The following is a 56,578-nucleotide window of genomic DNA, read 5'->3' as shown; positions in this document are numbered from 1 at the left end:
CAGGCCTGGCAGCCGCGCGGCCAGGTCACGGCCCATCTCCTCAGGCTTGCGCCGCCCCCCGGAGCGCTGCGAGGCGGTGAAGGTGACCGTCACGAAGGCCCTCACCGTCGAGGACCCGGCAGGATAGCGGTCCACGACCTCCTCAAGCACGGCACGGGCGAACGCCGGGGCCTGGGGATCGGTGCTCATCGAGACCTCGCGGCGCAGCCGCGTCCCGGTGTCCGGCGCCGTCTCAACGGTCACCGACGCCGCCTCCACGCTGGGCTCGTCACTGAGGTTGGCCAGCCAGTGCCCCCAGTCCGCCACCCACACGTCAATCTGCTCCTGGTCCACAAGCGCCGCGCCGTCGGGCTCGGTGCCGATGACCACCGAGAAGGAACCGGTAGCCGGGGTGTACAGCAGGGCGAACCTGCGCCCGTAGGAGTCGGTGTGCTCACTCAGGCGCGTGGGGGCCGCGATCCCCGGCAGCTGGTAGGTGCCCCACAGCGCCCGGCCCAGCGGGCCGGAGCGGTAGATGCTCAGCCCCCGCGACCTGACCGACCACCAGCTGGTCCTCGCCCCCACCCGGCTCACCAGGTTGCGCCCGTGGGCGTCCCTGGTCAGCACTGCCAGCAGCGCGACACCAAGCAGGACAGCCACCACCGAGGCACGCAGGACGTCGGAGACCATGACCGTGATGACCACCAGGACCAGGCCCGCCAGCAGCAGGCCCGTGCCTACCGACCCCAGCCCCAGGATCCCCGGTGAGGAGGGACGCCGCCAGTTCCCGTAGGTCCGGGCTCCCCCGCTGGTCTCAACGGCTGCCACTGGGACCACCTTCCTCGCCCGTAGCCTGGCCCGTGGCCTGCTCACCCACGGCCCGCACGGCTCCCGCAGCCGCCTGCCCGGCTTTCTTACCCGCCTCTAGCGCAGCACCTGCGGCCACACCGACCGGACCACCGGCAGCACCGCCAGCCGCGGCAGCACCACCGCTACCAGCAGCAGCACCACTACCGGCAGCACCGCCAGCCGCGGCAGCACCACTACCGGCAGCCGCACCAGTACTACCGCCAACCGCAGCGCCACCAGTGCCACCTGTCCCGGCACCGCCGCCAGCCGAGGCCGCAGCAGACCCGGTACCCGGCGTCGTACCTGGCGCCGCGCCAGCAGCACCGCTGGTGCCACCCGTCCCGGCACCAGGGGCACCGGACCGGCCCGACTGGGACGCCTCGGAGGAGCGTGACTGGTCCTGGGCACCTGCCCCTGCTGCCTGCCCGCCACCGTGGCCACCACCAGACGGACCCGCAGCGTGAGCCCCCGACTCCCCGCTGGCACCCGACCTCCCGTCAGCACCCGAGGAAGCAGCACCCGAGGGAGCCGACAAGGAGTGGGAGGGCTGGGAGGACGAGCCGCTGCCGGAGGCCAGCCGCCCCACCGCCGCGGCACCCGTGGGCAGCGCCGCCAGGGCACCTACTGCCGCCCCACCAGCGGCTCCGCCCGCCACGGCACCCACCATCGGAGTGACAAACCGCATCAGCGCCGGCATCGCGAACAGGGCGATCACCATCAGCATCAGACCGGTCAGGACCGACAGGAAACCGCTCCCGTCATCGGAGAACACGTCGGTCCCGGCCAGCTGGAAGGCCGCCGCGTACACCACGGCCGCCGCCGGCTTGTACAGGATAAAAGCCACCAGCCACGCCACGCACTTCCTGAACCAGTTCCGCCCCATCTCAGTATTGGTAAACGACGCCGACAGCGGCAGAATACCCGTGAGAATAACCAGCATCCCGCCGCGCGCCACCATCAGCACCACCTGGAAGGCCGACGCCAGGACCGCCATGAGACCCAGAATAATAATAAGAAGAGGACCCAGGCCGCCGGCCGCTCCGCTGCCCAGGGCCAGCAGCGCCAGCATGTTGTCCCCGAAGCATGTCGACCCCTCCTCGGAAACCGTGCAGTTCACCGAGCTGTCGATGATCCACGTCGAGAACCTGTCGGCCGACCGGACCAGCACGCCGACCAGGGTGACCCCGGAACCGGCAACCACCACCAGGGTGAGCAGGCTCCTCAGCACCTCACGCCCAGGCTCGGCCCTCTGCTCCCACGCCATCCGCGCCCCACCCACGAGCACGGACAGGACCGCTGCCGCACCCGTGTACCACCACAGCGCCGACTGCAGGAACAGGGTGGCCCCTCCAGCCCCCCTGGGCACCGGTGGCATGGCGCCGCTGACCAGCGCGCTCGCGCTGGACATCAGCACGACAGCACTCAGCACCATGCCCACGCGCCCGACCGCCATGACCCCCTCGCCGGCCCGCATACGTGCCGCGATCACGGCTCCTAGCATCAGCAGCGACAGTACCGCGGCCGCGAGGCTGACCCACATGACGTGGTCCAGGACCCTCTCCAGCCAGGGACTGTAAGGAGGGATCTCGTCAGGAGAGATCGCAGGGGTCTGCGAGCCCGATCCTGTCAGGTTCGGGGTCCCGATATTCACCCAGATCGTTCCCACAGACGCCACCGCCCTGCCATAGGCCTCCACTACAGCAGTCGCCAGGTTCTCAATCGCGTCACCAACCGTGCTCTCGGCAAGATTCTTCGCCTTGCAGCTCCATTCTGTGAACCTGCAGTCTTCAGCCACCGGGCTGCTCCCCCCAGATCACGTACCCTGAGGTGTCGGGGATCTCTGCCAGGGTAAGCGGCTCAGCGACCTCGGAGCTCAGTTTCCAGTCCCCGCCTTGCCAAACCAGCTCGTACACGCCAGATACCGTCAAGGTCTGTCCCTCTACGGTAGCCCGGCCTGCGATATCAACCCGAGCTGTGCTGCCCTCATATTCAAGAAGCCTGAACCCCACGATCGATATACGAGTTTCGTCAGAATCCTCACCTGTGCCTGTATCGGAGACCAACTGGTCACGGTAGGGGCCCTCAGCCACTACATAGTTCAGCCACTCCCCGGTGGGGTCCGACCCCTGAGACACGGCGTTGGCGGCTGCGTAGAGAGCGCCCTCGGGTGAGTGCTGGAAGCAGTAACGGAAGCCGGCCGGGTCGGTGGCCCCGGGACCGAACTCTGCGGAGACAGGGTAGGCCGTGGTTCCCTGGTAGTCCCAGTAGTCGACGTCGGGAGCCTGGGACAGACGTGCCTGCTCGGTGACCTCCCCCTCAAGGCCGCACACGCTCGACCCGCCACCTGGGGACTGTGCCGACGCGGGCGCCGACAGCGCCGACGAGGGCGGGCTGGAGGAGGAGGCGGGCGTCGGCGGCTGGGAACGCGTCGTGCTGGTCAGCGCGACCACCACTCCCGCCACGGCGATCAGCGCGACCACCACAGCCGCGGCGATGAATCCCGGTCGTGTGAACGGGCTGCGCTCCTCGGCGCCGGTGGTGTCCGGGGTGCTCATGGTCCTGCTCCTAGGAGACGAGGAAGGCGACCAGGGACGCGCCGGCAGAGATGACGATGACCCCGCCCAGGGCCATGCCGATCCTGCCTACGTGCTCACCGCCCTCGCCGCGTCTGGACTGGATCGCCATGAGTGCGCCAGCGGCGAACAAGCCCAGGACGCACACGGCCAGGGCGACCCAGCGCGCCCAGCCCATGATCGTGGTGAATCCTGACGTCCCAGGAGGCTGGACCGGGTCGGGGTCGGGCACGGCCTGGGGCAGCACCTCCAGGGCGAGGCTGGTGGCCGCTGCTGCTGCGGAGCCGATGGACTCGATGATGTCGATGTCAAGGGGGCTCATGCCCGGTCCTCTCTGTTGGTGGTGTCGTCGCCGCTGAGGGCGGCGAGGTCCTTGACGAGCGCGCGCACGGCGCTCGGGGAGCCTGTGAGGTCAGGGGGCTCGCCCAGCCTCCAGGTCCTGATCCACGGGACCTGCCAGGTCCTGGGGACGCCTCCGCCCACGACGCGGGCCAGGTCCCGCACGGGCCTGGGAGCCCGTCCGGGCTCGTCGGCGACCAGGACGAGGCCCAGCAGCTCGACGTCGGGAACGAGGCCGCAGGCCCACTGGGTGGCTGCCGCCTGTGCCGCCTGGATGCCGCTCACGCTCAGCCTCGCCGTCAGGACCGCCCGCGCAGGGGCCCCAGTAGCGGGAGCGGGCCACCTGTGGCTTGTGGCGCGCCATGACGCAGACAGGGCGGCGATGGTCGACTCCGCCGACCCGCCGTGCGCGCCCACGACCCACAGGCTTGCCTCGTCCCCGACGGCGACGACAGGAAGCCGCTGGTCCTCGGCCGGGGCCGGGACCCCTGCCTGAGGGGCCGCGGGACCGGTCAGTGCCGGTGCCGCAGGCGGTGCCGGCTCAGGGTCGGCCTCCTGGGGCACGGTCTCCTCGGGCGCCAGCCACGGGTTGGCGGCAGTGGCCATGAGGACCTCTCTCCCTGATATTCTACGGTGGTCTTGCCCGGATCGTAATCATCATTGTTAAAGGATGTCAATTCAGGGGATCATGACTGACGGAGTCAACATCGTGCACCTGTGTGCGGACTCATGTAGTGTGGCCAACCATGTACCATCGCTTCGGTGCCACCTATGACCCGCGACGGCCTCGACGACCTCTTTGCCGACCTGCCGCCTGTGCTGTCCGTGCCCGAGGTGGCTACGGTCCTGGGCATGACCAAGGCCGGCGTCTACCGCTGGCTGGCCGACGGCACCATCCCCGGCTACAGGGTCGCCAAGTCCTGGTTCATCGTGCGCGACGAGCTCAAGCAGACCCTGCGCCAGGGCAGGAACACCCCCAATGAGGAGTGATGTGCGCCGCATAGTGGTTGCCGCGGCCGCAGCCGTTGTCCTGACTACCTCGGCCACGGCGTGCGGCAGCCAGCAGCAGCCGCCACCCTCAGCCTCGTCGCCGGGCTCGACGACCGAGGCGGCCAGCCCTCACAGCCTGTCCCCGGCTCCCGCCGACGCGGTACCCGATGACGGCGTCGACCCCGGCAGGCACGAGCCTGCCGCGTGGGACGACGCCTCGCGCACGGCTGTCGTTGACGCGGCAGGTGCCGCGATGCGGGCCTTCGCGCGCCCCGATCTCGACCAGGCGTCCTGGTGGGCAGCCATCGAGCCAATGCTGACCCCTGAGGCCCAGCAGGACTACGCCTACGTCCTTGCGTCCAATATCCCGGTTCGCCAGGTCGTGGGCTCCCCGACACTGGCCGACGACACCAGCGCCTACCTGGCGCTGGTCGAGGTGCCCACCGACGTCGGCACCTACACCCTCACCCTGACCAGGACAGACGCGGCCTCCCCCTGGCTCGTCAGCCGCCTCGACCCGCCTGAGGGGGCACACTGAGCATGCGCCGCACGTCAGGAGCCCTCATCGCTGCTGTCCTGGTCCCAGCGCTTCCTCTTGGTCTCCTCCTTGGCCTCCTGCTCCTGGGCGGATCCGGCGGGACCGAGGCACCGGAGTGCGGGGACGACGGGTCAGCAGCGTCAGGCATCAGCATCGACCCGGATACCGTCCCTGACACGACCATCGCCGACTACAGCCACGACCAGCTCGTCAACGCCGCCTACATCGTCAAGGCCGGCAAGGACCTCAGACTGACAGCCAGGGACCAGGCCATCGGCGTCATGACAGCCATGGGCGAGTCAGGCCTCACTGTCATCGACTACGGTGACGCCGCCGGACCCGACTCACGAGGCCTGTTCCAGCAACGGGACAATGGCGCCTGGGGAACGTACCGGGACCGCATGGACCCCTACACCTCCGCCACGAACTTCTTCAAGGCGATGACGGCCGTGGAAGGCCGTGACACCCTCGAACCCACTATCGTCGCCCACCGCACCCAGCGCAACGCCGACCCGTACCACTACACCAGGTACTGGAGCGCCGCGGTGGCTGTCGTCGAGGCCCTCTCCGGCACCGACACCGGGCTCAGCCCAGACGGTGGCACCAAAGCCTGCTCACCCCAGACAACGGCCCCAGGCCGAGTCAACGCCGACGGCTGGGCGCTTCCCAGCACCGGAGCGCTCACCAGCCCCTACGGGTGGCGCACCCACCCCGTCCGCGGGACCAGCGCCTTCCACTACGGCGTCGATCTCGCCGCAGGATGCGGAGCACCGATCTGGGCGGCAAACGACGGGGTAGTCACCGCCCGAGGCTTTGACTCAGGAGGCAACGGATACATCACCATCGACCACGGCGACGGGCTCCAGACCAGGTACCTGCACATGTACGACAGCGGCATGGTCGTCAGTGTCGGAGACACAGTCAGCGGCGGACAGCAGATCGCCGAAGAAGGCTCAAGCGGCCAGTCCACCGGATGCCACCTTCACCTGGAGGTCCTGGTCAACGGCGAGAACGTCGATCCCGCAGAGTTCATGGCAGGCGTCGGAGTCAACCTCGGACAGCACTGAGGACAGCATTGAAAGGAGGAGCAGTGCCTACCACCCCTACCGGACCCTGGCCCCGGGTCGAGGCGACCCTCAACCCCGACGGCACCTCCCAGGTCGTCATCGGTGGTACGTCCCACACGCTCTCGGCCCCAAGTATTGCCGACGCCCGTAACCAGGTGATCTCGCTGGTCGCCCACCACGCTGCCCAGCTCGGCCGCCCCCTGTACGCGCTCACCAGGGACCCCACCGGCACGTGGCCCATCATCATCAGCCCCAACGGCGACGTCGCGCCCGATCCCGAGAGGCGGCCGTCTGCCGAGACCTCGGCTGGTGACTCCTCCGCGCACGAGGCGGGCCGCTCCTCTCCGGAAGGGCCTGGGCCTGTCGGCGGCCTGTCTCCCGAGGCCCCTGCGCCTGCGGACCGCGACGCCAGGACTGCGCCCGACGAGACCGCCTGGACAGACCAGCCCGTCTCCCAGGACCCTGGCCCCGCCGACATGCCTGCCGAGGCCCGGGCCTGGCAGGCCGCCGACGAGGACACGCCTGCGCCCCTGCCCAACCACGGTGAGACCCGGGAGCGACGCAGCTTCCTCAAGGCTACCGAGATCGAGCAGCCTGCCACCCAGGGCTGGCGCGGCCGGGCCTCGCGCCTAGGCGTGCGCATGAGCCCCAGCCCGGCCGAGCGCTCCGAGCGCTCCGACGTCCACGCCGTCTCCCAGCACTGGCCCGGCCCCAGGACAATCGCCGTGGTCAACGGCAAGGGAGGCGCTGGAAAGACCCCTGCCACCGTGCTGCTCAGCGCCGTGTTCGCCCGTCACGGTGGTGCTGGCGTCATCGCCTGGGACGCCAACCAGACCCGGGGCACGCTGGGCTGGCGCACCGACCAGGGACCCCACGAGGCCACCGTGCTCGACCTGCTTCCCCAGGCTGAGCGCCTCCTCGGCACCGGGGCGCAGTCGGCCGACCTGGCCCACTACGTCCACCACCAGACCGGTGACCGCTACGACGTCCTGCGCTCCCAGCCTCTCCAGCTCGCGGCTGACCAGCGTGTCACGCCACGCGACGTCGACCTCATCTGGAGCGTGGTCGGCAAGTACTACCGGCTCGTGGTCATCGACACCGGCAACGACGAGTCCGACCCTGTGTGGCTGCAGGTCATGGAGCACGCCGACCAGATCGTCGTGCCCACCACCACCCGTGCCGACCACGCAGAGGCCGGGGCGCTGCTGCTCGACGCCCTGCGTGGTCGTGACGACCGCTCCCGTCGCCTCGCGGAGAACGCCGTTGCCGTGGTCACTCAGGCCGACCCCCGTGCCAGCAGGAGCGACATCAACGCAGTCATCAATGGATACAGCGACCTCGCCCGCGAGGTCGTCACCATCCCCCACGACCCCGCCATCGTGGACGGTGTTCTGCGGTGGGACAGCCTGCGCCCCACCACACAGCGCGCCTGGCTACACGCAGCCGCAGCCGTAGCAGGAGGGCTGTGAGCAGTCTCTGGCTGCTGTCAGGACGGAGGCGGCTAGTTGCAATACGGGGCAGAGTTACGTGTACAAGTTCTGCCTTGTAGCTGGTAGGCCTGCATAGGCCCGCAGTGTGGGCCGTAAGAACCTGTTAGAACCAGAGGCACTCTGCACGCGTGTCACGGAATACCGTTCCTCGGGGTGCTGTCGTGTGGTTGTGCTTCACCTGTGTAGACCGGGGTCGTGTCTGTGGGCGGTGGTCCTGTGCGGTGGTCTGTCCGTCCGGGGTGGCTCGCCTGTGGTGGGGCCTGCCTGGGGCTGGGGCTGTGCTGGTGGCGTGCGTACGGCGGCGGTGGGCGGGTGGGGGAAGGAGGCCTCGCGCAGGCTGACGGTGTGGGCGGGGTCGGTCCCGGTGGGTGCCTCGCGTGCGGTCCGGGGCTGGTTGCCCTGGCGGGCCGCTTGGACCACGTGGGACGTGATGTCGGCCAGGACCTCCTCGCGGGTGATGTTGTGGCCCGGCTGGCCCGGCCTGTCCGCCTGGGGCGGCCGGGGCGTGGTGGCGCTGGTGCGGGTGGGGCCTGGCCGGGGTGGCCCCGGCGACGGCTGGCTGGTGGTGGGCTGGCCCGGCTGGTGGGGCTGCCCGGCCCCGGGCCGGGTCGTGGCCGAGGGCGCGGGCTCCTGTGCCCGGGTGGGTGGGTGCCAGGGGGTGTGGCCGGTGGCGATGGTGGAGGCGAGGTGGGTGGGGGTCCACGGCGGCCCCCGGGGGCTGGTGGCGCTCACCTGGGCCTGGGTGCGCGGCTCCAGGTGGGTGCGCCCGTGTCGCAGGTCCTGGGCCAGGGTGGGGGAGTCTGTCAGCACCGCGCGCACCAGCAGGCGCACGTGCGGCCTCCGGTCGGCCGGGACGGCCAGGGCGGCCTGCTCCAGGACTGCCACCATGGGCTTGTTCTGGCCCCCGACGGAGGAGTTGACCGCTCCGTGGCCCAGGGAGGGCCAGCCCCCGGCGGCGGCGGGGTCGCCTGGCCCCGCCAGGAGCTGGTCGGGCTCGTGGAGCACCACCAGCGCCCGGTCGATCCTGGCTGTCTCCGCCAGTGCACGCTCCTCGGAGAACTGGTGCACACGAGTCAGGTCACGCACGACCTTCCTCATGAACTTCTTACGGGCAGGCTTGGTGCTGCTGGGGTTGGGTTGGCGTCCCTGTGCCCTGTAGGTGCGGATGCCCTCCAGCAGCCGCTCAGCGCTGAGCAGGGACAGGGCGCTGAGCTGTCGGTCCAGCTGGCGGGTGAACTCAGGTGCCAGGACCCGGGTGGAGTCGTGGTGGCCGGTGTGGAAGAACACCTCCACCGGCACCGCGGAGTGCCACGCCAGCGGGCTGGCAGGCGCCGCAGCAGCCCCCTCCCACACCAGCACGCCCTGCCCACCAGCCCGCCCTGGGGTGAACATGTCCCCAGCCACCAGGGCGGTGCCCCCGCCCCCGTGGCCGAGCCAGCGGGGCCGACCCCGCCGACGCCCGGCCATCAGGACCCCGTCCTCGGTCCGTGGGGACCACCGGCGCCCTCGTCGCTGTCGTCGCCGGGGCCACCAGCACCGCCTGGCCCGCCGTCCCGGCTGGGGTCAGCGCCTGCGGCGATGCTGGCGGCTGCCTGGGCGGCTGCGGCGGAGAAGTCCTCCCACAGGACGTGCTCCTGGGCCTGGGCCAGAAAAGTAAGGTGCGCGGTGGCGTCCTCAATGCCGACCTGGTCCAGGCTGACCCTCCCGGTGAGGCAGTAGGCCGGGGTCAGCCCGTAGACCTGGTCAGCAGACAGCACCCCCAGGTGCTCGATGGCCCAGTCGTCCACTGGGGTCCCGGTGTCGTCGTCCAGGTCCTCCGACGGCAGGGTCAGGGTGGTGGCGCCCATGCGCTCACGCATCACCGGGTCGGCCATGTCCCCGGCGTTGCCGGAGTCGGGGTAGACGACTCCCAGGGCGGGGGTGACGTTCAGGGCGGGGCCGGAGACCTCCCCCCACAGCTCCATGTCTCCCATCGCGGAGCGGGCCAGGCACCACCACCGCTGGTGGGGGAAGGGCACCTCCGTGCCCTCCAGCCACGCCTGGACCACCGGGGCCCACCGGAAGGGATCAGTGAACCACCACCGGCCCTGCCCGAACCCGTCGAACCCGAACCTCTCCCACAGGTGCAGCACCGAGGCCGGAAGCACGCTCTGGAAGTAGCCCACGTGCTCCTGGGTCACCGGGGCACCCACACCCATGGGCGACCACCCCCGCAGCCTCAGCGCCTCCTCCATACGTGCGTCCACCCACTCCGGAGACGCGTGCAACCACGCCTCGTGCCACTCAGCCTCGCTCATCCGCATAACCCAACCGTAACCCAGACCGCCACGACAACGGAGGCGTTTCACCCGGTTGGCATCCCACTTCCCTGGCTATCGTGCCGCCGTGACAGGTTCCGATGCGACTGCTCTGCCGTAGGCCTCCACCACAGCAGTCGCCAGGTTCTCGATCGCGTCACCGACAACAGCTTTGACACCCTGGTCCAGGTAGCACGCAGGATTAATCATGTCCCATCCGGAGCAGCCGTCGTCTGCCATTTGTCAGGCTTTCCAGACGGTGTATCCGGCTACGTGGGGGAGCTGGGCAAAGCTGACCGGCTCGCTCGGGTCGGTGATGAGGAGCTTCCAGTCCCCTTCCTCCCACACCAGCTCGTAGACCGCGGACAGGTTCACCGTCTGACCGCCCGAGCTCCCGGTCACGGCCATGTCGATCCTGGCGGTCGCCCCGTCGTAGGACATGAGGTTGAAGCCCGCTACCTGCAGGCGGGTCCCAGAGGTGTCACTGGTCCCGCTGGAGTCGCTGGAGGCCGATGCCTGTGCCTGTGAGATGAACTCGTCGCGCTCAGGGGTGTCGGCGATGAAGTAGGTGAGCCAGGACTCGATCTTCTCCTCGTCGGCCTCGGTCGCCTGGACGACGGCGTTGGCGGCTGCGTAGAGCGCCCCCTCGGGGGAGTGCTGGAAGCAGTAGCGGTAGCCGGCGTCGGCGGTGGCCCCCGGCCCGTACTCGGCGGAGACGGGGTAGGCCGTGGTTCCCTGGTAGTCCCAGCTGTCGACGTCGGGGGCCTCGACCAGGTCGGCGGTGCCAAGGACCTCCCCCTCAAGGCCGCACACGCTCTGGGTGCCGTCGTGGTCCGGTCCGGCCGTTGAGGGGGGTGGTATCTCTACTGGGCCGGTAGCCTCGGTGGAGGCTGACTCCCCGGCTACGGCCGTGTCCTGCCTGCCGTCTCTGCTGCTCATGGTGTTGGCCAGCGCGAGGGCGGCGGCCACCACGGCGATCACGACCACGAGCGCGGTGGCGGCGATAAAGCCCGGCCGTGTCAACGGGCTGCGACCCTGTGCCCCGGTGCTGTCTGAGGTGCTCATGGTCCTAACCCTAGGATGACGACGAAGCTAACCAGTAACCTACTAGCAGACTCGACGTGGGACACGGGGACGCAGGCCCCGGGTAGCTGCTGCCTGTGCCGCCTGGAGGCCGCTCAGGCTCAGTTTTGTCGCCAGGACCCTCTGGGCGCGTGGGCCACCGAGGTGCGGTCACGGCGGCCCGACAGGGCAGCCTCGGGCATGGGCGTTGCCCGTGCCGCTGCTGCGACGCCGCGGCCTGCACGGGCCAGGGCGGACGAGTACCCAGGGGGACCCTGCGCAGGCCACCATGCCCAGGCCACTCTGTCCAGGCCACTCTGCCCGCCACGCCCCTGCCTGACACGCGGTCCGATTCGCGGTAGGTTGTCTCCCGTGCGTGCGACCTCGTGGCTCCGAGTGAGCCTGCTGCTTAGTCGCCGCGGCGGGGCCTGACCAGGCCGGCACCCCGACCGCGGCTGGCACCGTGCGCCCGGCCGCGACCGCCACGGTCCGATGACCGGCGTCGTCAGCCCTCAGGACCCCAGGACCACTCCAGGAGATGACTATGCGCACCGCGCGTCCCGCACCTCAGCAGCCTTCCGGCATGCCCTACGTCAAGTACCGCCCCTTTCTCGACACGGTCGCCACCGACCTGCCGGACCGAACCTGGCCCTCCCGGCGTATCACCTCCGCGCCTCGCTGGCTGTCCACCGACCTGCGCGACGGTAACCAGTCCCTCATCGAGCCCATGGGGCCCGAGGCCAAGCGGGCCGTTTTTGACCTGCTGGTCCAGATGGGCTTCAAGGAGATCGAGGTGGGCTTCCCCGCCGCCTCCCAGACCGACTACGACTTCGTGCGCTCCCTGGTGGCCGACGGCGCCATCCCCGACGATGTCACCATCTCCGTGCTCACCCAGTCCCGCGGCGACCTCATCGACCGGACACTGGATGCCTGCGTGGGCATGCCCCGGGCCACTGTCCACCTCTACAACGCGATCTCCCCGCTGTTCCGCGACGTGGTCTTCCGCATGGGGCGCGAGGAGGTCCGTGACCTGGCCGTGGACGGCACCCGCCAGGTCATGGCCCGGGCGGAGAAGGTCCTCGGTGAGGACACTATATTCGGCTACGAGTACTCCCCGGAGATCTTCATGGACGCCGAGCGGGAGTTCGCCCTGGAGGTCTGCGAGGCCGTCATGGGCGTGTGGGAGCCCGCCGAGGACCGCGAGATCATCCTCAACCTGCCCGCCACCGTGGAGCGGGCCACGCCCAACGTCTACGCCGACCAGATCGAGTGGGTCAGCAGGAACCTCAGCCATCGTGAGCACGTGTGCCTGTCCGTCCACAACCACAACGACCGGGGCTCGGGCGTGGCCGCAGCCGAGCTCGGGGTGCTGGCCGGGGCGGACCGGGTGGAAGGCTGCCTGTTTGGCCACGGGGAGCGCACCGGCAACGTCGACCTGGTGACCCTGGCCCTCAACCTGTTCAGTCAGGGCGTGGACCCTATGCTCGACCTCTCACGCATCGACGAGGTCCGTCGCACCGTGGAGAAGGCGACGCAGATGAACGTGCCGCCGCGCACTCCCTACGTCGGCGAGCTGGTCTACACCTCCTTCTCCGGCTCTCACCAGGACGCCATCAAGAAGGGCTTCGCCGCCAGGGCTGCCCAGGTCCAGGCCAGGGTTGAGGAGGGCATGGGCCAGGACGAGGCCGAGGTGGCTGTGCCCTGGCAGATGCCCTACCTACCGATCGACCCCCACGACGTAGGCCGCTCCTACGAGGCGGTGGTGCGGGTCAACTCCCAGTCCGGCAAGGGCGGGGTGGCCTACCTGCTGGGGGCGACCCAGAGGCTGGACCTGCCCCGCCGTCTCCAGATCGAGTTCTCCCGTATCGTCCAGCGCCACACGGATACCTACGGCGGGGAGGTCGACGCCACCAGCCTGTGGCGGATCTTCGCTGACGAGTACCTGCCCGCCGCGGCCGTGCCCAACCGGGACGGCCTGGAGGATCTAGAGCCCTGGGGACGCTACGCCCTGGACGGTGCCACCCTGACCTCCGCCGGGGAGGGGGAGCGCTCGGTGCTCACTGTCACGGTCACCGACAACGGCCAGCGCAGGCTGCTGTCGGCCGAGGGCAACGGCCCCCTGGACGCGTTCGTGGCGGCCCTGGAGAGCACGGGCATCCAGGTGCGTATCCTCGACTACGTTGAGCACGCCCTGTCAGGAGGCCGCGACGCCCAGGCAGCCTCCTACGTGGAGTGCGAGGTGGAGGGCCAGGTCCTGTGGGGGGTGGGGATCGACCCCTCCATCACGACCTCTTCCTTCAAGGCCGTTATCTCCGCCCTCAATCGGGCGCTGCGCTGAGCTGTGCCCCGGGCCCAAGGCGCTGCTGCGGGACCCGGAGCCGGGACGCGTGGCGGTGCGCCGCGCCGTGGCACACTAGGGCGGTGACACGCAGGCTCTACCGGGACGAGGCCGTGGTGCTGCGCACCCACAGGCTGGGGGAGGCCGACCGCATCGTCGTCCTGCTCACCCGCCACCACGGGCAGGTCCGCGCCGTGGCCAAGGGGGTGCGTCGCTCCTCCTCGCGCTTCGGGGCACGTCTGGAACCCTTCTCTATGGTTGACGTCCAGCTCCACGCCGGGCGCAGCCTCGACGTCGTCACCCAGGTGGAGACCATCGACCCCTTCAGCCGTGCCATCGCCGCTGACTACATGATGTTCACCTGCGCCACCACCATGGTGGAGGCTGCTGAGCGTCTCAGCACTGACGACGGCGACCTGGGGACGGAGGCCAGCCCCCAGCAGTACCTGCTGCTGGCTGGCGCCCTGGCGGCCATGTCCCGGCGCAGGCACGCCCCCGGCCTGGTCCTGGACTCCTACCTGCTGCGCTGCCTGGCCCTGGGGGGCTGGGCACCGTCCTGCTACGACTGCGCCGTGTGCGCGGCGCCCGGCCCCCACCGGTTCTTCCACGTCCAGACAGGGGGCGCCGTGTGCGAGTCCTGCCGCAGCGCGGGAGCAGTGGAGGTCGAGCCGGGTACGATGGTGCTGCTAGGTGCGCTGCTGTCGGGGGACTGGCCGGTCGCGGACGCCTCGGCACCCAGGCAGCGCTCACAGGCCTCCGGCCTGGTCTCGGCCTATACCACGTGGCACCTGGAACGTCGCCTGCGCTCCCTGGCGCTGGTAGAAAGGGGATGACTGTGGCACCTGGGCACACCGCTGAGGCGGGGACAGGCCACGCAGGGGCCGGAGGTACAGAGACCGAGCCGGGCAGCGGCGTCGGCCCTGAGGACGGTGCCGTGGCCCAGTCGGGTCTTGACCGGCTCAAGGCCGCCGCGTCGCGCGGCGAGCCGCTGCTGAAGTCAGACATCATGCAGGCGGCCCCGCTGCACCGCCCCGGTCTGGAGCCCCCTTCTCTGGCTCCTGACAGGCTGCCCGGGCACGTGGCGATCGTCATGGACGGCAACGGGCGCTGGGCCAACGCCCGTGACCTGCCTCGCATTGAGGGCCACAAGGTGGGGGAGGCCAACCTCCTGGAGGTTGTCGCCGGCGCCGTCGAGCTGGGGATCAACGAGCTCAGCGCCTACGCCTTCTCCACCGAGAACTGGAGGCGCTCCCCGGCCGAGGTGCGCTTCCTTATGGGGTTCGCCCGTACCGTGCTGCGTGGCCAGCGCGACCTGCTCAACTCCTGGGGAGTGCGCGTGCGCTGGGTGGGGCGGGCCCCACGCCTGTGGAAGTCGGTGCTCTCCGAGCTGCGGGCCGCTGAGCGGCTGACCGCAGGCAACACGACACTGACCCTCAACCTGTGCATCAACTACGGAGGACGTGCCGAGATCGCCGACGCGGCCCGCGCCATCAGCCAGGAGGTGGCGGCAGGCCGCCTCAAGGCCTCGGCGATCACTGAGAGGACGATTCAGCGTCACCTGTACGCCCCCACCATGCGGGACGTGGACCTGTTCATCCGCACCAGCGGGGAGCAGCGGACCTCTAACTTCCTCATGTGGTCCTCGGCCTACGCGGAGCTGTACTTCACGGACCTGGCCTGGCCGGACTTCGACCGGCGCGAGCTGTGGCGGGCCTGCGAGTCCTACGGCAGCCGTGAACGGCGTTATGGCGGTGCCGTTGACAAGGTAGGGGACAAGCTGGAGGAGACGGCAGCGCCAGTTGAGGAAGCAGAGGCTGACGTCTAGGCCTCCTCCCGGGCCTTGCCCTCGTCACCGTCTGCGGAGCAGTCCGCGCACAGGCCGAAGAACTCCGCAGTGTGCTCCATGGCGGTGAAGCCATGCTGGGCTGGGACCCGCCTGATCCAGGTCTCCAGCTCGCCACCGGCCACCTCTACGGTGAAGCCGCATCGTCGGCACACGATGTGGTGGTGGTGCTCGACCCTCTCGCAGGCGCGGTAGAGCACCTCACCCTCGGTGCCGCGCAGCTGGTCCACCTGGCCGGAGTCAGCCAGGGCCTGAAGGTTGCGGTAGACGGTCGCCAGCCCCACCTTGGTGCCCTCAGCCTCCAGGGCGGAGTGGATCTGCTGGGCGGAGCGGAACTCGCTGGTGCGCTTCAGGATGTCAGCCACCGCTGCGCGCTGGCGGGTGGCACGTGGACGAGGAGCGCTCTTCTGGCTCATCGCAGGACCTCCTGACGACGTCGGGCCCTGTGCGCCCGGTGGGCGAAGCGTACCGCTCCGCTCAGGACCGCGACTGTCCCGTAGGCCCCCACGAGGAGGATGACGATGACGGCACCGGGGGACAGGGGGAGGACGTAGGTGATGGTCAGCCCGGTGACGCAGGCTGCCACTCCCAGCGCCATCGCCAGGTGCATTGTGCGGGTGAAGGAGGTGCAGACCAGCTGGGCGACAGCGACGGGCACGATCATGACGGCAGAGACCATAAGGGCGCCGACGACCCGCATGGACACCGACACCGTCAGGGCGGCGACCACGGCGATGATGATGCTGAGCGTGCCGGTGGGCAGCCCGCACGCCCTGGCCAGCTCCTCGTCGTGGCACAGGGCGAACAGCGGGCCGCGCAGCCCCAGGCCCACGAGCAGGACGCCGAGAGCCAGCACGATGGTGAACCAGGTGTCCGTCACCGAGACCGTGGAGATGGAGCCGAACAGGTAGGAGCTGAGGTTGGTCGTGGTCCCCCCGGCGAGTGCGATGAGGACGACGCCGCCAGCGATGCCACCGTAGAAGAGGATGGCTAGAGCGACGTCCCCCCGGGTGCGGCCTCGTGCCCGTATGACCTCGATGAGGACGGCTCCCAGCACGCTGGCCAGGATAGCCCCGGGCACGGCCAGGGTGTCGTGGGGGGAGACGTTGGCTGCGGCACCGGCCAGCCAGCCCAGAGCGATCCCTGTCAGGGCGATGTGGCCGATGCCGTCACCCAGGAGGGCTAGGCCCCGCTGGACCAGGTAGGTTCCCACCACCGGCGCGGCCAGGCCCACCAGCACCGCGACGACAAGCGCCCTCTGCATGAGCGGGCTGGCCAGCATCTGGCTCAGTGTCTGGAGCGGTGTGTGGGGCAGTGAGGACAGAAGGTCCGCGGAGAGCCCTGGGGAGGTCACCGAGGTCGTCATGGTCGCTCCTGCGGGTCGCTGCCGGGCACGACCCGGCCGTCGGACAGGAGCACCCTGCGCCCGATGATGTCAGTGAGCTCGCCCGTCTCGTGCAGGACGGTGACCAGGGTCAGGCCACCTTGGTGCAAGGTGGCGAGGGTGCTCGCCAGGGACTCGCGGCTGGCCCGGTCGATTCCGGCCAGGGGCTCGTCGAGGACGAGCAGGTCGGGATCGCGGACCAGGGCGCGGGCGATAAGGACTCGCTGGGCCTGGCCTCCGGAGAGGACGTGGACGGGGTCCCTGGCTCGGTCGGCCAGGCCGACGACCTCCAGGGCGTCCATGGCACGCTGCCGGGCGCGTCTGCCCCGGTCGCGCCAAGGGTGGCGTGGTCCCAGCAGGCCCGAGCCCACTACCTCCAGCGCGGTGGCGGGAACCCCGGCAGAGGTCGTGACCCGCTGGGGGACGTAGCCTACGCGGTCCCACGGCACCCGGCTGCGCCGGGAGACGTCGGCCCCCATGAGCTGCACGGTCCCGCTGGCCGCGGGTACCAGGCCCAGGACCGTCCTGACCAGGGTCGACTTGCCCGAGCCGTTGGAGCCCAGCAGGGCCACCGACTCCCCGGGAGAGACGGTGAGACTGACGTCGTCCAGGACGACAGCCGAGCCCAGCACCACGCTAACCCGGCTCACGCGCACCGGGTCCGGCGACGCGTCTAGCGGGGAAGAGTGCGCGTGTCGTCGGTGTGCTGACGCTCGGGCTGCCTGACCGGCGCTGGCGCCAGCATTGTCGGCGGTCCTGGCGCTGGTCCCCTTGTCCTCACCGGTCCTGGTCGGCATGGCGGCTCTCATGCTGGTACCACGCACTTACTGACAGGACAGTCCGGAGCGCAGCGCCTCCAGGTTAGTGCTCATGACGTCAACATAGTCGCCGTCGGCGGGTGCGGACTCGACAGGGCTGAGGACGGCGGTCGTGGTACCGGTCTCGCTGGCCAGCGCCTCGGCTGTCCTGGTGGAGACCAGCTCCTCGGTGAAGATGGTCGTGGTCCCGGTCTCCTCGACGACCTCCTTGATCTCCGCCAGCTCGGCGGGGCTGGGCTCGGCCTCGGGGTCCAGCCCGGACACGGAGGCCTGGGTGAGGTCGTAGCGGTCAGCCAGGTAGCCGAAGGCGGCGTGGGAGGTGACGAAGGTGGTGCGCTCACACTGGTCGAGTCCCTCGGTGTAGCTGGTGTCCAGGTCTGTCAGCGTGATCGTGAGGGTCTCCAGGTTGTCCTCGTAGTCGCCCGCGTGGTCCGGGTCCGCGGTTGCCAGCGCCTCCTGGACGGCTCCTGCGGTAGCAACCATGCGCTGCGGGTCGAGCCAGAAGTGAGGGTCGGTCTCCCCGTCCTCACCAGTGGCGTGGTCGTGCTCGTCGGCGTCGTGCTCGTCGGCGTCGTGGCCGTCGGCCTCCTCGGCCTCGTGGTCGTGCCCGGCTCCCTCGTGGTGGACCAGGTTCGCAGCTTCGCCCAGGTCCAGGACGGTCGGCCCGGAGACCTGGGAGACAGCCTCGTCCAGTGAGGGCTGGAAGCCTGGGACGTAGGCGATGACGTCAGCGGCCTCCAGGGCGGTGACGTCCTTGGGGGAAAGCTCGTAGTCGTGCGGCTCGACACTGGTGGGAGTCACCGACGTGACCGTCACGTGCTCCCCGCCCACTGCTGTCGCCAGGTAGGCGATAGGGTAAAAGGAGGTAGACACGGCCAGGGTGGCGTCGGTGTCCGAGCTGCCTGCGGCAGTCTGGGAGGCGCTGGTGTCCTCGCCGCTGAGGGCGGAGCAGGACGACAGGCCTGCGGCCAGGACGAGCGCGGCGGTGCCCGCACCTAGGCGGTGGGCGGCAGGGCGTGAGCGGCGTGCTGCCGACAGGTGTCTGTCCTGGATACTGGCGGGTGCGTGCGCGTCGTCGCGCAGGGTACGTGAGGCCGGGGAGGCAGGCTCGGTCTGAGACTTCATGGGAATCATTTTCATCATGTGCCGTGGACGCGTCAAACCAGGCAGCCGGTCAGTGAACCAGGCAGTGAACCAGGCAGTGACCAGGTAGTCGGTCAGTGGGACCGGGACCTCTAGACTGTCCCCACTCGCCCCCGCCAACCAGGTGGGACCACGACAGATGACAACTCCCTAGGAGAGTACCGGTGGCACAGACCCCCTCACGGCTTGACGCCGTCATCAACCTCGCCAAGCGTCGCGGCTTCGTCTTCCCCTGCGGCGAGATCTACGGCGGTACCCGCTCTGCCTGGGACTATGGGCCGCTGGGCGTGGAGCTCAAGGAGAACATCAAGCGCCAGTGGTGGCAGTACATGGTCCGATCCCGCGACGACGTCGTGGGCCTGGACTCCTCTGTCATCCTGCCGCGTGAGGTGTGGGTCGCCTCCGGCCACGTCCAGGCCTTCACCGACCCGCTTATCGAGTGCACCAGCTGTCACAAGCGCCTGCGCCAGGACGAGCTCCAGGAGGCCTACGCCTCCAGGCACGGCGTAGAGGACGCCGCCGACGTCGCGCTGGACCAGCTGGTCTGCCCCAACTGCGGGACACGGGGCCGATTCACTGAGCCCAAGGCCTTCTCCGGCCTGCTTAAGACCTACCTGGGACCCGTGGACGACGAGTCAGGCCTGCACTACCTGCGCCCGGAGACGGCCCAGGGCATCTTTGTCAACTTCACCAACGTCATGGGGGCGGCGCGCAGGAAGCCTCCTTTCGGCATCGCCCAGGTCGGCAAGTCCTTCCGCAACGAGATCACCCCCGGCAACTTCATCTTCCGCACGCGTGAGTTCGAGCAGATGGAGATGGAGTTCTTCTGCGAGCCGGGAACCGACGAGGAGTGGCACCAGTACTGGATCGACCACCGCAAGGCCTGGTACGTGGACCTGGGGATCGACCCGGACAACATCCGCCTCTACGAGCACCCTCAGGAGAAGCTGTCCCACTACTCCAAGCGCACCGTGGACCTGGAGTACCGCTTCGGCTTCGCCGGGAGCGAGTGGGGTGAGCTGGAGGGCGTGGCCAACCGTACCGACTTCGACCTGTCCACCCACGCCGAGCACTCCGGTAAGGACCTGTCCTACTACGACCAGACCCGGGGGGAGCGCTGGACCCCCTACGTCATTGAGCCCGCCGCTGGGCTGACCCGCTCCCTCATGGCCTTCCTGGTCGAGGCCTACACCGAGGACGAGGCCCCCAACACCAAGGGAGGTGTGGACAGGCGGGTCGTGCTGCGGCTCGACCCCCGTATCGCACCGGTCAAGGCAGCTGTGCTGCCGCTGTCGCGCAAGGAGGAGCTGACCGGGCCCGCGCGCGAGCTGGCCGCGCGCCTGCGTCGCTCCTGGAACGTCGAGTACGACGAGGCCGGGGCGGTCGGCCGCCGCTACCGCCGCCAGGACGAGGTGGGCACGCCTTTCTGCCTCACCTATGATTTCGACTCTCCCCAGGACGGTGCTGTCACCGTGCGGCAGCGCGACACCATGGCCCAGGAGCGCGTTGCGGTGGAAGGTGTTGAGCGCTACCTCGCCGAGCGGCTCGTGGGCTGCTAGGCCGGCCGGGCCTGGCCAGCTGGCCGTGGCCCAGTGAGACCTGTCGATCCGTCCTCATCACCGCTGTGAGACTACGGGGTACGCCGTCAGAGTACGGGGCGGTCGTATGAGGCACCCCGCACTCGCACGGTGGATGGTGCCCGTGTGCATGATGGGCCAGTGAGTACCGAGACCCCCTCCCACGCCCCCGGCAGCCCGGACCCTGGCCACCACGTCGGCACGAGCCCGCTCCCAGACCGCCCGGGAGAGGAGGGACACGCCCACGCACACACGGCGGTCCCGGCCCTGAGCGGCTCTGAGGCCAGGACGGTGCGTGCCATCCTGAGCGCACTTGTGGTCCCGCTGGTCGTGGCGACCCTTGTCGGGCTGGTGGTGCTGTGGCCAGGTGACAGCTCCCTGGTCGGTTCCCAACCCTTTGCGGTGGAGGGGAGCTCGATGGAGACGGCCACCGTCACCTCCCTGGACGTCGAGGACTGCCAGGACGCCGCGGAGGCCCTGGAGGGGGTCAGCGACGGCTCCTTCCTGGACAACGCCGTCTGCGCGGAGATCACCTCCGGCGACGGTGAGGGGCTGACGATGCCGGTCCACATTCCTGCCGAGTCCCTCGGCGTGGCGGATGTCGGCGACGAGCTCCAGGTCATGTACGCACCTGAGGCGGTGTCCATGGGGACGCCCTACGTATTCGTGGACTACGGGCGCGGGGTCCCGGTGGCGGCCCTGGCCGTCGTCTACCTGGTGCTGGTGGTAGCGGTGGCGGGACGCAAGGGCGCGTTGAGCGTCCTGGGCCTGGTTGTCGCCACGGTGGTGCTCGTCTTCTTTATGATCCCCGCCCTCCTGGCGGGGTCCTCCCCCCTGGCCGTCACGCTGGTGGGTTCCATGGCGATGATGCTCGCCGCGGTGTACGTGGCCCACGGGGTGAGCGTGCGCACCACGACGGCTCTGCTAGGCACCGTGGCGGGAGTCCTCCTGACAGTGCTGCTGTCCCTGTGGGGGACCCGGGCGGCCAACCTCACCGGGAGCGTGGACGAGACGGCCGCCGTGCTGACCTCCCTGGTGGAGGGCGTCAACCTGCAGGCGCTGCTGACCTGCGGCATGGTCGTGGCGGCCCTGGGAGTCCTCAACGACGTCACCATCACCCAGGCCTCGGCAGTCTGGGAGCTTCACGCCGCCAACCCGTCCCTGTCCCGGACCCGCCTGTTCACGGGTGGGATGAGCATCGGTAGGGACCACATCGCCTCGACGGTCTATACCCTGGCCTTCGCCTACGCCGGCACCGCCCTGCCTCTCATCCTGACCGCCGCGCTCATCGACCGGTCCGTCGCGAGCACCGTCCTGTCCGGGGAGATCGCCGAGGAGGTGGTACGCACCCTGGTGTCCTCCATCGGTCTGGTCCTGGCCATCCCGGCGACCACGGCGATCGCCGCCTTCCTGTGCCGTACCACCCCGGTGCCTCAGTCTTCCTCAAGCTCTTCCTCAAGCTCTTCCTCAGGCTCTTCCCAGGGCTCGGTCTGAGGTTCTTCCTGACCTCCTGTCCGGTCCGCCAGGTCCTCGGGGAGCAGCTGCTGTCTCAGCCGCCGGAGGCGTCGGACTCGGCCTCGGCGAGCATGCGTTGCTGGGCCTTGTCCAGGGTGGGGGAGTCCAGCCACCCCTGGGGCAGGTGCGGGGTCCTGGGACTGCCTGCCCGGCCCCGGGGGCCTTCCGCAGCGGCACCGGGGTAGGGGACCGAGGCCGGAAGGCGGGAGCGCATGTCCTCCAGCGCCGAGTCGAGCCCTTCCAGGCTGCGCACCTGGGTGAGACTGGCGCGGGCTGCCCCGCCCACAGGGTAGCCCCGGAGGTACCAGCCCAGGTGCTTGCGCAGGTCGCGCACTCCGCGGTCCTCGCCCATCTCCTGGGCGAGCAGGCGGGCATGCTGGCGAATGACTGCCACGACCTCGTCCAGGTCGGGGCGGGCCCGTTCCTGGAGACCGTGCATAGCTGCCACGATATCGGCCAGGAGCCAGGGACGCCCCTGGCACCCTCGCCCCACGACGACGCCGTCGCATCCCGTCTGATCCATCATGCGCAGGGCGTCGTCCCCGCTCCAGACGTCACCGTTGCCCAGGACAGGCAGGGTGGTGCTGTCCTTGAGCCGGGCGACCTGCTCCCAGCGCGCCTGCCCGGAGTAGTGCTGGCGAGCGGTGCGGGCGTGCAGGGCGATTGCGGCTACGCCTGCCTTACGCGCCAAGCGGGCTGCGTCCAGGAACGTCTCGTGGGAGTCGTCGATCCCCAGGCGCATCTTGATCGTCACCGGCACCTCCTGCGGCCGCCGCGACGCCGCCACGGCTGTCTCGCAGGAGCGCACCGCCTCGGTGAGGATCGCTGCCAGGAGGTCGCGCTTCCACGGCAGGGCCGCCCCTCCGCCCTTGCGTGTCACCTTCGGCACCGGGCAGCCGAAGTTCAGGTCGATGTGGTCAGCCAGGTCCTCCTCGACCAGGATGCGCACCGCGGCTGCGACCGTCGTCGGGTCGACGCCGTAGAGCTGGACGGAACGGACCCGCTCGGCAGGGTCGGTGCGTACCATCGCCAGTGTCCGCTCACTGCGCTCCACCAGCGCCCGTGAGGTCACCATCTCGGTGACGTAGAGGCCTGCGGGTGCGCTCAGCCCGCTGCCGCCAGGGAGGGGTCCCGGGCTGAGCGGCCTCAGGCTGGCTGGCAGGGCGCTCTCCGCCCGCTGGCGGCACAGCCTGCGGAAGGAGGCGTTGGTAACTCCTGCCATCGGTGCCAGTTCCACCGGCGTAGTCACAGTCAACGGCCCGATGACCAGGGGAGCAACCCTACGGGGAGACCCCGGTGGCGCAGCGCAGCGTTCAGCCTCAGCATGCTCGACAACACTCATACCACCATGCTGGCACAAGGCTGGTGCACAGTTGGTGCACGGTCGAGGCACGGCTGGGGCGCGATCGGTACAAGGCAGATATGGCAGGTGCGGGTACCTGGTGCGCTAATATCACCGTGTGTCTGAGACTCCCGAGCCCCGGGGGGACATGTCCCAGGGGGATACGGACCCCGAGCGGCCCCGGCAGCGTGGCCCCGTCCCCCGGTCCCAGGAGACCGTAGGGCTGCTCAGGGACCGCACGGTCCTGGTCACCGGGGTCCTGCGTCCCTCCTCGATCGCGACGGCGGTCGCGGCGGTGGCGGCCGACCAGGGGGCACGGGTCCTTCTCACCGGGGTGCCGCGCACCATAGGGGCCACGCAGGCTCTCGCCCGGAGGCTGGGGCTGCACGACCCCGTGCTGCCTCTGGACGTGGCCACGGCAGGCTCTGTGACGCGGCTGGCCTCCCTGCTGGGGGAGCTGGGAGTGAGTCATCTGGACGGCCTGGTCCACTGCCTCGCCCATGCTGACGCCTCCCTGCTGGGCTCCCTCCTGGCGCGGGGAGCGGGAGACGACTCCGCCTCCGGGGCCGAGGGTCCGGGGCAGCCAGCCGGGGCGGAGGCACTGGGGCAGGCCTCGGCAGCGCCAGGCACCGGCCTGCCAGGACGGCGGGCGGCCGCGCTGGAGGCTGCGTTCACGGTCACCACTGCCTCTTTGCCCGCGCTGGTGGGGGCTCTCGGCCCGCTGCTGGGCACGGGCAGCGCCGTTGTCGCCCTGACCTTCGACTCGGGACGGGTCCATCCGGGCTACGGCTGGATGGGACCGCTCAAGGCGGCGCTGGAGGCCAGCGTGCGTACCCTGGCCGTCGAGCTCGGAGGCGCTGGTGTGCGTGTCAACGCCCTGAGCGCCGGCCCCCTGCGCACCCCGGCGGCCTCGGCCGTGCCCAGTTTTGAGGGGATCGCCTCCCGCTGGACGCAGAGGGCCCCGCTGGGCTGGGACCCTGACGACGCCGACCCGGTGGCTCGCACAGCCGTTGCTCTCCTGTCCGGGTGGCTGCCCGCCACCACCGGCCAGGTCGTCTACGCGGACGGGGGGGTGTGGCTCGCGGGAGCCTAGACCCTACGGACGGCGAGAGGTGGGCGAGGACGACGTGGTCAGGCGCGACCTGGCGTGATCAGGCCTGTACCTGCCCCGGTGGCAGGCAAGGTGTCCTAGGGTAGGTGTGTGACCACAGACCTTGTACGACGGCTCGTGCTTGTACGCCACTCTAAGGCGTCTCATGACGCCGACAGTGACCTGGAACGACCCCTGACGCCCAAGGGAGTAACCCTGGCGGAGCAGCTTGCCCGCCAGCTGCGGCAGCGCCTGGATCATACCGATCTGCTCCTGGTGTCCCCTGCGGCGCGTGCCCGACAGACGGCACAGCCGCTGCGCCAGCGTCTGGACCCCGCCGAGGTCCAGGTCCACGAGGAGATCTACAGCCACGGGGTCAGTGGCGTCCTCGACCTGGTTGCCGCTGGCGCCCGCAGCGCCCGTAGCGTGGTCGTTGTGGGGCACGAGCCCACCGTCTCCGCCTTGGCGCACACCCTTCACGACACTGACGACGACCTGGGCACCCAGGTGTCCTTCGGGGTTCCCACGGCGACGGCTGTCCTCATTGAGGTTGCCTCCCGGTGGGAGGACCTGGCTCCCGGCGGGGGACATATCAGCGAGATCCTCACCGCCCGCCGACACTGACCCGCCGATACCACCGATACCGGCAGGCCTGGCTGTCAGCGGCGGGCGCCTGCCCCGGGGAGAAGCTCCAGGACCGCGCGCAGGTCGCGGACGTGGACCGCGGCCTGGGCCTGCTGGGCCACGACAGGCTTGGCGCAGAAGGCCACGCCCAGCCCTGCCGCAGCAAGCATCTCCAGGTCGTTGGCTCCGTCGCCGACCGCGACCGTGCGCTCCATCGCCACGCCGTCAGCCTCGGCCCACGCGCGCAGGCAGCGTGCCTTCTCCTGCGGGTCGATGACGCGGCCGCGTAGGCGGCCCGTGAGCACCCCGCCGTTGGCCTCAAGGCCGTTTGCCGCCACGTGGTCGATCCTCAGGCGATCAGCCAGCGGTGCAGCCACCTCCGCGAAGCCTCCGGACACGACGCCCACCCGGCACCCCAGGGCGTGGAGCCGGGTGACGAGCTCCTCGGCGCCCGTGGTCAGGGTGACCTCCGCCAGCACCTTGTCAACTGTCCTCAGTGGTAGTCCAGCCAGGGTGGTGACGCGCTCCCGCAGCGACTCAGTGAAGTCGAGCTCGCCCCTCATCGCCCGGGCCGTGATCTCGGCGACGTGCTGCTGGGTGCCGGCGTGGGCGGCCAGCAGGTCGATGACCTCCTGCTCGATAAGCGTGGAGTCAACGTCCATGACCAGCAGGCCCGGGCCGTGGTCAGCAAGGGGTCCGTCGGCAGGGGAACCCGTCGTGCGTGGGGTGCTGCTCATGGGCACCCATGCTAGTGCCAGGGCGCCGGGCGGTACCGGACACTGCCAGCCAGTACCGCCCGCCGGGGCGGGCGGTACCTCCCGGTCAGCGTGTGGTGTCAGCGGCTGACGGTCTGCCCCTTGGCCACCACGGTGATCCCGGACTCGGTGACGGTGAAGCCGCGCTCGCGGTCGTGCTCGGGGTCGATGCCCACCATGGCTCCCTCCTCGACGTGGACGTGCTTGTCCAGGATGGCGCGGTTGACTACCGTGTTGCGTCCCACCTCAGCGCCGTCCATGAGGACCGACTCGCGTACCGAGGACCAGGAGTTGACCCGGACCCCGGGGGACAGGACTGAGGAGATGACCTCTCCACCGGAGACGATGACGCCGGGGGAGACGATGGAGTCCACGGCGTGGCCCAGGCGCTCATGGTGGCCGTAGACGAACTTGGCCGGGGGCATGGCGGCCTGGTAGCCGGCGAACAGGGGCCAGCGGTCGTTGTAGAGGTTGAACACCGGGGTCACGGAGATGAGGTCCTGGTGGGCGTCGTAGAAGGCGTCGACGGTGCCTACGTCGCGCCAGTAGTCACGGTCCCGCTCCGAGGACCCCGGGACGTCGTTGTCCTTGAAGTCGTAGACGCCCGCGGCACCCTGGTTCACGAACCAGGGGACGATGTTGCCGCCCATGTCGTGCTTGGAGTCCTCGTTATCGGCGTCGACCGTGACGGCCTCCGACAGGGCGTCGGCAGTCATGATGTAGTTGCCCATCGAGGCCAGGACCTCGTCGGGGGAATCGGGCAGGCCCGGGGTCTGCGACGGCTTCTCCACAAAGGCCTGGATCTTGTGGCGGTCACCCGGGTCGGTCTCGATGACGCCGAACTGGTCAGCCAGGGAGCGAGGCTGGCGGATGCCCGCCACCGTGCAGGGAAGCCCGGAGGCGATGTGGTGGTCCAGCATCTGGGAGAAGTCCATGCGGTAGATGTTGTCCGCGCCGGTGATGACCACGTAGTCCGGGCGCTCGTCGTCCAGCAGGTTGAGGGACTGGAAGATCGCGTCCGCCGAGCCCAGGAACCAGTGCTTGCCCATGCGCTGCTGGGCGGGGACGGGGGCGATGTAGTTGCCCAGCATGTCCGAGATGCGCCAGGTCATCGAGATGTGGCGGTCCAGGGAGTGGGACTTGTACTGGGTGAGCACCACGACCTTGAGAAAGCCGGAGTTGATCATGTTGGACAAAGAGAAGTCAATGAGCCGGTAGATCCCGCCGAAGGGCACGGCGGGCTTGGCACGGTCGACGGTCAGGGGCATGAGGCGCTTGCCCTCACCACCAGCAAGGACGATTGCGAGAACACGGGGTTGAGCCATGTGGCCTACCTTACTGCCCCGAGCCCGTTGTGGGGAGCGAACGGGCCGGTGTCCCACGCAGTGGTCCCGGCGGGTTCCCGCACCCGTGCCGAGCCGCTCCTCGCCTGGTCCCGACATGGTCCCGCGCGACTGCGCACGTGCTCTGGGGACGAGCCCCAAAACGGCCCGCGGGAAGCCGGGACCGACTACCGTCGTCCCCGTGGGCCGGAGCCGTCCCGGGCGCCTCCGTGCCCGCGTGAGCACGTCTGACACGTCCGGGTGGTCTGCTCAGGCAGCCCACCGAGGGAACACACACGAGGAGAGGCACCTATGAGGGTCGACCTGCTGACCAAGGAGTACCCACCCTTTATCTACGGCGGCGCCGGCGTCCACGTTGACGAGCTGGCCAAGGTGCTGCGGCCGCTGGCTGACGTGAGGGTCCACGCCTTCGGAGGACCGCGCCAGCCGGGGACCCCGGGAGCCGATCCGGGGGTCACCGGCTACCCTGAGGTCGCCGAGCTGGAGGAGGCCAACGCCGCGCTGCGTACCTTCGGGGTGGACCTGGAGATCGCCCAGGGGACCGAGGGCACCGACCTGGTGCACTCCCACACCTGGTACGCCAACCTTGCGGGCCACTTGGCCTCCCTCCTGCACAGCGTGCCCCACGTGATCTCCGCGCACTCCCTGGAACCGCTGCGCCCGTGGAAGGCTGAGCAGCTCGGCGGCGGCTACGCCCTGTCCTCCTGGGCGGAGAGGACCGCCTACGAGGCGGCCGCAGGCATTATCGCGGTGTCCAACGGCATGAGGGACGATATCCTGCGTGCCTACCCTGCGGTGGACCCCGACCGGGTCAAGGTGGTCCACAACGGGATCGACCTGCAGGCCTGGCAGCGGCCCGAGGGCGAGGAGGCCGACGCCGCGGCCTCGGTGACCCTGAAGCGCCTGGGCATCGACCCGGACCGTCCCACCGTGGTGTTCGTCGGCCGCATCACCCGCCAGAAGGGCCTGCCGCACCTGCTGAGGGCCTGCGAGCAGCTGCCTGGTGACGTCCAGGTCGTCCTGTGTGCCGGGGCTCCTGACACTCCTGAGATCAAGGCGGAGGTCGACACCTTGGTGGACCGGCTGCGCCAGACCCGTACCGGTGTGGTGTGGGTCGAGGAGATGCTGCCGCGCCCCGAGCTGATCGCGGTCCTGTCCGCCTCGGACGTGTTCGTGTGCCCCTCCGTCTACGAGCCGCTGGGCATCGTCAACCTCGAGGCCATGGCCGTGGGGCTTCCTGTCGTTGGCTCCGCCACCGGTGGCATCCCCGACGTCATCGTCGACGGCGAGACAGGGCTCCTGGTGCCGATTGACCAGGTCCAGGACGGCACCGGCACCCCCACCGACCCCGCCCGCTTCGAGGCGGACCTGGCGGAGCGCCTGACAGAGGTAGTTACCGACACCGAGCGGGCCGCCCAGATGGGGGCGGCCTCGCGCAGGCGGGTGGAGGAGCACTTCTCCTGGGAGGCTGTCGCCCAGCGCACCATGGAGGTCTACCGCTGGGTGCTTCAGCAGGGCTGACGGCTGTGGCAGGCCCACCAGTCGGTGGCTGCGGCCGTCCCCCGGCGGGCTACCGCCAGCAGCGGCCGCAGGACCTCTGAGCGCTGCCGGGCCTGACGTGCCGTCGCCGAGCCGCCGTCGTCCTCCAGGGCTAGCTCGCAGATAGCGGCCAGGCGCAGGGAGCGCTCCAGGAGCTGGACCCTGCGGGAGTCCAGGGACGGCGGAAGAAGGCGGGGGTCCAGTCCGGCGAGGACAAGGTCGTTGAGGGTGTCAGCCAGGTCGGGGCGCCCTCGGGCCAGGTCCAGGTCCGTCAGGGCGTCGATGGCTGCCTCCGTGGCGGTGTGCACGTCGCGTCGTGCCTGCCCCGGGTCCAGCGCGGGCACGGGCGCCTCTACCGGCAGGCGGTGCCACACCACGCTCGTGCCTGAGTCCTGTGGGACCAGCAGGCTGGCGCCGGTGTGGCGCTGCTCGGTCCCGCCGGTCTCCACGATGACGGCCTGGCCTGCCTCCAGGGCCTCGGGGCGCGCCGACAGGCCGTCGGCCGGGGAGGGGAGCAGGGCGGCGACCCGGCTCAAGGGGCGGGCGGCCGCCAACCACTCCTCCAGGCCTAGGCCGTGCCCCGCATTCTGCGGTGCGTCCTCGGCGTCCTCCTTGACGCCTTCCTCAATGACGCTGTGCACGCCGTCGGGTCCCTGGACCAGGGCCAGGCCGTGGGAGGAGGGCACCGGGGCCCACAGGGCGAGGAGGACGCTGAGCGGTGGCGCAAGAGGCATGTCCCCACCGTACCGCCGCTCCTCGGAGCCGAGTCCCCCGGGCCGAGGTGGGTCCTGGGCCGCTCAGGGAAGGGACGGTAAGGTTGGGGGATGACCTGCGTCCTCCACCTTGACGACGTCACGCTCACCCGTGGGACCACCGTGGTTCTTGACCATGTCAGCCTGGCTGTGGAGGAGTCGGAGCACTGGGTGGTCCTGGGGCCCAACGGCGCGGGCAAGACCACGCTCGCCCGTCTGGCTGCGGCCCGCCTCTTCCCCTCCTCCGGCACGGTGGACATCTTGTCCGAGCGCCTGGGGCGTGTTGACGTCTCCGAGCTGCGCCCCAGGATCGGCCTGTGCTCCTCGGCCCTGTCCTCCAGCGTGCTGGGAAGTGAGAGAGTCGTTGACGTGGTGCTGTCGGCCGCCTACGGCTACACCGGCCGCTGGCGGGAGAGGTATGACGACCTGGACACCGAGCGGGCCGAGGCGCTGCTGCAGGCGCTGGGGGCGGGATACCTGAGCGACCGGAGGTGGGCCACCCTGTCCTCGGGGGAGCGCAAGCGTGTCGAGATCGCTCGTGCCCTCATGCCCGACCCCGAGCTGCTCGTCCTTGACGAGCCGGCCTGCGGGCTGGACGTGGCCGGCCGCGAGCAGCTTCTCGCGGCCCTGGCCGACATCGTCCAGGATCCCGGATCGCCCTCGCTCCTCATGGTGACCCACCACTTGGAGGAGATTCCTCCCGGTATCACTCACGCGATGGCCCTGCGGCAGGGACGTGTCCAGCAGGTGGGCCCTGTGGAGGAGGTCCTCACCGACGCGGTCATGACCGCTACCTTCGGCCTTCCCCTGGAGGTGGTCCAGGACCGGGGTCGCTATTGGGCACGGGGGGCGGCCGAGCGCGGGACCGTGCCAGCCGTCGGCAGCGCCTGAGGGGCTGGCAGCGTCTGACCCTGCCGGGACTGGGCCTGAGCCGTGTCTGGGCTGGGCTGTCGCAGGCGGGGTGTCGGTGGCAGCGGGGTCGGTCCGCTCCGCCGCCCCGGTACCTCTGAATCGGGCACGTGACCACGCCCTCGAGCCGGAAGTCTGGAATACTAGCCCTGCGCTAGCTGCCCACACGGCTGACGTCGCCGAGGTATCTGGGGTACCTGGGGTATCTACTGAGACATCACTGAGGAGGTTCCTACTTATGGTCTGGCTGTTCTGGATCGGCGGGTCCCTGGTCCTCGCCGTCATCGAGATCCTGACGGCCGACCTCACCTTCCTCATGATCGCCGGAGGAGCCCTGGGAGGGGGCGTCGCGGCGGCGCTGGGGGCCTCTCTACCGGTCCAGTTCATCGTCTTCGCGGTCTTCTCCACACTGCTTCTGCTGGCGGTGCGTCCCTGGGCCAGAAGGCGTATGGCCTCCACGGCCCCGCAGATGAGGACCAATGCTGAGGCTCTGGTGGGACGTTCGGCCACGGCGATCACCGTGGTGGACGACCAGGGAGGCCGGGTGCGGCTCAGCGGTGGCGAGTGGAGCGCCCGGCTGGCACCGGCTGCTGCGGGGCAGGGCGGTCCTGTCGAGCCCGGTGCCGCAGTGACGGTGACCCAGATCGACGGGGCTGTCGCCGTCGTCGTCCCGGCCGCCTTGGAGCAGGCCTCCCAGGAGCCGGTACCCCACGGGCGGTGACCGCTGGGTACCCGTTACCCGGAACAAGCACGACACGTACAACAGGAGTCCCCTGACATGAACGAACTGGCCGTTGTCCCTCTTATCGTCCTGCTGCTCCTGGCGCTGCTGGTCGTTGTCGCGATCTTCCGCGCGGTGCGCAGAGTGCCGCAGAGCTACGCGATCATCGTGGAGCGGCTGGGGAAGTTCCAGGCGGAGTACGGGGCGGGCCTCCATTTTCTGATCCCTTTTGTCGACAGCGTGCGCAACACGGTGGACCTGCGTGAACAGGTAGTCTCCTTCCCGCCGCAGCCGGTCATCACTTCGGATAACCTAGTGGTGAGTATCGACTCGGTGATCTACTACCAGGTGACGGACCCCAAGCGCGCCACCTATGAGATCGCCAGTTTTCTCCAGGCAATCGAGCAGCTGACGATCACCACGCTGCGTAATGTCATCGGTGCCATGGACCTGGAGCAGACCCTGACCAGCCGTGACCAGATCAACGGCCAGCTGCGCGGCGTGCTCGACCAGGCGACGGGGCGCTGGGGCATCCGGGTCAGCAACGTCGAGCTGAAGTCCATCGACCCGCCCGCCTCCATCCAGGGCGCGATGGAGCAGCAGATGCGTGCTGAGCGTGATCGGCGTGCTGCGATCCTCACGGCCGAGGGCGTCAAGCAGTCCCAGATCCTTACCGCGGAGGGTGACAAGCAGTCGGCGATCCTGCGCGCTGAGGGGCAGGCACAGTCGGCGATCCTCAGGGCGCAGGGTGAGTCGCGCGCCATCCTGCAGGTCTTTGATGCCATCCACCGCGGCAACGCCGATCCCAAGCTGCTCGCCTACCAGTACCTGCAGACCCTGCCGAAGATCGCCAACGGCTCCTCCTCCAAGATGTGGATCGTTCCCACCGAGTTCACCGCGGCCCTGGACGGAATCGCCGGGGCGCTGGGTGGGGACAGGCCCTCCGGGCCGTCCCCGGACCAGCCTGGTGGGCAGGACGGTGACCAGGGAGCCGGGGTCGACCTGTCCGACACGGAGGTGGACCTGGGGATCGCCTCGGATCTGGCGGCGACGAGCCTGCCTACCCCGGAGGAGGCCCTGGCTCAGGCCCGGGGTGAGGCGCAGACGGCTCTCCAGGAGGCCTCAGAGGACCGGGTGCCTGGAGCAGGGGCGCCGGGGTCCTCGGCGTCCCGGGCGCCTGGCGCTGGCGAGGGATGATTGTCCGGCTGACCTGCCGTGACGATGACCGCCTGGCCGACTACACGCGCCTGACTGACAGCGCACTGCGACGTCGGCTGGAGACTGAGCGCGGCCTGTACATGGCCGAGTCCACCAAGGTGATCAGGCGGGCCGTGGCGGCAGGCCACCGGCCGCGCTCCTTTCTCATGGCTGAGCACCACTATGACCAGCTGCGCCCGACGATCGCGGCGGCGGTCGGTTGCCAGGGCCGTGATGACGGCGGCCCGGTGCCGGTGTTCCTGGCCGACGAGGAGCTGCTGGAGTCGGTCACCGGCTTCCACCTGCACCGGGGAGCGCTGGCTGCCATGAACCGCCCGGTGCTGCGTGGCGTTGGGGAGCTCCTGGCCGCGGCTCGTGCAGGCAGCGGCGCGCGGCGGGTGGCCGTCCTGGAGGACCTGGTGGACCATACCAACGTGGGTGCCGCCTTTCGCTCGGCAGCCGCCCTGGGGGTGGACGCAGTCCTGGTGACGCCACGCTGCGCAGACCCTCTCTACCGGCGCAGTGTCCGTGTCTCGATGGGGACGGTTTTCCAGGTGCCGTGGACCCGGGTGCAGCGCTGGCCCGTCGTGGACGAGCTGCACGAAGCGGGCTTCACCGTGGCCGCTCTGGCCCTGTCCGAGGAATCGGTGCCCCTGGAGGAGTTTGCCGCCTCGTCAGTGTGCACCAGTGCGGAGGGGAAGGTGGCCCTGGTCCTGGGGACGGAGGGGGACGGGCTACCACGGCGTACCACCGAGGCTGCTGACGTGGTGGTGCGGATCCCTATGTCTGGGGGAGTGGACTCCCTCAACGTTGCTGCTGCGGCTGCCGTGGCCTTCTGGGCGCTGCGGGTGTAAAGCGCGTTTGCTCGATCGAGGCCCTGGGAGGATCGGAGCCTGCAGGAGGTGCCTTCTGGAGACGTCAACGCGCTGGAACGCACTGGCTCCACCTGTCGCCAGGTCTCGTAAGGCCTTATGAGACCGCCGCACGACGTCGTGCTCCCCGACCAGCGGTGTTGCCGTGGCCGGGGAGCACGAGGTCCGGGATCTTGGCAGAGGTCTCTGAGAAGTGTCTGAGATGTGCCAGCCTGGGCTGGGAGGTGGTCAGCCCGCGTCAGTCAGTTCTTGTCGGGGGCGGTGACCCGCAGCAGCGCCGCCCCTGTGGCCACCTCGCCTTCGGTCGCGACGTCGACAGAGGCGAAGGAAGCAGCGTTGGTGACCAGCACCGGGGTCGTCAGCGGGTAGCCCGCCTCCTCCACGACGGCACGGTCCACCCGCACCAGCTCGGCGCCGGCCTCGACCCGGTCTCCCTGGGAGACCTTGACATCGAAGCCCTTGCCTTCCAGGTTCACCGTGTCCAGTCCCACGTGGATAAGGATCTCCACGCCGCTGTCCAGGGCGATGCCGTAGGCGTGGCCGGACTCCGGAGCCACGAGGATCGTGCCTGCGGCGGGGGCGGTCACCACGATGTGCTTATCTGAGTCCCCTTCCGGCTCGATGCCCGCGCCCGGACCCACGGCGCCGGTGGAGAACACAGGGTCAGCCACCTGGTCCAGGGGGATGACGGCGCCGCTCAGCGGGGAGACGATCTCGGTGACCGTGCCGGGTACCAGCGCCGACTTGGGCTGGCCCTGACCAGTCTTCTCCTGCGCGTCGCCGGGCTGGGCGGAGGCGGCAGCGGCCTGCTTCTCCAGGGCGAGGTCCGCAGCGGTCTCGGCAGGGTCGGCCTCGACGACGCCAGCGGCGGCCAGGGCCTCGGCGCGCTCCTCCTTGGTGCGGTAGCCGAAGACGGCGATGAGGCCGAAGGAGGTGCCGAAGGCTGCGGCGATGGCGATGGCGTACAGTGCCATGGGGCTGAAGATCGGGATGGTCAGCAGCGAGGTGAAGGCGAAGGTGCTGGCGTCCACGCCTCCGCCCAGACCCACGATGAGGCCGCCGACGGCGCAGCCCACGAGCATGAGCGGGTAGATGCGCTTGAAGCGCAGGTGGATACCGTAGAGGCTGGGCTCGGAGATACCACCGAACAGACCGGCTGCCAGCGCGCCGGTGGCAGTCTGTCGCATCTCCTTGTCCCTGTCACGCACAGCCCACAGGAGCACAGCGGCCGTGGCGCCGAAGCAGGCGAAGTTCCAGGTACCCATGGGACCCTGGATAAAGTCGTAGCCCAGGGTGTTGATGTTGGCGATCATGATCGCGTTGAGAGGCCAGTGCAGGCCTAGCGGGACCAGGAAGGGGTAGAGCAGCGGGATGATGATGGCGAAGATGATGGGGGCGGTGCTGTTGAGCCACGCCAGCCCCGTTCCCAGGGCAGTACCGACCCACACGCCCAGCGGGCCGATGAGGAAGGCCGTCACCGGCATCATGATGACGAAGGAGAGGAAGGGGACAAAGACCATCTGGACATTGCTCGGGATGATCTTGACCAGTTGCTTGTAGACCACGGCGAGGACCGCCACCATCATGAGCGGGACGAATACCTGCCCGCCGTAGTCCTGGAGCTGCATGGGCAGCCCGAAGACGTTGGCGGTGCACATCTGGGTGTCCAGCGTCTGGTTGACCGTGCAGGTGACGTTGCGCGTCAGCTCCGGGTCGCTCATGGCGATAAAGTTGGGCGTGAGCAGGGCCGCCATGACCGCAGTTCCTACCCAGGGGTCGATGTTGAGCTTCTTGGAGGCGTTGTAGGCGACCATGATCGGCAGGAAGTAGAACACCGACCGGAACATCGCGTCCACGAAGGCGAGCGAGGCGGGCTTGATCTCGGCCCGGGTGTCGATGTAGCCGAGGGCCTCCAGCACCGCCTCGCCAGCGATAATGAGCGAGGTTCCCAGCAGTACCGGCAGCAGCGGGCGGAAGGAGTCGGAGAGGTACTCGAAGAACGCGTCGACGAGGGCGTTCTTGCCGCGGGCCTTGGCTCGGGCGGCGGCCTTGACGTCGGCATCCGCCTGCCTGGATGAGGCGCCGCCCGACTTCATGGCAGGCAGGTTCATGATCTCGTCGTAGACGCCCTGGACGGCCCCGCCGATGACGATCTGGTAGCGGTCACCGGACTGGGGGACCGCGCCCATGACGCCGGGGATTGCCTCGACGGTGGCCTTGTCGACCACCGAGGCGTCGACCAGCTCAAAGCGCAGGCGTGTGGCGCAGTGGGTGAGGTGGGTGATGTTCTCGGCGCCGCCCACGGCGTCAAGAATCATCTCCGGTGCTGACGTGGTAGTTGCCATGCGTGGCCTTTCGAAGTGAACGGGTACTGCCTGGCACCCGGGACGGGGACCGTGAGGCTGCCGTGCCCGCCGATCTGCTGGGACCGCCGACAGTGACGGTGGCACGAGGTTAGCGCTGCTGGTGGTGCGGATGCCACTTCCTATGTTGTTTCTTAATGAAACGGCAGGAACGGGCGCGGCAGGAGTGTGCCAGAAGGGTGTTCGGTCCAGCCCTCCACCGGCGCTCCTCGCTTCCGGCCTGGTCCGGCGTGTCCACAGGTCGTGGCAGCAGCGGTAGCGGGGGAGGGGGCGCCTGCCCCATCGTGAGGCCGGTACCCGCAACCGCTGAGGAGAAGCCATGACCCCAAGACACATGTCTCCTGATCCCACGTCTCCTGGTCTGGCGTCGTTGGGTTCCGCACCGTCTAGTGGTGCCCAGGGTCTCTACGGCCCACGGGGGTGGACTGTCAGGGCCGGGGTGTGGATGCTGCTGGCTCCGTGGGTTCCGTCTGCCAGGTCCTCCCTGCATCGTGCGCCTGCAGCCGCTTCCACTGTGGCCCCGGCTGAGGACTACGTCCCCTTCAGGGGCCTGGACACCGCCACGGCGCGCGAGCTGCTGTCGGTCCTGCCAGGCAGGGCGCTGTCGGACCGTCAGAACCGGGCTCCGTCCCTGGGAGCGCTGCTGGCAGCCTGTGCCAGCGCTGACGGCAGCGTGCGCCTCAGCGGCTACGGCATCGGTCCCCAGCGTGAGGACGAGCGGCTCTCCGTGGAGGCTGTATGGGTCGGGGACACCGATCTTGCGGAGTACAAGGTGGATGAGCGCCACGGACCCGGGTGCCAGTGCGACTCCCTGTGGCAGGCTGTCGCCCGGCGCTACCGGCTCGACGCGCAGGACGGGCCGGACGAGGTGTTGCGCACGCGTCCGGAGTGGGCGGGCGGGGCGCAGGGGTGGCGCCTGTGGTGGGACTGATGCGGTGGGCCGTAGCATGACGGCCGTGATCAGCGTCCAGGACCTCACCATGCGTATTGGTGCAAGACAGCTCGTCGGCTCAGCCAGCTTCCGGGTCGGTGCAGGGACACGTGCGGGCCTGGTGGGGCGTAACGGGGCAGGCAAGACCACCATGACCAAGCTGCTGGCTGCCGCCGCTGTCGCCCAGGGGGCCAGCCAGGCGGCGGCCGATGCCGACGAGCGCCACGGGCTGGAGGCAGTTGAGTACGAGGGGACGATCACCTGTCACGGCTCCGTGGGCTATCTGCCCCAGGACACCAAGGTCGGGGACCTGGACCAGAAGGCGCGTGAGCGTATCCTCTCCGCCCGAGGTATCGATGCGCTGATGAGGCGTATCCGCCGTGCCGAGGAACGCATCGCATCCACCGATGGCCAGGCCCAGGCCCGGGCGCTGGACCGCTACGCCAGGCTGGACCACGAGTTCACCGTAGCCGGGGGGTACGCTGCCGCATCCGAGGCCGCTCGTATCGCTGCGGCGCTGGGGCTGCCCGACCGGGTCCTGGACCAGCCGGTGGGGGTTCTCTCCGGTGGTCAGCGACGGCGTGTTGAGCTGGCACGCGTCCTGTTCCAGCGTCCGGACACCCTCCTGCTGGACGAGCCCACCAACCACCTCGACCACGACTCCGTGCTGTGGCTGCGTGACCATCTGCGCTCCTACTCGGGAGGCTTCGTGGTCATCAGCCACGACGTTGCGCTTCTGCGGGACACCGTCAACCAGGTGATGTACCTGGACGCGGGGCGCGGTGTGCTGGATGTCTACAGCCTGGGATGGGACGCCTACCTCACCCAGCGCTCTGACGACGAGCACCGGCGCCGTCGTGAGCGCGCTAACGCGGAGAAGAAGGCCGCGGCGTTGCGGGCGCAAGGGGAGAAGATGCGGGCCAAGGCCACCAAGGCCGTTGCGGCCCAGCAGATGCTCAGGCGGGCTGACCGTCTCCTGGCTGGGCTGGAGGACGAGCACCAGGCGGAAAAGGTGGCCCACCTTCGCTTCCCGGACCCGGCACCCTGCGGCAGGACGCCGCTGCGTGCGTCAGGGCTGTCCAAGGCCTACGGCTCCCTGGAGGTCTTTGCCGGAGTCGACCTGGCTGTGGACCGCGGCAGCCGGGTGGTGGTCCTGGGGCTCAACGGTGCCGGCAAGACTACCCTGCTGCGTGTCCTGGCCGGGGTCGAGCAGGCTGACGCGGGTCAGGTGGTGGCCGGCCACGGGCTTAGGATCGGCTACTACGCCCAGGAGCACGAGACCATCGACACCCAGGACACTGTGGTGGAAAACCTCAGGCGCGCGGCACCAGGAATGGACGACACCCAGGTGCGCAGCGTCCTGGGATCCTTCCTGTTCTCCGGGGCCGACGCCGACAAGCCCTCCCGCGTGCTCTCCGGAGGGGAGAAGACCCGTCTCGCCCTAGCCATGCTCGTGGTCTCCTCCGCCAACGTGCTGCTGCTGGACGAGCCCACCAACAACCTGGACCCGGCCAGCCGTGAGGAGGTGCTGCGCGCCCTGCGGGGCTTTGAGGGCGCCGTGGTCCTGGTGACGCACGACGAGGGAGCTGTCCAGGCGCTGGAGCCGCAGCGGGTCCTCCTGCTGCCGGAGGGGGACGAGGACCTGTGGGGTGAGGAGTACATGGACCTCGTGGCTCTGGCCTGACCTGTGGGCACGGGTCTTCCGGAGACTCCCCGGGTCGGGTCCGAGGCGCTTGCGCCCACACGTGACAGATGAAGGTGAGGTCACTCACACAAGGAAGTCTTCTGCGGTCGCGTAGGCTGGGCGGGGAACAACATGGGTGTGTGAGGCGTTCGCCCTGGCAGGCCCGTCGGGCGCGGTCCCGGGAGGGCGGGGCACGTTCTGACGTGCTGTTGCGGCTGGCTCGCAGCTGACACGCACACGCTGACACACAGCGAGGAAGGGGAATGACATGGCTGAGACCACGGTGGCTGAGGTGGCAACCGAGAGTGCTGAGACTGCGCAGCACGAGGTCCTCCTGACCGAGGGGGCTGCGGCCAAGGTTGCCAGCCTCCTGACCCAGGAGGGGCGTGACGACCTGCGGCTGCGTGTGGCGGTCCAGCCCGGCGGATGCTCCGGCCTGGTGTACCAGCTCTACTTTGACGAGCGTCTTCTCGATGGTGACGCCGTGCGCTCCTTTGACACAGGTGGCGCCTCCCTGGCCTCGGTGGACGTCGTCGTGGACCGTATGAGCGCGCCCTACCTGTCCGGGGCCACGATCGACTTCGCCGACTCCATCGAGAAGCAGGGCTTCACCATCGACAACCCTAACGCCGCTGGTACCTGCGCCTGCGGGGAGTCCTTCCACTGACCCGTCTACCGGCCTCGTCCCCGGGTGCTCCCGGAGACGAGGCACCGGCCTTCGGGGCTGCCGCTGTCCTCGCACAACCAAGGAGCCTGTGTGCGCCGTATCTCCCTGACCTTCCCGCGGGCGCTGGCCGCCCTGGCCCTGGTGGGCTGCCTCACCCTGGCCGGGTGCCAGGGCTCGGCGGACGGTGCCGACCCCGCTCTCAGCAGCACCACTGCCACCAGCGCCGACCCTGGTACCACCTCGACGACCGGGGGCCAGCAGGAGCCGACTGACTGCTCCGCCCTGACGATCGACTCCGACTCCTCGGCGCTGCCCACCGTGGAGGGCGAGGCGGGCACGCTGCCCACCGTGACGTGGAGCGGGGAGGAGGCCCCGGCGAACCTCACGGTGGCGACCCTGGAGGAGGGCGACGGGACCGAGGTCGCTGAGACGGACCTGGTGACGGTCGGCTACGCGGGGTGGCAGTGGGGCTCTGACACCACCTTTGACTCCTCCTACGAGACGGGGGCGCAGGACTCCCAGAACGCTCAGGACTCTGCCTCCGGCGGCACCGAGGACGGCGGGGAGGATACCGCCCCTGGCGAGGCTGCTGGCCAGGAGACCACAGAGGCCTCGGAGGAGGCCCTGGGGCAGGGGCAGCCCCTGGTCCTGTCCCTCCAGCAGGTGATCGTCGGGTGGCGCTGCGGCCTGGCGGGCCACCACGTGGGAGACCGTGTCCTGATGTCGGTCCCCGCGGACCTCGCTTACGGCCAGGACGAGGCGTCCTCTGGCGGCGGCCCCACGGGCCCGCTTGTGTTCGTGGTGGAGGTCGTGGACACGCTGGACCCTCAGTCCGTCGTGGGCTCGACCGAGGATGCCGTCATGGAAGGTGAGGATGAGCTGGCCCAGCGGGGTATCACCGTTGAGGGTGAGCTGGGCTCCCCGGTGACTGTCTCGGTCAGCACGGACGCGCCTGAGCCAACGGAGCCGGAGTACCTTGTCCTGGCCAGGGGAGCCGGGCAGCCCGTGTCCGGGACTTCAACGGTCGTCGTTAATATCGCTGCTGCCGCCTGGTCCGGTGAGGAGGGCACGGGAAGCTCCACCTGGGAGGACGGGGCGCCGACGCCTGTCTCGATCGCTACCTCCGACCTGGACGGGCTGGTCGGGGTTCCCCAGGGCTCCCGGGTCGTGGTTCTAAGACCGGGGGACGAGTCCCTAGGGCGGGAGGCGGTCGCCTTCGTCATGGACATCGAGGCGGTCCTGTAACCATTGTGCCTGCGGGTGCTGACCAGGCACAGGCTGGCGGGGCACGGGCTGGCTGACGTGGCACGAAGCATGTGGTCCCCGGGCAACAGCCCGGGGACCACATGCGAATACAGAACAAGTAGGACGCGCTCAGGCTGCGCCTGTCAGTGCCTGTCAGTCTTGCGCTCCGACCTCAGACGTGCACGACGACCGGACGCGTGAGAGCTCGTGTGCTGGGCGTAGCTGTCAGCGCACGATAAGGCCGTGGGACCTAGAGACCGCGTCCGACAGGCGCTGCGAGACGTCCTCCCAGTTGACGATGTTCCACACGGCCTTGAGGTAGTCAGCCTTGACGTTGAGGTAGTCCAGGTAGAAGGCGTGCTCCCACATGTCAACCATGAACAGAGGGATGGTGCCGACCGGAACGTTGCCCTGCTGGTCGAAGAGCTGGAAGACCACCAGGCCGCCGGAGACGGAGTCGTAGGCCAGGACTGCCCAGCCGCTGCCCTGGATGCCCAGTGCAGTCGCGGTGAAGTGGGCCTGGAAGGCGGCGAAGGAGCCGAAGGAGTCGTTGATAGCTGCTGCCAGATCTCCCTCAGGCTCGCCCCCGCCGTGGGGGGAGAGGTTCTGCCAGAACACCGAGTGGTTGACGTGGCCGCCAAGGTTGAAGGCCAGGTTCTTCTCCCACAGGTTGACTGCGCCCAGGTCGCCGGCCTCCCGCGCGGCAGCCAGAGCCTCCAGGGCCGCGTTGGCGCCAGCGACGTAGGCGGCGTGGTGCTTGTCGTGGTGGAGCTCCATGATCCGGCCGGAGATGTGGGGCTCCAGGGCGGCGTAGTCGTAGGGGAGCTCAGGGAGGGTGTACACGGTCATCGTGAGTGCCTTTCGTGGGACGGTGCGGCTGCAGCCCTGCCGGGTCCGTCTCAGGCCCCCGAGTCCTCAGTAGGGCTGGGTGGCGGCTGGTGCGGGTGTCCGACGCAGGGGTTCTGGACCGGATCGGCCTGGTTCTAGGACTGCCTCGGAACAGCCTTAGGACTGAGGTCCCGGACAGCGACTATGGTAGGCGTCCGTGGCGCGGGCAGACAGGAGGACCCGGTAGGATTACACTCAGCGCGGAACGTCAGGCCGCTGGTCGTGCCGCTGATCATTCTGCTGATCAATCTGTTGATCACTGACCAGGGCGACTGACCATGGTGGCAGGTACCCGCAGAGAATCAACTGAGTAGGGAGGACCTCATGACTGACCAGGCAGATGCCCGCCTCGAGCTCCTCGTGTTCTCCGACGACGCCACGGTGCGCCGCGAGGTCATTGAGGGTGTCGGGCGCCGTCCTGCCCGGGGGCTGCCCCTGGTGACCTGGAAGGAGGCCGCCACTGCCGAGGGGGTCAGGCTGGCGCTGCGGGACCGGGAGGAGCAGGGACTTGCCCCCTTTGACGCCCTGGTCCTTGACGCGGAGGCCAAGAAGCTGGGCGGCATGGGGCTGGCTCACGAGCTGTTCATCGAGAGTGACCAGCGTCCTCCGGTGGTGCTGCTGACGGCCAGGCCGCAGGATAACTGGCTGGCTGCCTGGGCCAGGGCTGAGGTCGTGGTCCCCCGCCCCCTGGACCCGTTGAGTCTTCAGGAGGGGGTGGCCAGGGCGCTGACGGCGCGCCGTGGCACCGTGGTTCCTGCCGGCTAGGGTGCTGCTGGCCTGCTACTACCCGCGGTGGCGGGACCTGTCACTGTCGAGGTGGGGGTCGGTGTGGAGGACCTTGCCGTAGCGGGCGGCAGAGGCAGCTGGCCATGACAGAGCCTGTGGGTCCCCGTCGACCTCGACCAGCCGTGCTCCGGCATCCAGCACCCAGTCAGCCAGCAGCAGGGTCTCCTCCACGCTGGCCTCCTGTCCCACCAGGGTGGGCTGGCTGACGACCCTGGCGCTGCTGCGCAGTGCGGCCACACCCGGACGAGGGTCGGTGCCCGGGGGCGTGACCAGGGACCCCGCCAGCATGCCCCACCGCACCGCTACCAGCTCCCAGCCGCCGTGCTCGCGAGGCCTGGCGGCAACGAGGTGGGGGCAGGTCAGCAGCGGGCGGGTGCGCTCAGCCCTCAGGGCCGCCTGCAGCAAGCTGCGCAGGCGACGTGTCCATATTCCTGCCTCTTCGTAGCGCTGTGCCTGTGCCAGGCGCCTCACGCGCTCCAGCACCTCAGCGGCGACCAGGTCAGTCTGGCCGGACAGGAAGGAGGCGGCCCTGTCTGAGGCCTGAGCTGTCGGCGAGCCACCCGTCGTGGACGGCCCTGGGCTGTTTGTCCTGACCCAGTCGTCCCGGCGTCGCAGTCGCAGCACCGACTCTGCGGCCCGGAGGGCCTCCTGCGCGCCTCTGCGTGACCAGAAAGGGCCGACGGCGTAGCCGACCTCCCGGAGGGGCAGCACGGCTGTCAGCGCCAGATGGGGCTCAGGGCCTGCCACCAGGTGCAGCCAGGGCTGCCTGCGTGGTGCCCGTGAGCGACGGTTGGCCACGGGGTCGAGCTCGGCGATGAGTCGCAGCTCGCGTACACGCGCCTCCAGGAGCGTCGGTGTGGGGACGTGGCGCACCTCAGTGGTCGTGTCCAGGATCCGGATGACCCGGGGGCGCCTCTCCGCCGCCGTGAAGTAGGAGCGGACCCGCCGGTGCAGGTTGACGGTACTGCCCACATAGAGCACCTCTCCCGTGGCGGAGCAGAGCTGGTAGACCCCGGGGGTGGTGGGCAGGCCCTCGGCGAGCCGAGACTTGGCCCGCCGACGGGCAGGCACCGGGTCGGTAGCGGTGGCGAGGTCCTCCAGGTGGGTGACTCCGAGGGGAGCCAGGACCTCCAGGGCGGCGTGGAGGACGTCAGCAGTGGCGCTCGCGTCGTCTAGCGCCCTGTGGGTAGGGCGGGTCGAGGCGCCGACGAGGGCTGCCAGGGTGGACAGCCTGTGGTTAGGAACCTTGCCGCGCGGCCACGCCCTGCGCGCCAGGGCGAGGGTGTCCAGGACGCGGGGCTCGGTCCACCCAATACCCAGTGCCTTGGCAGCACCGCGCAAGTGGCCGACGTCGAAGCGGGCGTTGTGGGCGACCAGGACGGTGTCCGTGGGCGTCCCGCTGCCAGGGACGGCGGGGTTGCTGTCGTTGCCCGCTGTACCCGCGTCCAGCCCCGCCCACGACAGGAAGTCCTCCAGGCAGGGAGCTACGTCCGGGGCGCCGACGAGCATGGCGTTGGTGATGCCGGTAAGCGCGGTGATCTGCGGTGGCACGGCGGCTCCGGGGTTGACCAGCGTGGAGAAGCGGGCCAGGACCTCGCCACCGCGTACCTTGAGGGCGCCGATCTCCGTCAGGGCGTGCGCGCCCGGGGCTGCGCCGGTAGTCTCAAGGTCAACGACGACGAAGGTCACCTCCCGCAAGGGCGTGCCCATGTCCGTGAGGCGTGCCTGCTCACCCCGCCGCAGCCAGGGCGGGTCTGCCCTGTGGTCAGGCTCGTCGGGGGCGGCTGTGCTCACGCGGCGAGGTTAGACTTCCGTTACGATCTTCGCCATCCGTGGCACCCCCGACGTCCACCACGGGTACGCCCGTCAGCAGATCTCAGGAGGCCCCGTGGGATACGGACCCATCAAGGTTGCAGTCGGCCCTGCCCTGGAGATGCTCTACCAGCCGTGGATCCGGGGGGAGGAGAACATCCCTACCGAGGGCGCCGCCATTCTGGCTTCCAACCACCTGGCGGTCATCGACTCCTTCTTCTTGCCGCTGCTGGTGGACCGGGAGGTCGCCTTTATCGGCAAGGCTGACTACTTCACCGGGAAGGGGGTCAAGGGCTGGGCCGTGAGGCGCTTTATGACGACCGTGGGAACGATCCCGGTGGATCGCAGCGGCGGCAGGGCCTCGCAGGCTGCCCTCCAGGCAGGTATCGACCGGCTGCGATCCGGGGGCCTGTTCGGTATCTACCCCGAGGGCACGCGCAGCCCCGACGGTCGGCTCTACCGGGGCAAGACGGGGGTGGCGCGCGTCGCCCTGGCCACCGGGGCACCGGTGGTGCCTGTGGCTATGATCGGCTCTAACCTGGCCCAGCCTATTGGCCAGGTCATTCCCTCCACCCGCCACCGGGTGGGCATCGTCATCGGTGAGCCCCTGGACTTCTCCCGCTACCAGGGCCTGGAGAACGACCGGTTCGTCCTGCGCTCGATCACCGACGAGATCATGTACGCCCTTATGGCCCTGTCTGGCCAGGAGTACGTGGACCTCTACGCGGCGGACGTCAAGAACGCCATGGACGCGGAGAAGAAGACCGCTGAGGAGGTGGTCACCCAGATGCTGGCCGCCCAGGCGCAGGCCCGTCCCTCGGCGGCCCCGGTGGCGGCTCCCGGCGGGCGGCCCGCTCCGGACGTCGAGGTGCCCGAGCCGCCAGAGAAAAGCGAGGCGGACGGGCCGCAGGGCACTCAGGACGCCGGTGAGGCGCCCGGGCCCGAGGAGGCTGGGGAGTAGCCGCGCGGACTAACTAACAGTTTGCTATAGTTCTACCTATGCCAGTCATACGGGCCACAGTCGCACAAGGCGCTCTGTGTGCCCTGTCTGCTCCCGGTCCTGGGGGCGAGGCGCAGTCTGTCGTGGCATGTGCCCAGCGCGCCCGGTCAGACGGTGAGCCCTCAGAAGGGCTGGGGGAGTGGCTCTGCACCTCCCTTAAGGTGCCTGTCAAGCTTGTTGTTCCTGTTCATGCCGTCAAGCCCTGGGAGGCGGGGTACCAGTGACGGCAGTGGTTCTCTCCCACTATCCAGTCGGGTGCGTTGGTCCGGGCGGTGCCCTGGAGGCCTTCTTACCTGGAGCCGAGAGAACCTCCCGTTCCCCACCCTTACCATCCTCACCCCCTCGGCGGCCTGCCTCTCCCGGGCGGCCTCCCGCGACCCCAGTTCCCCATCCCTTCGCCCCACGGCTGTCTCAGAGGGGAAGGCCTGCACGCTGACCAGGCTGTGCGGCCGCTCGCGCCTTGGAGGTTGGGCGCGCGAGACCTCGTTGCGTGTGAGACACGGTCGTGTGCTTGCGGGCGGACATCTTTCTTGCCGGGACTGTCGACACCCAGCCTGTCCGCGCTGCTGACCTCACCCCTCCTGTGGTGGTCTGTGCCTTGTTCTCAGGGGGGCTCCCAGAAAAGTACCCGGAAGAAAGTTTGCTATGGCCGAAGTGTGCCAGGTACCTGATTTACCGTTCAGGAAGTGAGTACAGTGGGTTTTGTACTAGAACGTTGGGAGCAGATACTCTTCTCCGGCTGGCAGCACATGTCACTGGTGGTTCAGTGCCTGCTCCTGTCAGCAGCCCTCGGTGTCGGTACGGCCGCTGCGTGCTACCGGAGCCGAGCGCTGACCTCCCTCGCCAACAATGTCTCCGCAGTCGGGCTGACGATCCCCTCCTTCGCGCTTATCGGGCTGCTTATTGCGCCCCTGGGGTTTGGTGTCATGCCTGCGGTGGTGGTTATCACCTTCTATGCGGTGCTGCCCATCCTGCGCAACGCGGTCGTCGGGCTCTCAGGCGTCGACCCCACCCTGGTCGAGGCGGCCCGAGGGCTTGGGATGTCGCGGACCGCAATATTCTTCAGGGTCGAGCTTCCGCTGGCGTGGCCTGTCATCCTCACCGGGGTGCGCGTGTCCGCGCAGATGACCATGGGTATAGCCGCGGTCAGCGCATATGTGCTTGGCCCGGGCCTGGGCGGATTCATCTTCTCCGGACTGTCCCGCCTGGGTGGGGCCAACTCTCTGGAGTCCGTCGTGACGGGCACAGTCGCTGTGGTCGTCCTAGCAGTCATCCTTGACGGCCTGCTCGTGCTTGCGGGTCGTCTTACTACGTCGCGAGGTATCTATGCCTGACAACGTCCGTACCAACAGACCTGCTCCCCGGACCCGGAAGGAGAGCCTAGCCCCTGACAAGAGCCCTGGCAGCAGTGGGGCCGGGGTCACCGGCGCCTCTATCCTGCTGGAGGGTGTGACCAAGTCCTACGGGGGCGGCGCTCCCGCCGTCGACCAGCTCACGCTGGAGATCCCGGCGGGGCAGACCGTGATGTTCGTCGGCCCCTCAGGATGCGGCAAGACGACCACGCTTAAGATGATCAACCGCCTGATCGAGCCTACCCGGGGCCGTATCGTCATTGACGGCGAGGACGTGACCGGCATGAACGGCGACGAGCTTCGGCGCCGTATCGGCTATGTCGTCCAGGCCGGGGGCCTGCTGCCCCACATGACAGTCGGTGCCAACGTCGGGCTGGTCCCCAGGATGCTGAGGTGGAGCAGGCAGCGTGTTGCCGAGCGGGTGGACGAGCTCCTGGACCTCGTCTCACTCGACCCCGCTGAGTATCGTGACCGCTTTCCCCGGGAGCTGTCCGGCGGGCAGCAGCAGCGTGTCGGGGTCGCCCGCGCCCTGGCCGCAGACCCTCCGGTCCTTCTCATGGACGAGCCCTTCGGTGCGGTCGATCCCATCACGCGCCAGCGTCTTCAGGAGGAGCTGGTCAACATCCAGAACGAGCTGCACAAGACGGTCGTCTTTGTCACCCACGACTTCGACGAGGCGGTCATGCTCGGTGACTGGATCGTCATCTTCAACAACGGTGCCCAGATCATGCAGTACGACACCCCCGAGCAGATTCTCGCCAGTCCCAGCAACGAGTTCGTCGAGGACTTCATTGGCTCGGGTGCCGGCCTCATGCAGCTGGGCCTGACCCGCGTCGCGGAGGTCCCCCTCCGTGAGGCGGTCACGGCACACGTGGGTGATGACAGCCGGGAGGTCGAGCGACGCCTCAGGGAGGCCGGGGGCGGGCGTGCCGTCGTCCTCGACAGGAGGGACCGGCCGGTGGGCTGGGCCAGCTCCAGGCAGATTCTGCGCGCTGCCACGGTGCAGGTGGACGACGACCAGGACTTCCCGGCGGTGGGAGCCAGGTCCACCCTGGATGACGCCCTGAACACGATGCTGCTCGCCGGATCGACCCAGGCGGTCGTCCACGGCTCCCGGCAGCGCTATCTCGGTGTCATCACCGTCAGCACGGTGATCAAGGCGATAGAGCAGGCCTCCTCACGAGCCCCCGACGAGGCTGCTGCCGCCCCGCTGGGCCACAACAGCGGTGCCACGGCTGACGGCGGTGCCGACACAGCCGACGCAGCGGGGACAGCCGCTCGGGGTGGTACGGCTGGTACTACCGGGTCACCGGCTGTGCATACGGCAGGTGCAGTCCCCCGGCAGCCAGCAGGCGGAGCCGGTGACGCCCCAGGGGGTGAGGGCAGATGAGCCGGACGAGCGAGGCCTGCGCACCACGCCGTGTCGGGTTGCTGGTACAGCCGGCCGTGCTTCTGGTGGTCCTTGGCGCCATGGTCGTGTGGGTGCGTACCGCGGACCTGAGTGTCACCGAGCGCATGACGCTGTCAGGAGAGGAGCTGCGGACGCTGACCCTCCAGCACCTCAACCTCACCCTTGTCGCTGCCGTCATCGTGGTGGCGACGGCGATACCTGCAGGAGTTCTGCTGACCCGGCGGCCTCTGTCCGTGCTGGTGGGGCCCGCCACCGCCGTCGCCAACCTCGGTCAAGCGGCTCCGACAGTCGGCCTGATCGTGCTCTTCGCGTTCTGGCTCGGTTTCGGTTACAGGGCGGTCCTCGTGAGCCTGGTGGTCTACGGGTTCCTGCCCGTCCTGAAGAACACGATGACAGGCCTCAGGGCCGTCGACCCGCGGCTCGTCGAGGCGGCCCGAGGCATGGGTATGTCCGCCCTGTCCGTCCTGGTGAGGGTCGAGCTCCCTCTGGCGGTGCCTGTCGTGCTTGCCGGTGTTCGAACGGCTCTGGTCCTTCTGGTGGGCACCGCCACCTTGGCGACCTTCGTCGACGGCGGTGGGCTCGGGCTGCTCATCACCACCGGAGTCAACCTCAACCTGGAGAGAGTGCTCGTCTTTGGGTCGCTACTCGTTGCTGTCCTGGCGCTTGCAGTGGACTGGGCGGCGCGCGTCGTCGAGTACCTGGCCCGACCACGGGGACTGTGAGGGGGACTGCCAAGGATGAACCCGACACGAAGGAAGTGGCGCCTGTGCCACATGGTCCTGGCGCTCGCAGTGCTGATGGGCCTCGCTGGCTGCGGCCTGAGTCCCTCGACCTCTCGCGTGGCCGCCGCTGGCCCCGGGAGCATCACGCCCATCGACGGGGCTGAGGACGTCGAGGTGGTCGTGGGGAGCAAGAACTTCACCGAGCAGCTGATCCTGGGAAAGATGGCGGTCCTTGCGGCCAGGGCCTCGGGTTTCAGGGTGACTGACATGACGAACATTCCAGGATCCCAGCCCGCTCGCAGGCTGCTGGTCGCGGGTGAGACTAACTTGATGTGGGAGTACACAGGTACGGCGTGGCTGACCTACATGGGCCATGAGAACGGTATTCCGGATCAGCACGAGCAGTGGCAGGTAGTCCGGGACGCCGACGAGCCCAACGGCCTGACGTGGGGGCAGCCTGGGCCGATGAACAACACCTACGCGTTTGCCGCGCGGTCGGAGTACGCCAGGGAGAAGGGGATCACAAGGCTGTCCGACATTGCCAGCCTCCCGCCCGAGGAGCGCACGCTGTGCGTCGAGTCCGAGTTCAACTCGCGCAACGACGGGCTGGTCCCCCTCCTCCAGGCCTACGACATCCCCAAGGGCGAGCCCGACGGGGTACCACGTGAGAACATCTCGCTGCTGGACACGGGGACGATCTACACGGCGACTGACCAGGGCTCGTGCAACTTCGGAGAGGTGTTCACCACCGACGGGCGGATCGACGCGCTCGACCTGACAGTCCTGGAGGACGACCGTGCCTTCTTCCCCTCTTACAACATCTCCCCGGTCTTCGACACCGAGCTCCTCAGCCGGTTCCCAGGGCTGGAGGACCGGTTCGGGCTGGTCAACCAGGAGCTGACCGACGAGGAGATGCGCTCGCTCAACTACCAGGTGGACGTCGAGGGCCGTGACCCGGCGGAGGTCGCCCATGACTGGATGGTTAGCAAGGGACTCATCACCAGAGGCTGACAGACGGCGCGCGCCTGCGTGCGCCGGTGGTGCCGTGCCTCGTCCTGCCTGCAGGGGCACGGCACCGGCCGGCCGCGGTCTCACCAGCCGGCCGTCACCGCAGGGCCAGCGCAGGGCCAGCGCAGGGCCAGCAAGGCGTGCCACACCGCGGACCCGATCATCTAGGATGGGCCTGTCAGCCGCACTCCATACGAAAGGCCCCTGATGTCAATCCGTCGCGTCGCCCTGCTGACCGCGGGCGGCTTTGCCCCCTGCTTGTCCGCCGCTGTCGGTGACCTTATCGAGCGCTACACCCAGGTCGCTCCCGAGGTGGAGATCATCGCCTACCAGTACGGGTACCACGGTCTGCTCACCGGCAACTACGTCGTCGTTGACGAGGAGGGCCGCAGGAACGCGGGCACCCTGCGTGAGTTCGGCGGATCACCCATCGGCAACTCCCGCGTCAAGCTGACCAACGCCAAGAACCTCGTCGAGCGGGGCCTGGTAGCCGAGGGCGTGGACCCTCTGGCCTTCGCCGCCGAGCAGCTGCGCAAGGACGGAGTGGACGTCCTGCACACCATCGGCGGTGACGACACCAACACCACCGCCGCCGACCTGGCCGCCTATCTCCACGACAACGACTACGAGCTGACCGTGGTCGGCCTGCCCAAGACCATCGACAACGACGTCGTCCCTGTGCGCCAGTCCCTGGGGGCATGGACAGCAGCCGAGCAGGGCGCTGAGTTCGCCTTCAACATTGTCGGCGAGCACCGTTCTAACCCGCGCATGCTCATCGTCCACGAGTGCATGGGCCGCAACTGCGGCTACCTCACCGCTGAGACGGCCCGCCGCTACCGAGCGCTGCTGGAGACCAAGCAGTGGGCCCCGTCCCTGGGGCTGAGCAAGGAGCGCTGGGACGTCCACGCTGTCTTCGTCCCCGAGGCCAGGCTGGACATTGCCGCCGAGGCGCAGCGCCTGAAGAAGATCATGGACGAGCAGGGCAACGTCAACATCTTCCTGTCCGAGGGCGCAGGCGTCCCTGAGATCATCGCGGAGATGGAGGCTGCGGGCCAGGAGGTCCAGCGTGACCCCTTCGGCCACGTCAAGCTGGACACCATCAACCCCGGCCAGTGGTTCGCCCGGCAGTTCGCCGAGCTCATCGGTGCGGAGAAGGTCATGGTCCAGAAGTCCGGCTACTACTCGCGTGCGGCTGCCGCCAACGCGGAGGACCTGGCCCTCATCAAGCAGATGTGCGACCTTGCCGTGGACTGCGCCCTGCGCGGCGTCTCTGGCGTCATCGGCCAGGACGAGGAGAACAACGACGAGCTCGGCGCTATCGCCTTCCCGCGCATCGCCGGGGCCAAGCCCTTTGACATCACCCAGCCCTGGTTCACCGAGCTCATGACTGACCTGGGCCAGTCCGTGGAGCCCGCTGAGGCGGCGACGCAGCACTGACCCGGCTGCCTGGGCTGTTCTGCCGACGATCCTGGCGGGACCCCACGCGGTGCGCGGCACCCGGTCGGCAGCGTGCCTGCGCGGCCGGGTGTCCCGCCAGGTGGCCGTGATGTGGACAGCCCAGTCGGCTCACCTATGCTGGCCACCGTGATGAACGACCTCGACGCGCCCCGTGGCCACGGCTCCGCCTGGCGGGGTCGGCCTGCCTTCCAGCAGCCTGTCTACCCGGACGCGGCGGCCCTGGAGGCCGTGGGTGCTGACCTGCGCTCGCGTCCGCCGCTGGTCTTTGCGGGGGAGGTGGACGCCCTGCGCTCCCAGATGGCAGCCGCGGCGGACGGGCGTGCCTTCGTGCTCATGGGGGGTGACTGCGCGGAGTCCTTTGCCGACACCTCGGCCACCTCTATCCGTCTCAAGGTCCAGACGATCCTCCAGATGGCGGCTGTGCTCACCTACGCGGCCTCCACCCCCGTGGTCAAGATCGGCCGTATGGCCGGGCAGTACGCCAAGCCCCGCAGCGCGGACACCGAGACCCGTGAGGGCGTGACCCTGCCCTCCTACCGGGGAGACTCGGTCAACGACCACGCCTTCACTCCCGAGGCCCGCACCCCTGACCCGGCCCGTATGCTCGAGGCCTACCTGCGGGCGGGTACCACGCTCAACCTCGTCAGGGCCTTCACGATGGGCGGCTACGCCGACCTGCGTGAGGTCCACCTGTGGAACCGGGGGTTCACCGCCAACCCCGCCTACAAGCGGTTCGAGTCCTTCGCCGAGGAGATCGACCGGGCCATGAGGTTCATGGAGGCGGCGGGCGTGGACTTCGAGGCCCTGCGCCAGGTGGACTTCTACTCCGCCCACGAGGCCCTGCTCCTAGAGTACGAGGACGCCATGATCAGGCAGGACTCGCGTACCGGTCGGCTCTACGGCACCTCGGCCCACATGCTGTGGGTCGGGGAGCGTACCCGTGGTCCGCACGACGCCCACGTGGCCCTCCTGGAGGGGGTGCGCAACCCGGTGGGGGTCAAGCTCGGTCCCACCACGACCCCCGAGGAGGTGTCCTCCCTCATGGACCATCTCAACCCCGAGGGTGAGCCGGGACGCCTGAGCCTCATTACCCGTATGGGTGCCGACCGCATCCGTGAGGTGCTGCCGGTCCTGGTTGAGGCCGTGCGCCGTGACGGGCGCCCGGTGACCTGGATCACCGACCCGATGCACGGCAACACCATAACCTCGGACAACGGCTACAAGACCCGCCGCTTCGACACGATCATGGACGAGGTCCGGGGCTTCTTCGAGGTGCACCGCGCCCTGGGGACCGTGCCCGGCGGCATCCACGTCGAGCTGACCGGTGACGACGTCACCGAGTGCCTGGGAGGCGGGGAGCACATTGACGAGCAGCGGCTGGCGGAGCGCTATGAGACCCTGGTGGACCCACGGCTGAACCACCAGCAGTCCCTGGAGATGGCCTTCGAGGTCGCCGAGATGCTCCAGGTGTAGCCGGGAGCATCGCGAGGCTGGGCTGCGGGCGGGCGCAGCAGCCGGTGAAGGATCTGGTTCACAGCCTGTCTGGTGACGAGGGCTGGCTAGAGCACGGTGACGGTGACTGTACTGCCCACCGTGACGCTGGTGCCAGCCGCAGGCTCGACGGAGCGCACCGTGTCCAGGAGGCCGCCCAGGACACGGCTGACCTCCACGCTCAGGCCCGCCTCCTCCAGCGCGGCCGTGGCCTCCTCCTCGCTCATACCCACCACGTCGGGCACGTCAACCCGCTGCCTGCCTCGGGAGACGACGGCCGTCACCGCCCGGTCCCGGGTCACGCGCTCTCCCGCCCCCGGTGCGGAGGAGATCACCAGGCCCGCAGCCACCGTGTCGGAGTAGGCGCGTGCGGGGGTCGCCCAGACCAGGCCCTGGCCCTCGACTGCTGAGCGGGCGTCCTGCTGCGTCATCCCCACGATGTCGGGGACCGTGATGCGCCGTCCTGGCCCAGCGCTCCTGTACCAGGCGGCGTAGCCTCCTGCCGCCAGCACCAGCACGCCGACCCCGGAAAGTAGCGCCCGTCGGCCGTAGCGTCGCCCGGCCGCCTCCTGTGGAGGCCCCTGCGAGGGCACAGGAACGGTCTGCTGGGCACGGTCTCCTGTGAGGAGGGACCTGCGGGGGAGCTGGCGGGTGCCGGTACCGGCGGGCTCGGGGCCGATGGATCCGATCGGCAGGGACACGGTACGCATGCCTGCGCTGGGAGTGTCCCGCTCCTGGTCAGGCTCGGGGGTCTCTGCCATGGCTGAGCGTGCCGCGCGCGCGTTGGCAGCCATGACCTCCTGGGTCCGCTCTGAGCCGGTGCCTCCGCCGCGACGCACAGCCAGGTCGGAGTCGGTGAGCTCTCCCGCTACGTGGCGCAGCAGCGTCAGGGCGGCGTCAGCGTCGCCAGGCCGTTGGAGAGGGTCTCGCTGGGTCATGGTCCGTACCAGCTCGTCGACGTCGGTCGGCATCTGCGGGACCGTCGTGGAAGGCAGGGGGACGTCTTCGTGGACGTTGCGGAAGGCGACCTGGATAGGGGAGTCGGCGTGGAAGGGCAGGGTCCCGGTCAGGAGCTCGTAGAGGACGACTCCGACGGAGAACACGTCGGCGCGAGCGGTTGAGGCACCGGAGGTGATCAGCTCGGGTGCCAGGTAGGCGACAGTGCCCAGGACGTTACCGGTCGTGGTCTGTGCCACCTCGGTGACGGCCCGAGCCAGTCCGAAGTCCGCGACCTTGGCGACAGCCCCGTCCGCAGGCAGGAGGACGTTCTCGGGCTTGATGTCGCGGTGGACCAGGCCTGCCCGGTGGGCGGCCCCCAGCGGGCGCAGTACCTGTGCCACTAGCCCCAGCGCCTCCCCGACGGACAGCGGGCCGACGGCAATGAGGTCCCGCAGGCTCGGGCCCTCGACGTACTCCATGACTAGGTAGGCCACGCCGTCCAGGCTGCCCTGGTCGTAGACGGCTACCACCCCCGGGTTGGACAGGCGCGCAGCCGCGCGAGCCTCACGGCGGAAGCGTGCGACGAACTCGGGGGAGTCCGCCAGGTGGGCGTGCATGAGCTTGAGGGCGACGTCGCGGTCCAGACGCCGGTCCTGTGCCCGGTAGACCGTGGCCATGCCGCCACGGGCGACCTGGGCAACGACCTCGTAGCGAGAGTCGACCAGGCGACCGATGAGGGGATCCTTGACCACGGCGTGATTCTAGGATGATCTCGGAGCCGGGGTCAGGTACTGCGCTCAGTGAGGACCAGGGCCATGGTCTCGAGGTCCTCCAGACAGGCAGAGTTAAGGCCCTCCTGAGCACGCAGGCGTTCCAGCGCCTGGTAGCCGGCCTGCCGGTGGGCCTGGATCTGCTTCTCGTGGGCTGCCCGGGCACCGCAGTCCTCAATGACCTGGGCGGCGCGGGAGACCTCGGCCTCACCGGCCGCACGGTTGGCCAGGACCTGCTCCAGGACGCGTCTGCCCGCCTCGTCGGTGCGCCCCCAGGCCAGAGCCAGCATCACCGTGCGCTTGCCCTCACGCAGGTCGTCCCCGGCGGGCTTGCCTGTCAGTGCTGGGTCACCGTAGACACCTAGGTCGTCGTCGCGCAGCTGGAAGGCGATGCCGATCTCCTCGCCAAAGTCCCGCAGGTGGTCCAGGAGGGCGGAGCCGGGCCGTGCCCCAGCCAGGAGCGCTCCGATGACAAGGGGGTGCTGTACGGAGTAGCGGGCCGACTTGTGCCGGACCACCGCCAGGGCGCTGGCGTGCATCCTGGCCGAGGCTCGCAGAGGGTCCTCCTGCCGGGGCAGGGGCAGGGCCTGGGAGCGCACGTCCAGGAACTGGCCCAGGGCGACCTCGGTCGTCATGGCGTCGAAGGCCGCGCGGGCCTGCTCCCCCGCAGCCGTGCCCGCCAGCGGGGTGGCCGTGGCGCGTCCCATCTCTTCCCCGGCTAGCGACAGCAGGAGGTCTCCCAGGAGGATTGCCGCGCTGGTACCAAAGTCCTCCGCCTCACCCAGCCAGCGGCTGGCTGTGTGGGTGCGGGCGAACACTCTGTGGGAGGCAGGCTGGCCTCGCCGCCTGGGTGCCGCGTCCATGACGTCGTCGTGGACCAGCGCGCTGGCCTGGTAGAGCTCCAGCGCAGCGGCCAGGTGGATGGCCTGGGGGCTGGTCAGTGCCTGGGGCCGGAGGGTGTGCGGTGCCAGGAGGGCGGTGCCGACGGCCCCTAGGACGGCCCGCATGCGCTTGCCGCCGCCAAGAGCCTGGGACGCCGCGTCGAGCATGTGCTCCCCGGCGTCTCCTAGGTCGTCCCACCGGTAGCAGCAGTCGGCCAGCAGCTGGTTGAGCCGGGACTCCACGGCCTCGCGTATGACGGTCAGCGGCTCGGGAAGGTCAGGCATGGGCACAGGGTAGCCGGATCGGGGGCGCGGGGGAGGTGCTCAGGTGCCTGGAGGCCAGCCGCCTCGGGCGGGAGCAGGACGGGGTACGGGTGCCCCCACGCGGCGTCCTAGGGAATAAACGCTACAATCTGTCAGTTGCTTGTTCGTAGCGACAGTTGGGCATCAGTTGACGGCTGTAGCCCACTGCCCGCCGTAAGCCCGCTCACGCGAAAGGAGCCCTGTGGCTTCCACACTGACGCGTACCCGCGTCGCGCTCACCGACGACGTCAACGAGACCGTTGATGACTTCGACCTTGACGACGAGGCAGAGGAGGACCTGGACGAGGTCCTAGACAACGACTCCGAGGACTCCGAGGATCCTGACGACTCCGACGACGACCTTGCGGACGACCCGGTGGGCGCCGGGGAGGGCTTCGAGGACGCTGAGGGCACGGAGGACGCGGCCTCCGCGGAGGATGGCCACGACGACCGGGAGGAGCCGCGTCCCGAGCTGCGGGACTACTACCTTGACGTCACCCTCGAGACCGATGGTGACGGCTCCAAGCGCAGCCCTTTCAACACTCCTGCCTCGCTCAAGGGGGTGAGGCTAGCCCCTGGGGCCACGCTGTTCATCCGTTCCCGGACCGTGGTCGAGGACCTGGAGATCGCTGGCCACGGCACCATTGAGCAGCCCATCACGCTGGCTCCTTACGGGCACGGTCCCGTGCCGCGATTCGTCGTGGACGGCTCTGAGCCCATGGTCGCGCGCGAGTTCCTTGCCCTCAACGGCTACATCTTCAAGGGGTGGGTCATCAAGGGCATCAAGATGCAGCCCTCCATCGCCGCCCTGACCGGGGAGCTGGAGCGGATGCGTCGTGAGGAGGCGGAGAAGGCCGCCGCCAAGAAGGCTGGTCGGCGCTCCCGCGGGGACAAGGACGGCTCCTTCACCGTGTCAGACAGTGACGAGGCGGACGAGCCCGCCCAGCGTGTCGTGACAGCAGGCGCTACGGCGGACCCGGTCAAGGACTACCTCAAGCAGATCGGCAAGGTAGCTCTGCTCAACGCCGAGCAGGAGGTTGAGCTGGCCAAGCGCATTGAGGCGGGTCTGTACGCCGAGTACCGTCTCAGCGAGGAGGGCAATGACCTTCCCGCCAGGTTGCGCCGTGAGCTGCACTGGGTGGCTCAGGACGGCCAGCGGGCCAAGAACCATCTCCTGGAGGCCAACCTGCGTCTGGTGGTGTCGCTGGCCAAGCGCTACACCGGGCGCGGCATGCTGTTCCTGGATCTCATCCAGGAGGGTAACCTGGGGCTGATCCGTGCCGTGGAGAAGTTTGACTACACCAAGGGCTTTAAGTTCTCTACCTATGCCACCTGGTGGATCCGTCAGGCCATCACCCGGGCTATGGCGGACCAGGCTCGCACCATCCGCATCCCGGTCCACATGGTGGAGGTCATCAACAAGCTGGCCCGGGTCCAGCGCCAGATGCTGCAGGACCTGGGCCGTGAGCCCACGCCGGAGGAGCTGGCCGTGGAGCTGGACATGACCCCGGAGAAGGTAGTCGAGGTCCAGAAGTACGGTCGTGAGCCGATTTCCCTGCACACCCCCCTGGGGGAGGACGGTGACAGCGAGTTCGGTGACCTCATTGAGGACTCCGAGGCCGTGGTCCCTGCCGACGCGGTGAGCTTCACTCTCCTGCAGGAGCAGCTCCACGCCGTCCTGGACACCTTGTCGGAGAGGGAGGCGGGCGTGGTCTCCATGCGCTTCGGCCTCACCGACGGCCAGCCCAAGACCCTTGACGAGATCGGTAAGGTCTACGGGGTAACCCGGGAGCGCATCAGGCAGATAGAGTCCAAGACCATGTCCAAGCTGCGCCACCCTTCACGCAGCCAGGTGCTGAGGGACTACCTGGACTAGGCGAGGTGACGCACCGGCCGCAGCCCGGGGGCGGACGGTCCTCTG

49 protein-coding genes and 1 pseudogene (1 of these 50 only partly in view) are annotated in these 56,578 nt (G+C 69.2%); 29 read left to right on the top strand and 21 right to left on the bottom strand.

Features of this window, described 5'->3' with window-relative positions:
- From D4740_RS01845 to D4740_RS01825, 5 genes are all read right to left on the bottom strand, one after another.
- Positions 1-807, bottom strand: the 5' portion of a protein-coding gene (locus tag D4740_RS01845; RefSeq protein ID WP_182911304.1) for an SCO6880 family protein. It extends 699 nt beyond the left edge of the window; the window shows 807 of its 1,506 coding nt (coding positions 1-807); its start codon is at positions 805-807; the stop codon falls past the left edge of the window.
- Positions 794-2,494 carry a hypothetical protein gene (locus D4740_RS01840; RefSeq protein ID WP_220475002.1) on the bottom strand — a complete coding sequence of 567 codons (1,701 nt, stop codon included), beginning with the start codon at positions 2,492-2,494 and terminating at the stop codon, positions 794-796. The genes D4740_RS01845 and D4740_RS01840 overlap by 14 nt, the downstream gene beginning before the upstream one ends.
- 121 nt (positions 2,495-2,615) lie before the next feature.
- Entirely contained in the window at positions 2,616-3,383 is a 768-nt protein-coding gene (locus tag D4740_RS01835) for a hypothetical protein (RefSeq protein ID WP_119835205.1), read from the bottom strand.
- Between the two features lie 10 nt (positions 3,384-3,393).
- Entirely contained in the window at positions 3,394-3,723 is a 330-nt protein-coding gene (locus tag D4740_RS01830) for a hypothetical protein (protein WP_259390587.1), read from the bottom strand.
- Positions 3,720-4,346, bottom strand: coding sequence for a DUF6668 family protein (locus D4740_RS01825; RefSeq protein ID WP_119835204.1), 627 nt, complete (start codon positions 4,344-4,346; stop codon positions 3,720-3,722). Before D4740_RS01825 ends, D4740_RS01830 begins: the two co-directional genes overlap by 4 nt.
- Before the next feature lie 165 nt (positions 4,347-4,511).
- Between D4740_RS01825 and D4740_RS01820 the strand changes: the two genes are divergently transcribed.
- Genes D4740_RS01820 through D4740_RS01805 form a run of 4 tightly spaced genes read left to right on the top strand, consistent with a single transcriptional unit; the run spans position 4,512 to position 7,804 of the window.
- Positions 4,512-4,730 carry a helix-turn-helix domain-containing protein gene (locus tag D4740_RS01820; RefSeq protein WP_119835203.1) on the top strand — a complete coding sequence of 73 codons (219 nt, stop codon included), beginning with the start codon at positions 4,512-4,514 and terminating at the stop codon, positions 4,728-4,730.
- On the top strand, positions 4,720-5,268 hold the full coding sequence (locus D4740_RS01815; protein ID WP_147392814.1) for a hypothetical protein: 549 nt from the start codon (positions 4,720-4,722) through the stop codon (positions 5,266-5,268). The genes D4740_RS01820 and D4740_RS01815 overlap by 11 nt, the downstream gene beginning before the upstream one ends.
- Before the next feature lie 2 nt (positions 5,269-5,270).
- Positions 5,271-6,335 carry a M23 family metallopeptidase gene (locus tag D4740_RS01810; RefSeq protein WP_119835201.1) on the top strand — a complete coding sequence of 355 codons (1,065 nt, stop codon included), beginning with the start codon at positions 5,271-5,273 and terminating at the stop codon, positions 6,333-6,335.
- Between the two features lie 23 nt (positions 6,336-6,358).
- Positions 6,359-7,804, top strand: coding sequence for an AAA family ATPase (locus D4740_RS01805; RefSeq protein WP_119835200.1), 1,446 nt, complete (start codon positions 6,359-6,361; stop codon positions 7,802-7,804).
- Between the two features lie 195 nt (positions 7,805-7,999).
- Here the strand turns inward: D4740_RS01805 and D4740_RS01800 are convergent, their stop codons facing one another.
- The 3 genes from D4740_RS01800 to D4740_RS01790 all read right to left on the bottom strand — a co-directional run bounded on the left by D4740_RS01800 (position 8,000) and on the right by D4740_RS01790 (position 11,187).
- Positions 8,000-9,292: a polymorphic toxin type 15 domain-containing protein gene (locus D4740_RS01800; RefSeq protein WP_119835199.1), complete on the bottom strand. Its 1,293-nt coding sequence runs from the start codon at positions 9,290-9,292 to the stop codon at positions 8,000-8,002.
- Positions 9,292-10,128, bottom strand: a complete 837-nt coding sequence (locus tag D4740_RS01795) for a GAD-like domain-containing protein (RefSeq protein WP_119835198.1) — start codon at positions 10,126-10,128, stop codon at positions 9,292-9,294. The genes D4740_RS01800 and D4740_RS01795 overlap by 1 nt, the downstream gene beginning before the upstream one ends.
- A 237-nt stretch (positions 10,129-10,365) precedes the next feature.
- Positions 10,366-11,187 carry a hypothetical protein gene (locus tag D4740_RS01790; protein ID WP_119835197.1) on the bottom strand — a complete coding sequence of 274 codons (822 nt, stop codon included), beginning with the start codon at positions 11,185-11,187 and terminating at the stop codon, positions 10,366-10,368.
- Positions 11,188-11,728: 541 nt separating this feature from the next.
- Between D4740_RS01790 and leuA the strand changes: the two genes are divergently transcribed.
- The 3 genes from leuA (at position 11,729) to uppS (ending at position 15,347) form a co-directional block, all read left to right on the top strand.
- Positions 11,729-13,522, top strand: coding sequence for a 2-isopropylmalate synthase (leuA, locus tag D4740_RS01785; protein WP_119835196.1), 1,794 nt, complete (start codon positions 11,729-11,731; stop codon positions 13,520-13,522).
- Between the two features lie 83 nt (positions 13,523-13,605).
- A complete protein-coding gene (recO, locus tag D4740_RS01780) occupies positions 13,606-14,355 on the top strand; it encodes a DNA repair protein RecO (RefSeq protein ID WP_119835195.1) in 750 nt (249 codons plus the stop codon).
- A gap of 173 nt (positions 14,356-14,528) precedes the next feature.
- A complete protein-coding gene (gene uppS / locus D4740_RS01775; protein ID WP_119835267.1) occupies positions 14,529-15,347 on the top strand; it encodes a polyprenyl diphosphate synthase in 819 nt (272 codons plus the stop codon).
- Here the strand turns inward: uppS and D4740_RS01770 are convergent.
- From D4740_RS01770 to D4740_RS01755, 4 genes are all read right to left on the bottom strand, one after another.
- Positions 15,344-15,781, bottom strand: coding sequence for a Fur family transcriptional regulator (locus tag D4740_RS01770; RefSeq protein ID WP_119835194.1), 438 nt, complete (start codon positions 15,779-15,781; stop codon positions 15,344-15,346). The two genes, uppS and D4740_RS01770, sit on opposite strands and share 4 nt — an antisense overlap.
- The gene (locus D4740_RS01765; protein ID WP_259390597.1) at positions 15,778-16,647 is read right to left on the bottom strand and encodes a metal ABC transporter permease; all 870 of its coding nucleotides are present in this window, start codon (positions 16,645-16,647) and stop codon (positions 15,778-15,780) included. The genes D4740_RS01770 and D4740_RS01765 overlap by 4 nt, the downstream gene beginning before the upstream one ends.
- 80 nt (positions 16,648-16,727) lie before the next feature.
- Positions 16,728-17,558, bottom strand: a complete 831-nt coding sequence (locus D4740_RS01760; RefSeq protein WP_259390586.1) for a metal ABC transporter ATP-binding protein — start codon at positions 17,556-17,558, stop codon at positions 16,728-16,730.
- A gap of 15 nt (positions 17,559-17,573) precedes the next feature.
- Positions 17,574-18,692 carry a metal ABC transporter substrate-binding protein gene (locus D4740_RS01755; protein ID WP_119835191.1) on the bottom strand — a complete coding sequence of 373 codons (1,119 nt, stop codon included), beginning with the start codon at positions 18,690-18,692 and terminating at the stop codon, positions 17,574-17,576.
- Positions 18,693-18,874: 182 nt separating this feature from the next.
- Between D4740_RS01755 and D4740_RS01750 the strand changes: the two genes are divergently transcribed.
- Complete coding sequence (locus D4740_RS01750) at positions 18,875-20,269, top strand: glycine--tRNA ligase (RefSeq protein ID WP_119835190.1); 1,395 nt, start codon at positions 18,875-18,877, stop codon at positions 20,267-20,269.
- Between the two features lie 159 nt (positions 20,270-20,428).
- The gene (locus D4740_RS01745; protein ID WP_396027212.1) at positions 20,429-21,781 is read left to right on the top strand and encodes a YibE/F family protein; all 1,353 of its coding nucleotides are present in this window, start codon (positions 20,429-20,431) and stop codon (positions 21,779-21,781) included.
- A gap of 55 nt (positions 21,782-21,836) precedes the next feature.
- Here the strand turns inward: D4740_RS01745 and dusB are convergent, their stop codons facing one another.
- Positions 21,837-23,144 carry a tRNA dihydrouridine synthase DusB gene (dusB, locus tag D4740_RS01740; protein WP_119835189.1) on the bottom strand — a complete coding sequence of 436 codons (1,308 nt, stop codon included), beginning with the start codon at positions 23,142-23,144 and terminating at the stop codon, positions 21,837-21,839.
- Positions 23,145-23,262: 118 nt separating this feature from the next.
- Here dusB and D4740_RS01735 point away from each other — a divergent pair, with 118 nt between their 5' ends.
- Both D4740_RS01735 and sixA read left to right on the top strand, forming a co-directional pair.
- Positions 23,263-24,237: an SDR family oxidoreductase gene (locus tag D4740_RS01735; protein WP_259390585.1), complete on the top strand. Its 975-nt coding sequence runs from the start codon at positions 23,263-23,265 to the stop codon at positions 24,235-24,237.
- Positions 24,238-24,345: 108 nt separating this feature from the next.
- On the top strand, positions 24,346-24,858 hold the full coding sequence (gene sixA, locus D4740_RS01730; protein WP_119835188.1) for a phosphohistidine phosphatase SixA: 513 nt from the start codon (positions 24,346-24,348) through the stop codon (positions 24,856-24,858).
- 35 nt (positions 24,859-24,893) lie between these two features.
- Here the strand turns inward: sixA and serB are convergent, their stop codons facing one another.
- A complete protein-coding gene (gene serB / locus D4740_RS01725; protein ID WP_119835187.1) occupies positions 24,894-25,595 on the bottom strand; it encodes a phosphoserine phosphatase SerB in 702 nt (233 codons plus the stop codon).
- Between the two features lie 98 nt (positions 25,596-25,693).
- Entirely contained in the window at positions 25,694-26,938 is a 1,245-nt protein-coding gene (locus D4740_RS01720; protein ID WP_119835186.1) for a glucose-1-phosphate adenylyltransferase, read from the bottom strand.
- Between the two features lie 309 nt (positions 26,939-27,247).
- Between D4740_RS01720 and glgA the strand changes: the two genes are divergently transcribed.
- Positions 27,248-28,477, top strand: a complete 1,230-nt coding sequence (gene glgA, locus D4740_RS01715) for a glycogen synthase (protein ID WP_119835185.1) — start codon at positions 27,248-27,250, stop codon at positions 28,475-28,477.
- On the opposite strand, the gene D4740_RS01710 is transcribed toward glgA, so the two are convergent.
- On the bottom strand, positions 28,465-29,229 hold the full coding sequence (locus D4740_RS01710; RefSeq protein WP_119835184.1) for a hypothetical protein: 765 nt from the start codon (positions 29,227-29,229) through the stop codon (positions 28,465-28,467). The two genes, glgA and D4740_RS01710, sit on opposite strands and share 13 nt — an antisense overlap.
- A 90-nt stretch (positions 29,230-29,319) precedes the next feature.
- Between D4740_RS01710 and D4740_RS01705 the strand changes: the two genes are divergently transcribed.
- The 4 genes from D4740_RS01705 (at position 29,320) to D4740_RS01690 (ending at position 32,928) form a co-directional block, all read left to right on the top strand.
- Positions 29,320-30,138: an ABC transporter ATP-binding protein gene (locus D4740_RS01705; RefSeq protein WP_119835183.1), complete on the top strand. Its 819-nt coding sequence runs from the start codon at positions 29,320-29,322 to the stop codon at positions 30,136-30,138.
- Between the two features lie 256 nt (positions 30,139-30,394).
- Positions 30,395-30,877, top strand: coding sequence for an NfeD family protein (locus tag D4740_RS01700; RefSeq protein ID WP_119835182.1), 483 nt, complete (start codon positions 30,395-30,397; stop codon positions 30,875-30,877).
- A gap of 57 nt (positions 30,878-30,934) precedes the next feature.
- Entirely contained in the window at positions 30,935-32,074 is a 1,140-nt protein-coding gene (locus D4740_RS01695; protein WP_119835181.1) for an SPFH domain-containing protein, read from the top strand.
- A complete protein-coding gene (locus tag D4740_RS01690; protein WP_119835180.1) occupies positions 32,071-32,928 on the top strand; it encodes an RNA methyltransferase in 858 nt (285 codons plus the stop codon). Before D4740_RS01695 ends, D4740_RS01690 begins: the two co-directional genes overlap by 4 nt.
- Before the next feature lie 260 nt (positions 32,929-33,188).
- On the opposite strand, the gene D4740_RS01685 is transcribed toward D4740_RS01690, so the two are convergent.
- Positions 33,189-35,291, bottom strand: coding sequence for a glucose PTS transporter subunit IIA (locus D4740_RS01685; protein WP_119835179.1), 2,103 nt, complete (start codon positions 35,289-35,291; stop codon positions 33,189-33,191).
- A gap of 337 nt (positions 35,292-35,628) precedes the next feature.
- Between D4740_RS01685 and D4740_RS01680 the strand changes: the two genes are divergently transcribed.
- The 4 genes from D4740_RS01680 to D4740_RS01665 all read left to right on the top strand — a co-directional run bounded on the left by D4740_RS01680 (position 35,629) and on the right by D4740_RS01665 (position 39,836).
- Positions 35,629-36,240, top strand: a complete 612-nt coding sequence (locus D4740_RS01680) for a hypothetical protein (RefSeq protein WP_259390584.1) — start codon at positions 35,629-35,631, stop codon at positions 36,238-36,240.
- A 16-nt stretch (positions 36,241-36,256) separates the two neighbouring features.
- Positions 36,257-37,924, top strand: coding sequence for an ABC-F family ATP-binding cassette domain-containing protein (locus D4740_RS01675; RefSeq protein ID WP_119835177.1), 1,668 nt, complete (start codon positions 36,257-36,259; stop codon positions 37,922-37,924).
- Positions 37,925-38,192: 268 nt separating this feature from the next.
- Entirely contained in the window at positions 38,193-38,591 is a 399-nt protein-coding gene (locus D4740_RS01670; protein ID WP_119835176.1) for an iron-sulfur cluster assembly accessory protein, read from the top strand.
- Between the two features lie 90 nt (positions 38,592-38,681).
- Positions 38,682-39,836, top strand: coding sequence for an FKBP-type peptidyl-prolyl cis-trans isomerase (locus D4740_RS01665; protein ID WP_259390583.1), 1,155 nt, complete (start codon positions 38,682-38,684; stop codon positions 39,834-39,836).
- Between the two features lie 225 nt (positions 39,837-40,061).
- Here the strand turns inward: D4740_RS01665 and D4740_RS01660 are convergent, their stop codons facing one another.
- The gene (locus D4740_RS01660) at positions 40,062-40,685 is read right to left on the bottom strand and encodes a superoxide dismutase (RefSeq protein WP_119835175.1); all 624 of its coding nucleotides are present in this window, start codon (positions 40,683-40,685) and stop codon (positions 40,062-40,064) included.
- 363 nt (positions 40,686-41,048) lie between these two features.
- On the opposite strand from D4740_RS01660, the gene D4740_RS01655 reads away from it, so the two are divergent.
- Positions 41,049-41,489, top strand: coding sequence for a hypothetical protein (locus tag D4740_RS01655; protein WP_119835174.1), 441 nt, complete (start codon positions 41,049-41,051; stop codon positions 41,487-41,489).
- Positions 41,490-41,507: 18 nt separating this feature from the next.
- Here D4740_RS01655 and D4740_RS01650 read toward each other — a convergent pair whose 3' ends face one another.
- Positions 41,508-43,220, bottom strand: a complete 1,713-nt coding sequence (locus D4740_RS01650; protein ID WP_119835263.1) for a DEDD exonuclease domain-containing protein — start codon at positions 43,218-43,220, stop codon at positions 41,508-41,510.
- Between the two features lie 178 nt (positions 43,221-43,398).
- Here D4740_RS01650 and D4740_RS01645 point away from each other — a divergent pair, with 178 nt between their 5' ends.
- From D4740_RS01645 to D4740_RS01615, 7 genes are all read left to right on the top strand, one after another.
- Positions 43,399-44,283, top strand: a complete 885-nt coding sequence (locus D4740_RS01645; RefSeq protein ID WP_119835173.1) for a 1-acyl-sn-glycerol-3-phosphate acyltransferase — start codon at positions 43,399-43,401, stop codon at positions 44,281-44,283.
- Between the two features lie 725 nt (positions 44,284-45,008).
- Positions 45,009-45,656: an ABC transporter permease gene (locus D4740_RS01640; protein ID WP_243106654.1), complete on the top strand. Its 648-nt coding sequence runs from the start codon at positions 45,009-45,011 to the stop codon at positions 45,654-45,656.
- Positions 45,649-47,064: an ABC transporter ATP-binding protein gene (locus tag D4740_RS01635; protein ID WP_119835171.1), complete on the top strand. Its 1,416-nt coding sequence runs from the start codon at positions 45,649-45,651 to the stop codon at positions 47,062-47,064. Before D4740_RS01640 ends, D4740_RS01635 begins: the two co-directional genes overlap by 8 nt.
- Positions 47,061-47,807 (top strand): ABC transporter permease, encoded by a 747-nt coding sequence (locus D4740_RS01630; RefSeq protein WP_119835170.1) that lies wholly within the window; start codon positions 47,061-47,063, stop codon positions 47,805-47,807. The genes D4740_RS01635 and D4740_RS01630 overlap by 4 nt, the downstream gene beginning before the upstream one ends.
- Positions 47,808-47,822: 15 nt before the next feature.
- The gene (locus tag D4740_RS01625) at positions 47,823-48,818 is read left to right on the top strand and encodes a glycine betaine ABC transporter substrate-binding protein (protein ID WP_259390582.1); all 996 of its coding nucleotides are present in this window, start codon (positions 47,823-47,825) and stop codon (positions 48,816-48,818) included.
- Between the two features lie 204 nt (positions 48,819-49,022).
- On the top strand, positions 49,023-50,252 hold the full coding sequence (locus D4740_RS01620; RefSeq protein ID WP_119835169.1) for a pyrophosphate--fructose-6-phosphate 1-phosphotransferase: 1,230 nt from the start codon (positions 49,023-49,025) through the stop codon (positions 50,250-50,252).
- A 135-nt stretch (positions 50,253-50,387) separates the two neighbouring features.
- On the top strand, positions 50,388-51,746 hold the full coding sequence (locus D4740_RS01615; RefSeq protein ID WP_119835168.1) for a class II 3-deoxy-7-phosphoheptulonate synthase: 1,359 nt from the start codon (positions 50,388-50,390) through the stop codon (positions 51,744-51,746).
- A gap of 92 nt (positions 51,747-51,838) precedes the next feature.
- On the opposite strand, the pseudogene pknB reads toward D4740_RS01615, so the two are convergent.
- Positions 51,839-53,455, bottom strand: a pseudogene (gene pknB / locus D4740_RS01610) (Stk1 family PASTA domain-containing Ser/Thr kinase); the annotation flags it as partial.
- A gap of 32 nt (positions 53,456-53,487) precedes the next feature.
- Positions 53,488-54,639: a polyprenyl synthetase family protein gene (locus tag D4740_RS01605; protein WP_119835166.1), complete on the bottom strand. Its 1,152-nt coding sequence runs from the start codon at positions 54,637-54,639 to the stop codon at positions 53,488-53,490.
- A 220-nt stretch (positions 54,640-54,859) separates the two neighbouring features.
- On the opposite strand from D4740_RS01605, the gene D4740_RS13090 reads away from it, so the two are divergent.
- Positions 54,860-56,533, top strand: a complete 1,674-nt coding sequence (locus tag D4740_RS13090) for an RNA polymerase sigma factor (RefSeq protein ID WP_119835165.1) — start codon at positions 54,860-54,862, stop codon at positions 56,531-56,533.
- Positions 56,534-56,578 lie beyond the last annotated feature (45 nt).

Source organism: Actinomyces sp. 2119 (genome assembly GCF_003591215.1).
Taxonomy (GTDB): domain Bacteria; phylum Actinomycetota; class Actinomycetes; order Actinomycetales; family Actinomycetaceae; genus Actinomyces; species Actinomyces lilanjuaniae.
Note: the sequence above shows the minus strand (reverse complement) of the source record. Positions and strands in the feature narration are given on the sequence as shown.

What these genes read in the sequence shown, in the direction of transcription:
- D4740_RS01695 (WP_119835181.1), top strand. Translation starts at nt 30,935, where the DNA reads ATGAACGAACTGGCCGTTGTCCCTCTTATCGTCCTGCTGCTCCTGGCG.
- D4740_RS01660 (WP_119835175.1), bottom strand. Translation starts at nt 40,685, where the DNA reads ATGACCGTGTACACCCTCCCTGAGCTCCCCTACGACTACGCCGCCCTG.
- serB (WP_119835187.1), bottom strand. Translation starts at nt 25,595, where the DNA reads ATGAGCAGCACCCCACGCACGACGGGTTCCCCTGCCGACGGACCCCTT.
- D4740_RS01720 (WP_119835186.1), bottom strand. Translation starts at nt 26,938, where the DNA reads ATGGCTCAACCCCGTGTTCTCGCAATCGTCCTTGCTGGTGGTGAGGGC.
- D4740_RS01820 (WP_119835203.1), top strand. Translation starts at nt 4,512, where the DNA reads ATGACCCGCGACGGCCTCGACGACCTCTTTGCCGACCTGCCGCCTGTG.
- D4740_RS01815 (WP_147392814.1), top strand. Translation starts at nt 4,720, where the DNA reads ATGAGGAGTGATGTGCGCCGCATAGTGGTTGCCGCGGCCGCAGCCGTT.
- leuA (WP_119835196.1), top strand. Translation starts at nt 11,729, where the DNA reads ATGCGCACCGCGCGTCCCGCACCTCAGCAGCCTTCCGGCATGCCCTAC.
- D4740_RS01605 (WP_119835166.1), bottom strand. Translation starts at nt 54,639, where the DNA reads ATGCCTGACCTTCCCGAGCCGCTGACCGTCATACGCGAGGCCGTGGAG.
- D4740_RS01680 (WP_259390584.1), top strand. Translation starts at nt 35,629, where the DNA reads ATGACCCCAAGACACATGTCTCCTGATCCCACGTCTCCTGGTCTGGCG.
- D4740_RS01835 (WP_119835205.1), bottom strand. Translation starts at nt 3,383, where the DNA reads ATGAGCACCCCGGACACCACCGGCGCCGAGGAGCGCAGCCCGTTCACA.
- D4740_RS01710 (WP_119835184.1), bottom strand. Translation starts at nt 29,229, where the DNA reads ATGCCTCTTGCGCCACCGCTCAGCGTCCTCCTCGCCCTGTGGGCCCCG.
- D4740_RS01755 (WP_119835191.1), bottom strand. Translation starts at nt 18,692, where the DNA reads ATGAAGTCTCAGACCGAGCCTGCCTCCCCGGCCTCACGTACCCTGCGC.
- uppS (WP_119835267.1), top strand. Translation starts at nt 14,529, where the DNA reads ATGCAGGCGGCCCCGCTGCACCGCCCCGGTCTGGAGCCCCCTTCTCTG.
- D4740_RS01800 (WP_119835199.1), bottom strand. Translation starts at nt 9,292, where the DNA reads ATGGCCGGGCGTCGGCGGGGTCGGCCCCGCTGGCTCGGCCACGGGGGC.
- D4740_RS01655 (WP_119835174.1), top strand. Translation starts at nt 41,049, where the DNA reads ATGACTGACCAGGCAGATGCCCGCCTCGAGCTCCTCGTGTTCTCCGAC.
- D4740_RS01650 (WP_119835263.1), bottom strand. Translation starts at nt 43,220, where the DNA reads ATGGGCACGCCCTTGCGGGAGGTGACCTTCGTCGTCGTTGACCTTGAG.
- D4740_RS01705 (WP_119835183.1), top strand. Translation starts at nt 29,320, where the DNA reads ATGACCTGCGTCCTCCACCTTGACGACGTCACGCTCACCCGTGGGACC.
- D4740_RS01670 (WP_119835176.1), top strand. Translation starts at nt 38,193, where the DNA reads ATGGCTGAGACCACGGTGGCTGAGGTGGCAACCGAGAGTGCTGAGACT.
- D4740_RS01620 (WP_119835169.1), top strand. Translation starts at nt 49,023, where the DNA reads ATGTCAATCCGTCGCGTCGCCCTGCTGACCGCGGGCGGCTTTGCCCCC.
- D4740_RS01700 (WP_119835182.1), top strand. Translation starts at nt 30,395, where the DNA reads ATGGTCTGGCTGTTCTGGATCGGCGGGTCCCTGGTCCTCGCCGTCATC.
- D4740_RS01630 (WP_119835170.1), top strand. Translation starts at nt 47,061, where the DNA reads ATGAGCCGGACGAGCGAGGCCTGCGCACCACGCCGTGTCGGGTTGCTG.
- dusB (WP_119835189.1), bottom strand. Translation starts at nt 23,144, where the DNA reads ATGAGTGTTGTCGAGCATGCTGAGGCTGAACGCTGCGCTGCGCCACCG.
- D4740_RS01810 (WP_119835201.1), top strand. Translation starts at nt 5,271, where the DNA reads ATGCGCCGCACGTCAGGAGCCCTCATCGCTGCTGTCCTGGTCCCAGCG.
- D4740_RS01795 (WP_119835198.1), bottom strand. Translation starts at nt 10,128, where the DNA reads ATGCGGATGAGCGAGGCTGAGTGGCACGAGGCGTGGTTGCACGCGTCT.
- D4740_RS01635 (WP_119835171.1), top strand. Translation starts at nt 45,649, where the DNA reads ATGCCTGACAACGTCCGTACCAACAGACCTGCTCCCCGGACCCGGAAG.
- D4740_RS01615 (WP_119835168.1), top strand. Translation starts at nt 50,388, where the DNA reads ATGCTGGCCACCGTGATGAACGACCTCGACGCGCCCCGTGGCCACGGC.
- D4740_RS01625 (WP_259390582.1), top strand. Translation starts at nt 47,823, where the DNA reads ATGAACCCGACACGAAGGAAGTGGCGCCTGTGCCACATGGTCCTGGCG.
- D4740_RS01825 (WP_119835204.1), bottom strand. Translation starts at nt 4,346, where the DNA reads ATGGCCACTGCCGCCAACCCGTGGCTGGCGCCCGAGGAGACCGTGCCC.
- D4740_RS01675 (WP_119835177.1), top strand. Translation starts at nt 36,257, where the DNA reads ATGACGGCCGTGATCAGCGTCCAGGACCTCACCATGCGTATTGGTGCA.
- D4740_RS01685 (WP_119835179.1), bottom strand. Translation starts at nt 35,291, where the DNA reads ATGGCAACTACCACGTCAGCACCGGAGATGATTCTTGACGCCGTGGGC.
- D4740_RS01760 (WP_259390586.1), bottom strand. Translation starts at nt 17,558, where the DNA reads ATGAGAGCCGCCATGCCGACCAGGACCGGTGAGGACAAGGGGACCAGC.
- D4740_RS01770 (WP_119835194.1), bottom strand. Translation starts at nt 15,781, where the DNA reads ATGAGCCAGAAGAGCGCTCCTCGTCCACGTGCCACCCGCCAGCGCGCA.
- D4740_RS01690 (WP_119835180.1), top strand. Translation starts at nt 32,071, where the DNA reads ATGATTGTCCGGCTGACCTGCCGTGACGATGACCGCCTGGCCGACTAC.
- D4740_RS01765 (WP_259390597.1), bottom strand. Translation starts at nt 16,647, where the DNA reads ATGCTGGCCAGCCCGCTCATGCAGAGGGCGCTTGTCGTCGCGGTGCTG.
- glgA (WP_119835185.1), top strand. Translation starts at nt 27,248, where the DNA reads ATGAGGGTCGACCTGCTGACCAAGGAGTACCCACCCTTTATCTACGGC.
- D4740_RS01830 (WP_259390587.1), bottom strand. Translation starts at nt 3,723, where the DNA reads ATGAGCCCCCTTGACATCGACATCATCGAGTCCATCGGCTCCGCAGCA.
- D4740_RS01790 (WP_119835197.1), bottom strand. Translation starts at nt 11,187, where the DNA reads ATGAGCACCTCAGACAGCACCGGGGCACAGGGTCGCAGCCCGTTGACA.